50 protein-coding genes and 1 pseudogene (1 of these 51 cut by a window edge) are annotated in these 55,207 nt (G+C 63.9%); 14 read left to right on the top strand and 37 right to left on the bottom strand.

From position 1 onward, the window contains the following. Positions 1–410, top strand: the 3' portion of a protein-coding gene (locus ACOVRJ_RS00720) for a class I SAM-dependent methyltransferase (RefSeq protein WP_422042023.1). The gene continues 538 nt to the left of window position 1, outside the view; 410 of the gene's 948 nt are visible here — the last part of the coding sequence; its start codon lies beyond the left edge, outside the window; it ends in the stop codon at positions 408–410. Here ACOVRJ_RS00720 and ACOVRJ_RS00715 read toward each other — a convergent pair. Beyond that, positions 392–874: a cupin domain-containing protein gene (locus tag ACOVRJ_RS00715; protein WP_422041990.1), complete on the bottom strand. Its 483-nt coding sequence runs from the start codon at positions 872–874 to the stop codon at positions 392–394. The genes ACOVRJ_RS00720 and ACOVRJ_RS00715 overlap by 19 nt on opposite strands. A gap of 13 nt (positions 875–887) precedes the next feature. After that, a complete protein-coding gene (locus ACOVRJ_RS00710; protein ID WP_422041989.1) occupies positions 888–1,226 on the bottom strand; it encodes a DUF2917 domain-containing protein in 339 nt (112 codons plus the stop codon). Between the two features lie 134 nt (positions 1,227–1,360). On the opposite strand from ACOVRJ_RS00710, the gene ACOVRJ_RS00705 reads away from it, so the two are divergent. Beyond that, entirely contained in the window at positions 1,361–2,383 is a 1,023-nt protein-coding gene (locus ACOVRJ_RS00705) for a LysR substrate-binding domain-containing protein (RefSeq protein WP_422041988.1), read from the top strand. 1 nt (position 2,384) lies between these two features. On the opposite strand, the gene ACOVRJ_RS00700 is transcribed toward ACOVRJ_RS00705, so the two are convergent. Genes ACOVRJ_RS00700 through ACOVRJ_RS00675 form a run of 6 tightly spaced genes read right to left on the bottom strand, consistent with a single transcriptional unit; the run spans position 2,385 to position 8,742 of the window. Next, positions 2,385–2,750: a Na+/H+ antiporter subunit G gene (locus tag ACOVRJ_RS00700; protein ID WP_422041987.1), complete on the bottom strand. Its 366-nt coding sequence runs from the start codon at positions 2,748–2,750 to the stop codon at positions 2,385–2,387. Beyond that, complete coding sequence (locus tag ACOVRJ_RS00695; RefSeq protein WP_422041986.1) at positions 2,750–3,028, bottom strand: K+/H+ antiporter subunit F; 279 nt, start codon at positions 3,026–3,028, stop codon at positions 2,750–2,752. The genes ACOVRJ_RS00700 and ACOVRJ_RS00695 overlap by 1 nt, the downstream gene beginning before the upstream one ends. Further along, on the bottom strand, positions 3,025–3,543 hold the full coding sequence (locus ACOVRJ_RS00690; RefSeq protein WP_422041985.1) for a Na+/H+ antiporter subunit E: 519 nt from the start codon (positions 3,541–3,543) through the stop codon (positions 3,025–3,027). Before ACOVRJ_RS00690 ends, ACOVRJ_RS00695 begins: the two co-directional genes overlap by 4 nt. Beyond that, on the bottom strand, positions 3,540–5,342 hold the full coding sequence (locus tag ACOVRJ_RS00685; RefSeq protein ID WP_422041984.1) for a monovalent cation/H+ antiporter subunit D: 1,803 nt from the start codon (positions 5,340–5,342) through the stop codon (positions 3,540–3,542). The genes ACOVRJ_RS00690 and ACOVRJ_RS00685 overlap by 4 nt, the downstream gene beginning before the upstream one ends. Continuing rightward, a complete protein-coding gene (locus ACOVRJ_RS00680; protein WP_422041983.1) occupies positions 5,339–5,710 on the bottom strand; it encodes a Na+/H+ antiporter subunit C in 372 nt (123 codons plus the stop codon). Before ACOVRJ_RS00680 ends, ACOVRJ_RS00685 begins: the two co-directional genes overlap by 4 nt. Continuing rightward, on the bottom strand, positions 5,710–8,742 hold the full coding sequence (locus ACOVRJ_RS00675; RefSeq protein ID WP_422041982.1) for a monovalent cation/H+ antiporter subunit A: 3,033 nt from the start codon (positions 8,740–8,742) through the stop codon (positions 5,710–5,712). Before ACOVRJ_RS00675 ends, ACOVRJ_RS00680 begins: the two co-directional genes overlap by 1 nt. Before the next feature lie 195 nt (positions 8,743–8,937). Between ACOVRJ_RS00675 and ACOVRJ_RS00670 the strand changes: the two genes are divergently transcribed. Beyond that, positions 8,938–9,606, top strand: a complete 669-nt coding sequence (locus ACOVRJ_RS00670; protein WP_422041981.1) for an OmpA family protein — start codon at positions 8,938–8,940, stop codon at positions 9,604–9,606. Between the two features lie 8 nt (positions 9,607–9,614). Here the strand turns inward: ACOVRJ_RS00670 and ACOVRJ_RS00665 are convergent, their stop codons facing one another. After that, complete coding sequence (locus tag ACOVRJ_RS00665; RefSeq protein ID WP_422041980.1) at positions 9,615–10,637, bottom strand: LysR family transcriptional regulator; 1,023 nt, start codon at positions 10,635–10,637, stop codon at positions 9,615–9,617. Positions 10,638–10,640: 3 nt separating this feature from the next. Beyond that, the gene (locus tag ACOVRJ_RS00660; protein ID WP_422041979.1) at positions 10,641–12,977 is read right to left on the bottom strand and encodes a GH92 family glycosyl hydrolase; all 2,337 of its coding nucleotides are present in this window, start codon (positions 12,975–12,977) and stop codon (positions 10,641–10,643) included. Between the two features lie 333 nt (positions 12,978–13,310). Here ACOVRJ_RS00660 and ACOVRJ_RS00655 point away from each other — a divergent pair, with 333 nt between their 5' ends. Both ACOVRJ_RS00655 and ACOVRJ_RS00650 read left to right on the top strand, forming a co-directional pair. Continuing rightward, positions 13,311–14,138, top strand: coding sequence for a basic secretory protein-like protein (locus ACOVRJ_RS00655; RefSeq protein ID WP_422041978.1), 828 nt, complete (start codon positions 13,311–13,313; stop codon positions 14,136–14,138). After that, positions 14,135–15,958, top strand: coding sequence for an ABC transporter substrate-binding protein (locus ACOVRJ_RS00650; RefSeq protein WP_422041977.1), 1,824 nt, complete (start codon positions 14,135–14,137; stop codon positions 15,956–15,958). The genes ACOVRJ_RS00655 and ACOVRJ_RS00650 overlap by 4 nt, the downstream gene beginning before the upstream one ends. Here the strand turns inward: ACOVRJ_RS00650 and ACOVRJ_RS00645 are convergent. Further along, complete coding sequence (locus tag ACOVRJ_RS00645) at positions 15,858–16,907, bottom strand: sterol desaturase family protein (protein ID WP_422041976.1); 1,050 nt, start codon at positions 16,905–16,907, stop codon at positions 15,858–15,860. The two genes, ACOVRJ_RS00650 and ACOVRJ_RS00645, sit on opposite strands and share 101 nt — an antisense overlap. A gap of 49 nt (positions 16,908–16,956) precedes the next feature. Here ACOVRJ_RS00645 and ACOVRJ_RS00640 point away from each other — a divergent pair, with 49 nt between their 5' ends. Then, positions 16,957–17,547 carry a Crp/Fnr family transcriptional regulator gene (locus ACOVRJ_RS00640; RefSeq protein ID WP_422041975.1) on the top strand — a complete coding sequence of 197 codons (591 nt, stop codon included), beginning with the start codon at positions 16,957–16,959 and terminating at the stop codon, positions 17,545–17,547. Here ACOVRJ_RS00640 and ACOVRJ_RS00635 read toward each other — a convergent pair. From ACOVRJ_RS00635 to ACOVRJ_RS00625, 3 genes are all read right to left on the bottom strand, one after another. After that, positions 17,544–18,494, bottom strand: a complete 951-nt coding sequence (locus ACOVRJ_RS00635; RefSeq protein WP_422041974.1) for a carbohydrate kinase family protein — start codon at positions 18,492–18,494, stop codon at positions 17,544–17,546. The genes ACOVRJ_RS00640 and ACOVRJ_RS00635 overlap by 4 nt on opposite strands. Beyond that, complete coding sequence (locus tag ACOVRJ_RS00630) at positions 18,491–19,714, bottom strand: AGE family epimerase/isomerase (protein ID WP_422041973.1); 1,224 nt, start codon at positions 19,712–19,714, stop codon at positions 18,491–18,493. Before ACOVRJ_RS00630 ends, ACOVRJ_RS00635 begins: the two co-directional genes overlap by 4 nt. Before the next feature lie 148 nt (positions 19,715–19,862). Then, complete coding sequence (locus ACOVRJ_RS00625) at positions 19,863–20,534, bottom strand: 5-formyltetrahydrofolate cyclo-ligase (protein WP_422041972.1); 672 nt, start codon at positions 20,532–20,534, stop codon at positions 19,863–19,865. 155 nt (positions 20,535–20,689) lie between these two features. Here ACOVRJ_RS00625 and ACOVRJ_RS00620 point away from each other — a divergent pair, with 155 nt between their 5' ends. The 3 genes from ACOVRJ_RS00620 to ACOVRJ_RS00610 all read left to right on the top strand — a co-directional run bounded on the left by ACOVRJ_RS00620 (position 20,690) and on the right by ACOVRJ_RS00610 (position 24,379). After that, positions 20,690–22,630, top strand: coding sequence for a transglycosylase SLT domain-containing protein (locus tag ACOVRJ_RS00620; RefSeq protein WP_422041971.1), 1,941 nt, complete (start codon positions 20,690–20,692; stop codon positions 22,628–22,630). Further along, complete coding sequence (locus ACOVRJ_RS00615) at positions 22,630–23,592, top strand: complex I NDUFA9 subunit family protein (RefSeq protein WP_422041970.1); 963 nt, start codon at positions 22,630–22,632, stop codon at positions 23,590–23,592. The genes ACOVRJ_RS00620 and ACOVRJ_RS00615 overlap by 1 nt, the downstream gene beginning before the upstream one ends. Before the next feature lie 103 nt (positions 23,593–23,695). Next, positions 23,696–24,379, top strand: a complete 684-nt coding sequence (locus ACOVRJ_RS00610) for a glutathione S-transferase family protein (RefSeq protein ID WP_422041969.1) — start codon at positions 23,696–23,698, stop codon at positions 24,377–24,379. A 90-nt stretch (positions 24,380–24,469) separates the two neighbouring features. Here ACOVRJ_RS00610 and ACOVRJ_RS00605 read toward each other — a convergent pair whose 3' ends face one another. Next, the gene (locus ACOVRJ_RS00605) at positions 24,470–24,970 is read right to left on the bottom strand and encodes an FxDxF family PEP-CTERM protein (protein WP_422041968.1); all 501 of its coding nucleotides are present in this window, start codon (positions 24,968–24,970) and stop codon (positions 24,470–24,472) included. Positions 24,971–25,105: 135 nt separating this feature from the next. Here ACOVRJ_RS00605 and ACOVRJ_RS00600 point away from each other — a divergent pair, with 135 nt between their 5' ends. Then, positions 25,106–26,329: a multifunctional CCA addition/repair protein gene (locus ACOVRJ_RS00600; RefSeq protein WP_422041967.1), complete on the top strand. Its 1,224-nt coding sequence runs from the start codon at positions 25,106–25,108 to the stop codon at positions 26,327–26,329. Positions 26,330–26,345: 16 nt separating this feature from the next. Here the strand turns inward: ACOVRJ_RS00600 and ACOVRJ_RS00595 are convergent, their stop codons facing one another. From ACOVRJ_RS00595 to purE, 9 genes are all read right to left on the bottom strand, one after another. Next, positions 26,346–27,467: a class I SAM-dependent methyltransferase gene (locus ACOVRJ_RS00595; RefSeq protein WP_422041966.1), complete on the bottom strand. Its 1,122-nt coding sequence runs from the start codon at positions 27,465–27,467 to the stop codon at positions 26,346–26,348. Next, complete coding sequence (locus ACOVRJ_RS00590) at positions 27,467–29,491, bottom strand: putative bifunctional diguanylate cyclase/phosphodiesterase (protein WP_422041965.1); 2,025 nt, start codon at positions 29,489–29,491, stop codon at positions 27,467–27,469. Before ACOVRJ_RS00590 ends, ACOVRJ_RS00595 begins: the two co-directional genes overlap by 1 nt. After that, on the bottom strand, positions 29,488–30,363 hold the full coding sequence (locus ACOVRJ_RS00585) for a uracil-DNA glycosylase (protein ID WP_422041964.1): 876 nt from the start codon (positions 30,361–30,363) through the stop codon (positions 29,488–29,490). The genes ACOVRJ_RS00590 and ACOVRJ_RS00585 overlap by 4 nt, the downstream gene beginning before the upstream one ends. Continuing rightward, positions 30,360–30,872, bottom strand: a complete 513-nt coding sequence (rimI, locus tag ACOVRJ_RS00580) for a ribosomal protein S18-alanine N-acetyltransferase (RefSeq protein WP_422041963.1) — start codon at positions 30,870–30,872, stop codon at positions 30,360–30,362. Before rimI ends, ACOVRJ_RS00585 begins: the two co-directional genes overlap by 4 nt. Next, on the bottom strand, positions 30,869–31,588 hold the full coding sequence (tsaB, locus tag ACOVRJ_RS00575) for a tRNA (adenosine(37)-N6)-threonylcarbamoyltransferase complex dimerization subunit type 1 TsaB (protein WP_422041962.1): 720 nt from the start codon (positions 31,586–31,588) through the stop codon (positions 30,869–30,871). The genes rimI and tsaB overlap by 4 nt, the downstream gene beginning before the upstream one ends. Positions 31,589–31,705: 117 nt before the next feature. Then, positions 31,706–32,671: an esterase gene (locus ACOVRJ_RS00570; protein ID WP_422041961.1), complete on the bottom strand. Its 966-nt coding sequence runs from the start codon at positions 32,669–32,671 to the stop codon at positions 31,706–31,708. Between the two features lie 34 nt (positions 32,672–32,705). After that, a complete protein-coding gene (locus ACOVRJ_RS00565; RefSeq protein ID WP_422041960.1) occupies positions 32,706–33,680 on the bottom strand; it encodes an L-threonylcarbamoyladenylate synthase in 975 nt (324 codons plus the stop codon). A gap of 16 nt (positions 33,681–33,696) precedes the next feature. Next, positions 33,697–34,866, bottom strand: coding sequence for a 5-(carboxyamino)imidazole ribonucleotide synthase (locus tag ACOVRJ_RS00560; protein ID WP_422041959.1), 1,170 nt, complete (start codon positions 34,864–34,866; stop codon positions 33,697–33,699). Beyond that, the gene (gene purE / locus ACOVRJ_RS00555; RefSeq protein WP_339596976.1) at positions 34,866–35,363 is read right to left on the bottom strand and encodes a 5-(carboxyamino)imidazole ribonucleotide mutase; all 498 of its coding nucleotides are present in this window, start codon (positions 35,361–35,363) and stop codon (positions 34,866–34,868) included. The genes ACOVRJ_RS00560 and purE overlap by 1 nt, the downstream gene beginning before the upstream one ends. A 120-nt stretch (positions 35,364–35,483) precedes the next feature. Between purE and ACOVRJ_RS00550 the strand changes: the two genes are divergently transcribed. Then, positions 35,484–36,443, top strand: a complete 960-nt coding sequence (locus ACOVRJ_RS00550) for a tetratricopeptide repeat protein (protein ID WP_422041958.1) — start codon at positions 35,484–35,486, stop codon at positions 36,441–36,443. Between the two features lie 435 nt (positions 36,444–36,878). On the opposite strand, the gene ACOVRJ_RS00545 is transcribed toward ACOVRJ_RS00550, so the two are convergent. The 8 genes from ACOVRJ_RS00545 to guaD form a co-directional block, all read right to left on the bottom strand. Continuing rightward, positions 36,879–37,982 carry a hypothetical protein gene (locus ACOVRJ_RS00545; protein ID WP_422041957.1) on the bottom strand — a complete coding sequence of 368 codons (1,104 nt, stop codon included), beginning with the start codon at positions 37,980–37,982 and terminating at the stop codon, positions 36,879–36,881. After that, positions 37,979–38,878 (bottom strand): phosphoribosylaminoimidazolesuccinocarboxamide synthase, encoded by a 900-nt coding sequence (locus ACOVRJ_RS00540; RefSeq protein ID WP_422041956.1) that lies wholly within the window; start codon positions 38,876–38,878, stop codon positions 37,979–37,981. Before ACOVRJ_RS00540 ends, ACOVRJ_RS00545 begins: the two co-directional genes overlap by 4 nt. Positions 38,879–38,942: 64 nt before the next feature. Beyond that, a complete protein-coding gene (locus ACOVRJ_RS00535) occupies positions 38,943–40,046 on the bottom strand; it encodes an adenosine deaminase (RefSeq protein ID WP_422041955.1) in 1,104 nt (367 codons plus the stop codon). Between the two features lie 64 nt (positions 40,047–40,110). Next, the gene (locus ACOVRJ_RS00530) at positions 40,111–41,265 is read right to left on the bottom strand and encodes a BMP family ABC transporter substrate-binding protein (protein WP_422041954.1); all 1,155 of its coding nucleotides are present in this window, start codon (positions 41,263–41,265) and stop codon (positions 40,111–40,113) included. Between the two features lie 22 nt (positions 41,266–41,287). Further along, positions 41,288–42,208 (bottom strand): ABC transporter permease, encoded by a 921-nt coding sequence (locus tag ACOVRJ_RS00525; protein WP_422041953.1) that lies wholly within the window; start codon positions 42,206–42,208, stop codon positions 41,288–41,290. Between the two features lie 2 nt (positions 42,209–42,210). After that, the gene (locus tag ACOVRJ_RS00520; protein ID WP_422041952.1) at positions 42,211–43,293 is read right to left on the bottom strand and encodes an ABC transporter permease; all 1,083 of its coding nucleotides are present in this window, start codon (positions 43,291–43,293) and stop codon (positions 42,211–42,213) included. Further along, positions 43,280–44,833 carry an ABC transporter ATP-binding protein gene (locus ACOVRJ_RS00515; RefSeq protein ID WP_422042022.1) on the bottom strand — a complete coding sequence of 518 codons (1,554 nt, stop codon included), beginning with the start codon at positions 44,831–44,833 and terminating at the stop codon, positions 43,280–43,282. Before ACOVRJ_RS00515 ends, ACOVRJ_RS00520 begins: the two co-directional genes overlap by 14 nt. A 132-nt stretch (positions 44,834–44,965) precedes the next feature. After that, positions 44,966–46,276 carry a guanine deaminase gene (gene guaD, locus ACOVRJ_RS00510; RefSeq protein ID WP_422041951.1) on the bottom strand — a complete coding sequence of 437 codons (1,311 nt, stop codon included), beginning with the start codon at positions 46,274–46,276 and terminating at the stop codon, positions 44,966–44,968. A gap of 74 nt (positions 46,277–46,350) precedes the next feature. Between guaD and xdhA the strand changes: the two genes are divergently transcribed. From xdhA to ACOVRJ_RS00495, 3 genes are all read left to right on the top strand, one after another. Then, positions 46,351–47,904, top strand: a complete 1,554-nt coding sequence (gene xdhA, locus ACOVRJ_RS00505) for a xanthine dehydrogenase small subunit (RefSeq protein WP_422041950.1) — start codon at positions 46,351–46,353, stop codon at positions 47,902–47,904. Then, entirely contained in the window at positions 47,901–50,249 is a 2,349-nt protein-coding gene (gene xdhB, locus ACOVRJ_RS00500) for a xanthine dehydrogenase molybdopterin binding subunit (RefSeq protein ID WP_422041949.1), read from the top strand. Before xdhA ends, xdhB begins: the two co-directional genes overlap by 4 nt. Before the next feature lie 179 nt (positions 50,250–50,428). Then, positions 50,429–50,947 (top strand): YqhA family protein, encoded by a 519-nt coding sequence (locus ACOVRJ_RS00495; protein WP_422041948.1) that lies wholly within the window; start codon positions 50,429–50,431, stop codon positions 50,945–50,947. Positions 50,948–50,977: 30 nt separating this feature from the next. Here the strand turns inward: ACOVRJ_RS00495 and ACOVRJ_RS00490 are convergent, their stop codons facing one another. From ACOVRJ_RS00490 to ACOVRJ_RS00470, 5 genes and pseudogenes are all read right to left on the bottom strand, one after another. Further along, entirely contained in the window at positions 50,978–51,358 is a 381-nt protein-coding gene (locus ACOVRJ_RS00490) for a hypothetical protein (protein ID WP_422041947.1), read from the bottom strand. Positions 51,359–51,362: 4 nt separating this feature from the next. Then, a complete protein-coding gene (locus tag ACOVRJ_RS00485; protein ID WP_422041946.1) occupies positions 51,363–52,928 on the bottom strand; it encodes a hypothetical protein in 1,566 nt (521 codons plus the stop codon). A 205-nt stretch (positions 52,929–53,133) separates the two neighbouring features. Beyond that, positions 53,134–53,451 (bottom strand): hypothetical protein, encoded by a 318-nt coding sequence (locus tag ACOVRJ_RS00480; protein WP_422041945.1) that lies wholly within the window; start codon positions 53,449–53,451, stop codon positions 53,134–53,136. A 735-nt stretch (positions 53,452–54,186) separates the two neighbouring features. After that, positions 54,187–54,669 (bottom strand): GreA/GreB family elongation factor, encoded by a 483-nt coding sequence (locus ACOVRJ_RS00475; RefSeq protein WP_422041944.1) that lies wholly within the window; start codon positions 54,667–54,669, stop codon positions 54,187–54,189. Between the two features lie 80 nt (positions 54,670–54,749). Beyond that, positions 54,750–55,207 (bottom strand): annotated as a pseudogene (locus tag ACOVRJ_RS00470) (hypothetical protein); the annotation flags it as partial.

The following is a 55,207-nucleotide window of genomic DNA, read 5'->3' as shown; positions in this document are numbered from 1 at the left end:
GCGCCTTAGGCATTGGCCGACAGAACCATCGCCTGAATGAGTTGCCAACCGGCACCGATGCCGGCGCCAGCTTCCTGGCCCATGACATCTTCAACTCCTGGGGCAAGATCACACGCGGCGGGCCTTATGAGCTGATCATCCTGGACCCGCCCAGCTATCAAAAAGGCAGCTTTGTGGCGACCAAAGACTACGCCCGCCTGATGCGCCGCCTGCCCGATCTGCTCGCCTCGGGCGGCCACGCCATGCTGTGCCTGAACACACCCAAGCTGGACACCGCTTTTTTGAAAGACCAGATGCAGGAGCTGGCGCCGGAGTTGCAGTTTGTGGAGCGCGTGGCCAATCCGGCGGTGTTTGCCGATGTGTCGGCCGAGCGATCGCTGAAGGTCTTGATTTACAAAACCCCGGGCTGACTGACAGCCGTCAAATCGACCAAAGCCTCTTCGCCCCCGTTCATATAAAGCCGCTTTCCCAGCCGCGGGTAGTCACAGACATCCAACTCCAAGTGCGTTCGTGCCGCGATGAAGACCAGGGGCTCTGTGCCGGTGTTGATCAAGGTGTGCGCCGCCCCCTGGGCCGCAAAGCCAAGAAAGTCGCCAGGGCCGAGGGCATGCAAGACTCCGTCGATATCGGCATGGCCCTGGCCGGCAAGGATGTAAAAGCACTGCTCCTCATACAGATGGCGGTGGTATTCCCAGGCCAGCCGCCCTGGCTGCAGCGTCACCAGTTGAAACCCCAGGGCCGTCAAACCCGTCACGGCCGATAAGGATCGGCTGTCCCGCACCGCCTGCGGATTCAGCGCATGCGTCTTGCTGACCAAAGGCATGCCGGCAATCTCGGCGGCCTTGAGCAGGCTTACAGGCTTGCTGCGCGCCATGTCTGCAAAGCAATCAGGCTGCGGGCTGCAGCGAAGTCAGCCCAGCCAAGGTCTTCAGCGGGGACCGCAACATTGGCCGAGACGCGAGCGCCTTGCAAGCCGCCGGCGGCACCAGCAGCTGAAACGCCGCCTGCGGCCAGGCCTCCAAAACGACCTGACTACCCGAGGCCAGGGCCAGGCTTTCACCGGCTTGCAGCCAGATGTCTTGCGCGGGCGCCCGGGCGCTGCCCTTCAACGTCAGCCATAGGCGGCCTTCGCTGACGCTAAGTTCACGGGCACCAGGCCCAATCGGCAGGCTCAAGGCCTCCCCCGAGGCCAGTCGCCAAAGCGCTTGTTCTTGCAAATTGCTCATGATTTCACTCCCCTTTTCATCCTCTGGCAGCATCACCGGAACCGCGGCGACTCTCAACTGACAGGCTTGAATGCTAGGGATGGCGGCGCAGCGCGTCCAATGAGATCGGCGAAATGGATTGATACCATTCGCGCATGAATAGAAATCCCGAGAAGAAGCCCGCGTCGCCGAGAGCCCAGCCCCAAGCAATCCGGCAGCGTCCGCTGGCGGTGGGGCCGCTGCGTGCCTTTGAAGCGGTAGCGCGGCTCTTGAGCTTTCGCGGCGCGGCCGATGAACTGCATCTGACCCAGTCCGCCATCAGCCGGCAGATCCAATCGCTGGAAGAAGAGCTGGGCTGCGCCTTGTTCTTGCGCGGCACCCGTCATGTGCAACTGACCAACGACGGCGCGATGCTGCAGGCAACCGCCGTGCCGCTGCTGGAACGGCTGGATCTCACCGTGCGGCAGATGCGCGAGAAACGCTCGCGCCGGGTGGTCAATGTCACCACCTTTGCTTCTTTTGCTTCGCTGTGGTTGATCCCCCGCCTGGAGGCGTTTCAGCGTGAGCATCCGGACATCGACATCCGCGTCTCGGCCAATGACACGGTGATCGAGCTGGACGACAGCGAGTTCGACATTGCCCTGCGCTACACCGAACGCGGCAACACCCCTGAAAACGCCACGCGTCTGTTTGGCGAAACTCTCACCCCGACGGTCAGCCGCTGGCTGGCCAGCCAGGCCGAACAGGGCGAGCGCCCACCGCTGCGCAGCGCCGCTGATTTGGCGCACTACACCTTGGCCGAGGAAGACGACAGCCGCCCCACCGCTGAATTCCTCAGTTGGCGGCACTGGCTGAAGGCGCAGGGGCAGCCCCATCTGCAACCGCGCCGCTGGATGTACCTCAACTACACCTACCAGCAAGTTCAAGCGGCACTGGGCGGCCAGGCGGTGGCCTTGGCAAGGCTCGCCCTGGTCAGCGAACAGCTGGAGCGCGGCGATCTGATCGAGCCCTTTGGCCGGGCCGGCCGCATGAGCAGTCCGGTGGCGTATTGGCTACTCTGCTCGCGCCACAGCGAAGGGCGGCCCGAGGTCTTGCAGTTCAGAGACTGGCTGCTCAAGCAGGCCGAGCAGACCCGCCTGGACATTGGGGAAGAGTCGGCCAGCGCAGGCGAGGACTGACTCAGTCCTCGCGTGGACGACTGAGCGACGGCGGTACGCGCTCCTCCGGCGCCGCCGAGGTGCGGCTGCGAAACAGCGCCGCGCGCGACAGCATGATGGTGGTGACCGGAACCGTCATCGACAAGAAAATGATGATCAGCCAGGCATGCAAGGCAAGACTCTGCTCCAGGGCCGAGAAGTAAACAATCGAAGCCAGCGTCACACACCAAGAAGCGATGGTGAAGGCCAGCGCCGGCGGGTGCATGCGCATGAAAAAGGTTTTGAACCGCACCACGCCAACAGCTGCAACAAACACGAACACGCCGCTGGCAACGAGCAGCAAGGCCACCGGGACTTCAATCCACCAAGGCAGAGCCGTGTTCAGCATCACTCGATCACCTCGCCGCGCAGCAAGAACTTGGCCATGGCCGAAGAACTGACAAAGCCAAAGACGGCGATCAACAAAGCAGCCTCGAAGTACATGGCGCTGCGGTAGCGAATCGCCAGCACCATCAAGGTCAGCATCACGATGGTGCAGACCAGGTCCAGCGCCAACACCCGGTCTTGCGAGGCCGGGCCGCGCACCATGCGCCACAGGCACAGGGCCATGCCCGCGACATAGAGCGCCAGCGTGATGGCAATGGCAGCAAACAATAGCGTGCTCATGATTCAAAAATCTCCATCAAGGGTCGTTCATAGCGGGATTTGATCAGCGCAATTTCTTCCTCTGCAAACTCCAACTCGAACATATGCACCAGCAAGGCGCTGCGGTCCAGGGCCAGCTCCGACCAGATGGTGCCGGGGATCACGCACATGATGGCCGACAAGACCGCCAGGCCGTTCGGGTCGCGCAGATCCAGCGGCACGATCACAAAGCCGCCCTTTGGCAAATGCTCTGCGGGGCGCAAGGTGGCACGCAGCACCCGCCAGTTCCAAACCAGGACATCAAGACCGACCTGCCAGAACAAGCGCCAAGCGACGCCGGGCTTCTTGAAGCTGACCGGCGTGGGCCGCAAGGAGGCCGTCAGGGCCGGAGCCGCCACGGCAATCACCAGGGCCAAGAGCCATTGCCCAAGACTGAAGGCATTGTTGAGCAGCAGCCAGAGCGCCATCAGCGCCAGGCTCAAGAGCGGCGCGGGGAAAAGCCGTTTCAACCAGGGCTTGCGGGAGCGGCGCGTCATGGCTTGGGCTCCTGCTGCTTGGCTTCAGAGGCAGCAGGATCGGCCGCCTCTGCTTGCAGTGTTGCCGAGGCGGCCTGTTCTGCCAATCTGGCCTGCCGCAAACGCTCGGCATTGGTGGGGGTTTGCTGGGGCAAGGTGCCCATCACCGCCTCGATATAGCCTTGCGGCTGGTAAAGCATTTGCGCCGTGGCGCGGGCGTACTGAGACAAGCCTTCGGCATGCACGGTCATGGCCACGCAGGCGCCGAGCAGGAGCGTGATCGGCGCCAACTCTGCCAAGCGCAAGACCGGCGCTGGGCGATCAACCGGGGTCCAGAAAAAGCGAATGCCGGTGCGCGACAAGGCAATCAGGGCAAACAGGCCGGAGAGCATCAACAAGCCCAAGAACACCCAAGCCGGCGTTGAAACTGCCACACCCGCGGGCCCCAACAGAGCCGAGAGCATCATCAACTTGCCGACAAAGCCCGACAAGGGCGGCAGGCCCGCCACCAAGAGCGTGCAGCAGACAAAGGCCAGGCCCAGCAAGGCCGTGGCGGCAGGAATGGCGCGCCCGACCAGCACCTCCTCGTCTTCATCCAGATTGGCCTCACGCGCCAACTCCTGCTCCACCAGGGCGAAGGGCAGATGGTCCTCCTCATCCTCGGGCGCGCGCTGGGCCGTCGGATCCGGGTTGCGGGACCGATCCATCAACTCGGCCAGCAAGAAGAACGCGGCCACCGCAAAGGTGGAGGCAGGCAGGTAGTACAAGGCTCCGGCCGTCAATTCAGGCTTCTCAAAACCCAAAACCGCCATCAAGGTGCCAGACGAAACAATCACCGCATAACTGGCCAAGCGTGCGGGTCGTTGCGCGCTCAGCAAGCCCAAGGCACCAAAGGCCAGCGTCGCCATACCGCCCCAGAGCAACAGCAGATGACCAAAGCCGGCCGAGGCACCGGCCTGGTCGGAGAACAGGAGCGTGGACAAGCGCAACAAGACATACACACCCACCTTGGTCAGCAGGGCGAACACCGCTGCCGATGGGGCACTGGCGGCGGTGTAGGCCGGACTGAGCCAGAAGTTCAAAGGCCACATCGCCGCCTTGGCCAAAAATGCCACCGCCAAGATCGCGCATCCCGCATGCAACAAGGCGCGGTCGCTGGCCGGAATATCCGGGATGCGCGCGGCCAAGTCGGCCATATTCAAGGTGCCGCTGACGCCATAAATCATCGCCGCACCAACCAGGAACAGCGACGACGCGGCCAGATTGATGGTCAGGTAATGCAGGCCCGAGCGCACCCGCGCCGGCCCGCTACCGTGCAGCAACAGGCCATAGGAGGCCGCCAGCATCACTTCAAAGAACACGAAAAGATTGAACAGATCGCCGGTCAGGAAAGCGCCGTTCAGCCCCATGATTTGAAACTGCAGCAGCACATGAAAATGCGCCCCGGCCTTGTGCCAGCGCGCCGAGGCAAACAGCAGCGCCATCAAGGCCACCACGCCGGCCACCACCAGCATCAGGGCCGAGAGCCGGTCCAGCACCAGCACGATGCCGAAGGGCACATCCCAGTTGGAGGGCAGATAAACGCCAAAGCCGATCGGCTGCGCCTCCTCCATGGCCACGCTGAGCATCAGGAACACCGCCACGGCCAGATTGCCCACGGCCGCCAAGGTCGACAGCATCACCTTGCGGCGATGGCCTCGCTCGCCGAGCAACAGCAACAAACACGCGGCCAGCAGCGGCAGCAGAATCGGCGCCATGGTCAGATGCGGCATCAGCGCCGCATTGGCCACCAGGGCCCATTGGGTCAGCAGGTCCATCATCGCTGCGACCCTCCGGCCGCGTCAGGGGGTTCGTCGGGCGTGCCATCCACATGGTCATTGCCGAAGAAGCCGCGCTGCGCCAGCAAGACCACCAAGAACAGCGCGGTCATGGCGAATCCGATGACGATGGCCGTCAGCACCAGCGCCTGAGGCATCGGATCAATATAGTTCTGTAGCGTGGCGGGCACACCCGCGGCCAGAATGGGCTCCTTGTCGATGCCCAAACGCCCCATGCTGAAGATGAAGAGATTGACCCCATAGCCCAAAAGGCTCAGGCCGATGATGACCTGGTAGGTCCGTGGACGCAGCATCAGCCACACGCCGCAGCCACTCAGCAAACCGATGGCGCAAGCCATGACGAGTTCCATCAGTTCGCCCCTTTCAGCTGCTTCGCCTCTGGATCGGTCAAGCGGATGGCGCCCCTCATGTCCTCCATGTCCTCAAGTTCCTCCATGCGCTGAATTCGGTGTCCACGCACCGCCTGATGGCCCAAGGCAGTAAGGATCAACAAGGTCGCCCCCACCACCAAGCAGAACACGCCGATGTCGTAGAACAAGGCGCTGGCGATGTGGATCTCGCCGACGAGCGGCAAATGCAGATGCGCGGTGTGCGTGGTCAGGAAGGGATAGCCGAAGACGAAAGCGCCCATGCCGGTGAGCGTGGCAATGAGCAGGCCCGTGGCGATCCAGCGCTGCGGGCGCAGATTGATGTTCGCCTCGACCCATTGAGTGCCGGAGACGATGTATTGCAGGATGAAGGCAGAGGACAACACCAGTCCCGCCACAAAGCCGCCGCCCGGCTGGTTGTGGCCGCGCATGAAGAGATGCACCGAGATCACCACGGCGATGGGCAAGAGCAAGCGCACCAGCACGGCCGGCACCAAGAGATAACCGCTGGCCGTGTCGGTGGCGGTATTGGCATGCACCAGATCGGTATCAATGTCGCCCGCCAAGGCCTGTTGCTGCAGCGGCAGCTCGGCACTCTCGCTGGCCGGCCGGAAACGCCTGAGCAAGGCATACACCGTCAACGCGACGATGCCCAGCACGGTGATTTCACCCAGCGTGTCCAGGCCGCGGAAGTCCACCAACATCACATTGACCACATTGGTGCCAAAGCCCTCAGGCAAGGCGCGCTCCAGGAAGAAAGGCGAAATACTCTGCGAAAAATCGCGCGTCATCACGGCATAGGACAGCAAGGCCATGCCGCCGCCAATCCCCAGCGCCAGCAATAAGTCGCGCGCGCGGCGGGCGCGGCGCTGCGCCGCATCCCAAAGGGACTCAGCCAAGGCTTCGGCCGCCTCCATCGCCTCGATCCGCTTGGGCAACCAACGCAGGCCGAGCAGGATCAAGACAGTCGTCACCGTCTCCACCGCAAGCTGAGTCAAGGCCAGATCGGGGGCGGAGAACCAGGCAAAGGTCACCACGGTACACAGGCCCGCCACACCCAGCAGCGCCAAAGCCATCAAGCGATGGAACTTGGCGGCCCGCGCGCAGGCCAGCGCCGCCGCACCGCCGATCAGCCAAAGCATGGCAAACATCGGCGCAAACGGCAGCGGTGGGCGCTGCCCCGAAAGAAACTGCGCCCCTTGGGCCGCCAGCCCCGTCGCCCCCAGCACCACGATCAACAACAAGAGCAACTGCCCTTGAAGGCGCCGGGTGCTGAAAAGGCGCAACAGCGTGCGCGACCAAGACGTCAGGATCGCCAAGCTGGTTTGGAAGGCCCGCTTGCCGTTCAAGCCACCAATGCCCGGCGTGCGCTTGAAACGCTCGCGCTGCAAAGGGCCGCGCAGCCAGGCATAAAGCGCAATGCCGCCGAACAGGGCGATGAAGCTCATCAGCAAGGGCGTGTTGAAACCATGCCAAACGGCCAGATCGAATTCGGGCAAGACACCGCCAACCACCGGCGCAGCCGCCGCACTCAAAACGCCCTGCATGGTCCATTGCGGCAGCGTGCCCACCAAGAAACAGGCCAGCACCAATAACTCCACCGGCACACGCATCCAGTGCGGCGGCTCATGCGGGTGACGCGGCAGCTCGGCGCTGCTGTCAGGCCCAAAGAAGACATCAACCGTGAAGCGCAGCGAATAGACCACGCTGAAAACGCCGGCCAGTACCGCAGCCACCGGCAGCAGTCGGTCAAACCAAGGCGCGCTGGTCACGAAGACCGCCTCGGTAAAAAACATCTCCTTGGAGATAAAACCATTCAATAGCGGCACGCCGGCCATGGCCGCGCTGGCCACCATGGCCAGGGTGGCGGTGACCGGCATGCTGCGGCGCAAGCCACTGAGACGGCGAATATCGCGGGTGCCGGTTTCATGGTCGATGATGCCCACAGCCATGAACAGCGAGGCCTTGAAGGTGGCGTGGTTCATGATGTGGAAGACCGCCGCCACCGCCGCCAAGGGGCTATTCAGGCCCAAAAGCGTGGTGATCAGACCCAGGTGCGAGATGGTGGAGTAAGCCAGCACACCTTTCAAATCGGTCTGAAAAATGGCGATGAAGCCGCCGAGCAGCAAGGTACACAAGCCCGCGCCGGTGACGATCCAGAACCACTGCTCGCTGCCGGCCAACACCGGCCACAAACGCGCCAACAAAAAGACGCCGGCCTTGACCATGGTGGCCGAATGCAAATAGGCCGACACCGGCGTCGGTGCCGCCATGGCGTTAGGCAGCCAGAAGTGAAACGGGAACTGTGCGCTCTTGGTGAAGGCGCCGAGCAAGACCAGCACCAAGGTCGTGGTGTAGAGCGGATGGGCCTTCACCTGCTCGCCCGCAGCCAAAACCACATCCAAGTCATAGCTGCCGACGATATGGCCCAAGACCAGCACGCCCGCCAACAAGCACAGGCCACCGGCGCCAGTGACGGTCAAGGCCATGCGGGCGCCACGCCGCGCATCACGGCGGTGATGCCAGTAGCCGATCAACAGGAAAGAGAACAGGCTGGTCAGCTCCCAGAACAACACCAGCTGCAGCAGATTGCCCGACAAGACCACCCCGCTCATCGCGCCCATAAAGGCCAGCAGGAAGGAAAAGAAGCGCGGCACCGGGTCGTCCGGCGACATGTAGTAGCGCGCATACAGCACCACCAGCGCCCCCATGCCCAGCACCAGCATGGAGAACATCCAGGCAAAGCCGTCCATGCGCAAGACAAAGTTCAGGCCCAGCGAGGGCAGCCATTCAAACTCCTGCCGGATCACACCACCGGCAGCGATTTCAGGAAACAGCAAGGCCGCTTGCAGCACGCAAAACAAGGCCACCGCGCCGGCCAGCGTGGACTCAAGATTGCGCGCATTGGCGGGCAAGACCGCCGCCAGCAAGCTGGCCAGAAAAGGCAGCGCCACCAGGCTGATCAGCCCGAAGCTTTGAAAGAAATTCTGAATGCTGTCGAACGAAAAAGTCATGGAGACAGGGCTGTCCTTCGCGTGTGATCAAGGCCGGGCAGGCCTGGTCAACCAAGGGTGGACCAGCGGGGCATGAGCCTGCGAGCAGAGCGCCCAAGCATACCGGAGTCATTTTCAAGCGCTAACATCAATCATCCTCAGCGCCCCGATTTCCATTCGTCCGCATCGTTTCACGCATTCAAGAAGGAAACCGTCATGCCCTCAAACACACGCAAGATTTCGCCAGCGCCCACCCTGCTGCTGCTCGCCCTGCTCAGCCTGGCCGGCTGCGCCAATTTGGACGAAACCCAAAAGGGCACGGCCGGCGGTGCCGCCATCGGCGCGGTGGCCGGCGCCATCATCAGTTCGGCCACCGGCGGGAGCGCAGGCACCGGGGCCGTCATTGGAGGGGCCCTGGGCGCCGTGGGTGGCAATCTGTGGTCCAAGAATATGGAAGAAAAGCGCCGCGCGATGGAGCAGGCCACCCAAGGCACAGGCGTAGAAGTGACGCGCACGCCGGACAACCAGCTGAAGCTGGAAGTGCCCAGCGACATCTCCTTCGCCGTCGGCAGCGCAGCGATTGAGCCGCGCTTACGGCCGGTGCTGGATGCATTTGCCAACGGCCTGAGCGGCCAGGGCAACCTCTTGGTGCGCATCGTCGGCCACACCGACAGCACGGGCTCGGACGCCATCAATGACCCCTTGTCCAAACGCCGCGCCGACAGCGTGCGCGACTATCTGGAAGACCGCAGCATCAGCGGCAATCGCATTGAAGCGGTCGGCCGTGGTTCTCGCGAGCCGGTGGCTAGCAATGACAGCGCCGAAAGCCGCGCGAAGAACCGCCGGGTGGAGATCTTTCTGCGCGAGCCTGAGGCCAAGAACTGAACCTGGGCTTAAGGGGTTTGCGGACTTGCTTCCGCGCCCGCTGAAGCCGAGCAGTCGCTCAATAAGAGACTGAGTAGCTGCCGCACGACCGGGCGGTCGAGTGCCGCCCGGCGATAGACCAGGTAATAGCTTTGCCGCAAGGGGCCAAGCTCATTCGTCTGTTTGGCTTTGCTCGTCAGGGCCTGACCCGCCAAAGGCTCGAGCAAGCGGCCCTCGCGCAGATCGTCCTGCACCAAGAGTCGCGGTGCCAGCGCCAGCCCCAGGCCGGCACGTGCCGCCTCCAAGCACATCATGCCGTTGGCAAAGCTGGCGCTGCCGACGCCGCCCTCTTCCAGCTGCTGCTCCAGCATCAGGCCGCAGGCCTGCAGCCAACGCGGCCAACTGGGGTACTCGCTCATGCCTTGCAAGGGGCGATCGTGCAGCAGGCGCAGGCGGGTCCAGTCGCTGTCCAAACTCAAGCCCTGCAGGCCCAAGCTCTGCAAATAGGCCGGGCTGCAGACCGGAATCACCTCGGTGCTGAACAGCAATTGGCTGCTCAGCTCGGCCCCCACGGCGGGCTGATAGTCCAGCAACAGGTCTTGCCGCTCGACATCTCGGTCCAGCTCGGATTCGATCTCCAAATGGCAGTTGGGCAACGCCGCCATCAGGGCCGGCAGGCGCGCCAGCAACCATCGATGACACAGCAAAGGGCGCACCGACAGGTGCACCGTCTCCAGCTGGCGCCCCCGCAAACCCTGTGTCGCCTGGCGCAAGATGCTGAAGGCTTCGCTGACCAAGGGCAGGTAGCGCTCCCCCTCAGCCGTTAAACGCAGGCTCTTGGTCTCGCGCACAAAGAGCTGCACGTCCAAATAATCTTCCAGTTGCTTGACATGCAGGCTGACCGCGCCGGGCGTGACAAACAGCTCCTTGGCGGCCGCGGTAAAGCTGAGCTTGCGGGCCGCCACTTCGAAGGCGCGCAAAGCATTCAGCGGCGGCAGACGCTCCTTCAACACAGGGCGCAGCGATTCCAAGGGGGCGCGGGATGAACTCATGAATCAAGGCAGATCAAGATACGGCGTCTGACTGTAAGGCCGGTTCGCATGCGCAACGCCGCGCTCGGTGTTCGCCGGAGCCTGCATCCGAAACACCAGCTCGCCGCCTTGCATCAAATCTTCATGGCGCAAGACGCTGGACGCATGCGCTTGGCCGTTCAAAAAGACTTCACCAACGAAAGCATTTTGCGCCGTCAGCCCTTCGGCGCGGACGCTGAACTCACGCCCATTGGGCAATTTGAGTCTGGCCCGATGGACGAAAGGCCGGCCGATCACATACTCGTTGCTGCCCGGCGCCACCGGATAAAAGCCCAGGGCCGTGAACAGCAGCCAAGCCGACATCTGCCCCAGGTCGTCATTGCCCGCCAGGCCGGCCGGACCGCTGGCGTACTGCATCGGCACGATTTGGCTCAGGCGTTGCTGGGTCTTCCAGGGTGCGCCCGCATAGGCATACAAGTAGGCGATGTGGTGGCTGGGTTCGTTGCCGTGGGCGTAGTGGCCGATCAGGCCGGAGATGTCCTCCATATGCGCGTACATCTTGGGATTGGTTTCGGCCTCGAAGATCTCGTCCAGGCGCTTCACCAAGCCGGCGTCGCCGCCCAGATTGCCCACCAGGGCCGCGCAGTCATGCGGCATGTACCAGGAGTATTGCCAGGCGCTGCCCTCGGTGTAGTCGCTGCCATAGCCGGCGGCCGTGGGGTCAAAAGGCAGGCGGAACTGGCCGTCGCTGCCCTTGCCGCGCACAAAGCCGGTGGCGGGGTCGAGCAGATGACGGAAGCTCTGCGCACGTTGGTAGTAACGGGCCGCCACCGAATGCTCGCCCAGGGCCTCGGCCATGCGGGCCAGGGTCCAGTCGTCGAAGGAATACTCCAGCGTCTTGGAAGCGCCCTCGCCTTCCTTATCAAACGGCACATAGCCAAGCTGGAGGTAGTCGCCGATGCCACCATAAGGCGTGTACTCGGCGCTGGCCTGCATGGCGCCCAGCGCGGCCTTGGCGTCAAAGCCGCGCAAGCCCTTGAGATAGGCGTCGGCGATCACCGGCAGGGCGTGGTAGCCGATCATGCACCAGGTCTCCAGGCCATGGAATTGCCAAACCGGCAAGATGCCATGCGGGCTGTGCTGCTGCGAGGCCAGCAGCGAGTTGATGAAGTCGCCATTGCGCTGCGCGCCCTGCGTCAGCAAGAGCCAGGGATGCAAGGCCCGGTAGGTATCCCAAAGCGAGAAGGTCGAGTGGTAGCTGAAGGCCGGACCAAAGTCCTTGGCCTGGTGCACCGCGTTGTCGGGTCCGCGGTAGCGGCCATCCACATCCATGAACAGGCTAGGCGCCTGGCAGGCGTGGTAGTGCGCGGTGTAGAGGCTGGTGCGCAGCTCGGGCGCTGCGTCGATGGCCATCACGTCCAAGGTGTCGGCCCAGGCCTGGGCGGCCAGCAAGCGCTGGGCCTCGAAGTCCCAGCCCGGCATCTCGCTCAGGTTGGCGATGGCGCCGTCTTCGCTGACGGCCGAGATGCCCACCTTGACCAGCAGTTGCTGGTCGGCCGGGATGCTGAACTCAAAAGCCGCAACCAGCGCGCGGCCTTCCAACACCCGCTTCTCATGCGCCTCGCGGCCAGGTGTGCGAAAGCCCCGGTACTCCACATCGGTCTCGGTGTTGTGGAACTCGTGGCGGGTCAGCGGCCGCGAGAATTCGATGGCGAAATAGAGCTGGCGGCCCGGCGCCCAGCCGCGCGTCTCGCGCATGCCGGTCAGCAGCTGCGGCGTGCGCAGGCGCAGCCTCGACCAGAGGTTTTTACCCGGGTGGTTGTAGACGCTGGAGCGCAGGTCCAGCAGCAGCTTTGGGGCTGCGCCGGGCTCGAAGTGATAACGGTGCAGGCCGACGCGATCGCTGCAGGTCAACTCCACATCGATCTCATGGTCCAGCAGGCGCACGGCGTAATAGCCGGGACGGGCGCGCTCTTGCTCATGCGAGAAGCGCGAGCGATAGCCGCTCATGGCGCGCTCGGGGTAGCCGGGCTCCAGCTTGGTGGCGCCGGTGAAGGGCATCAAGAGCACATCGCCCAGATCGCCATGGCCGGTGCCGGAGAAATGCGTGTGCGAAAAACCCAGGATGGAGTCGTCTTCATAGCGATAGCCGGCGCACCAGGGGTAGGCCTGGCGGTGGTGGCGATGCTGGGTGTCTGGGCCCACCTGCACCATGCCAAAAGGCCGGGTGGCCGCCGGGTGGCAATGGCCGTCGCCGCCGGTGCCGATGAAAACGTCGACCGCCGCATAGGCCGAGTCGGCTGCAAAAGGCATTTGCGCCGCTGAACCCTGCAGCCGCTCGAGCGTCGAAAAAATAGACATGGTCTGAAGCACTGGGCCGACTCCGGCCGCCGCGAGAAATTCAAAGTGCTGCCATGCTAGTGGCGCAAGCAGCGCAGAAGCAGCCGGCGATGCTCGATAGTTTCTGGGCAATGACCCCAGCTTTCTTGATGTGCGCAGGCAGGAGAATGGCCCGGCAGCACTGACGGGCAACTCAGGCCCCCATTTCAGACCAGGCTGGCGCAGCAAATCTGCAGCCTTGGCTCAGTTCTACTCCATCGCCAAGGCGGCTTGCGACGACAAGAATCCACCTCTTCTCAGTTGCAGTGCCCCAAGCCTGGACGGCATGTCGGCAATCTCTCGAAAGCCATGTTGATGACGCGAATTCGGAGCGCCTTAGCCGCCGCCTTAACCGCCACCTTGCTGGGCTGCTGTGCCACGGTTCACGCTGCGACGCCGGTGCAGGTTCAAGCGCCCCGACATTTGCCTGCCGTGGCATGGGCGGACGCCGACTGGGGCCGAGTCGCCAGGCCAGCGGTGGACTATAAAAATGATGGCTCCGCGGGCGCACAAGCCTTTGCGGCCTTGGTGCCTGACATCGAGGCCTATGTGCATGAGATCGCCCGAGGCGTGGTGCAGCGCCTTTACAAAAGCCCAGCCGAGGTGCCCGCCTTCAAGACCCTGGAGCTGCGCATCCGCGAATGGAATGGCGAGAAAGGAAGCGCCGAGCCCCGAGACGGCATCGCCTGGAAGGACGGCGCGCCGCCCGAGCGCATCATCGTCAACGTCAACACCCGCTGGCTGCAGAGTTATGCGGCCAAGGGCGGCCATATGGCCGACGAGGTCAAGGGCATTCTCTTTCACGAGATGGTCCATGCCTACCAGCATTCCGAGGGCATGGCGGCCGCGGCCCTCGAGAGCTTGGCGGATCTGGTGCGCTACCAAGCGGGCTTCGGCTACGCCAAGGACCGCAGGCTCGGCGGCAAGTACAGCGACCCCTACAAAACCGGCGCCTTCTTCTTCGCTTACCTGGTCGAGCAAAAAGGCTTCAAGGATTTCGGCCCCTGCTTCAATGCCACGGCGCGGCCGGGCGAGAACTTCCCCTGGAGCTGGGAGAACGCGATTGCCGCATGCACCGAGGGCGGCGATGTGAATGCGCTTTGGGCCGAGTACCAAGCTTGGATCCCGACCCAGTCCCCATGAGTGACCCGCTGTTGACACGTCGCCAACTCCTCTCGACGAGTTTGGCAGTCGGCCTGCCGGTTGCACCCAGACTGGGCCAAGCCGCAGAGGGCATCAAAACCCTGCGCTTGGCCTTCAAGGCGGCCGAGACCGGCTTCGACCCGGCCCGCATCTCCGACGGTTACTCGCGCGCCGTGACCGGCCATATCTTTGAAGCCTTGTTCTGCTTCGATCCGCTGGCCCGGCCGGTACTGATCAAGCCCTTGACGGCGGCGGCCCTGCCCGAGATCAGCAGCGACTTCAAGACCTTCACCATTCGCTTGCGGCCCGGCATCTTGTTCGCCCCCGACCCGGCCTTCAAGGGCCAGCCGCGTGAGTTGGTGGCGGCCGACTATGTCTACAGTTTCAAACGCATCGTGGACCCGGCGAACATGTCGCCGATGCTGCCCTTTTTGCTAACGGCCCAAATGCTTGGCTTGAACGAGCTGCGCGAGCAGGCGCTGAAGAGCGGCAAGGCGCTGGACTATGAGCAAGACATGCCCGGCCTGCGCGCCCTGGACCGCTACACCTTGCAGATTCGCGTGGCCGAGCCGCGCCCGCGGCTGATTGAACGCCTGGCCAGCAGCGACATCTTTGGCGCGGTGGCCCGCGAGGTGGTTGAAGCCTATGGCCGAGATGTCGACGCGCATCCGGTCGGCACCGGCCCCTACCGGCTGGCGCAATGGCGGCGCTCTTCACGCATGGTGCTGGAGCGCAACCCGGTCTACCGGGAACGCGTCTATGACGCCACGCCGGCGGCCGACGATGCCGAGGGTCAGGCCTTGCTACAGCGCTTCAAAGGCCGGCTGCTGCCCATGATGGACCGGGTGGAGATTGCCATCATTGAAGAAGACCAGCCGCGTTGGCTGTCCTTCTTGAACGGGCAGCTGGACATCCTCGCGGCTCCGGGTGACGGCGTGCCGCCGCCTTTCATCAGCCAAGCCCTGCCGCACGGCCAACTGGCGCCGTTTCTGGCCAAGCGCGGGGTGCAGTTGTTCAGGCAACTCAATGCCGATTGCTCGCTGATCTATTTCGGCATGACCCATCCGGTGGTGGGCGGCCTCTCGCCCGAGCGCATCGCTCTGCGCCGCGCCATTTCCCTGGGCTACGACGTGCGCCGCAATATCGCCTTGGTGCGCCGCGGCCAGGGCATCCCAGCGCAAAGCCCCATCGTGCCGCACACCAGCGGCTACGACCCCGCCTTCAAGAGCGAGATGGGTGAGTTCGACCCACAACGCGCCAATGCCTTGTTGGACGCCTATGGCTGGGGACAGCGCGATGCCGAAGGCTTTCGCTTGCAGCCGCAGGGCGAGCGCCTGACGCTGGAGGTGGCCACCACGCCCGACCAAGCCGCAAGGCAGAGCGATGAGCTATGGCGCATCAATCTGCAGCGCCTGGGTCTGCGGGTCAAATTCATCACCGCCAAATTCCCCGAGCACCTGAAGTCGGCGCGCGCCGGCAAGCTGATGATCTGGGGCTTTGCCGTGCAGTCCGACGTGCCCGACGGGCTGGCTGCGCTGGCACGCTACAACGGCCCGCAGGCCGGTTCGCAAAACGTCTCGCGCTTTTCGCTCCCTCAGCTGGACCGCCTGTACCAGCGCCTGGAAGCCTTGTCCGACGGCCCCGAACGCGAAGCCGTCTTCCGCGAAAGCAAGCGCCTGGCGGTGGCTTTCGCACCTTACAAAATCGTCGCCCATTTAATCAGCAACGATGTCGCTCAGCCCTGGGTGCAGGGCTATCGCCGCCCCTTTTTCTGGAGCGATTGGTGGCAGTATGTGGATCTGAGTTCGGCTCCGCGCTGACGCTGCCCCGGCCGCTTTTGCCCGGCAGCGGCCCGCAGATCAGCTCGCGCAAATGCAGGCGTTCCGGCCGCCAAGACCCAGCGGCCCAGCCCACATGGGCCGGCCCCTGGCGATTCGGATGGAAACCACTGCCAAAGACCCAATCCCACCAGGGTACGACGGTGCCATAGTTGCCGGCCTCGTTCAGGAGCACGCTGTGGTGCCAACGATGCAGATCCGCCCCACCCAGCCAAACGCGTAAACCGCGCAGACTGCCCGCCACATTGGCATGCGCCGCCAACTCCTGCGCCTGGACGAATAGCGCGGCCCAGAGCATCAAATCCGCCGGCACCTGCAGCAAGAGCCAAGGCAGCCAGCGCCCCAGCTTGTTCCACAGCAGATTGAAGGGATGGACCAACACGCTATTGCTGGTGTTCACGGCCGTCGGCCAGTGATGCAAGGCATGCCAGCGCCACAGCGCGGGCCGCTCATGGGCCCAGCGATGCAGCCAGTACGGCAGGAACTCACCCACGGCGATCACCAAGACCAGCGCGATCGGCAAAGGCAGGACTTGCCAGCCTTGCTGCAGCCATAGGCTGATGCCAGTTTGTGCCGCGCCCAACATGCTGTGTTCACGCCAGGCCAGCGCTGCCAGATTGGCGGCGAGCGAGAACAGGGTGTCCACGAGCGCGGCCAGACCCAGCGAGCTGGCATCGCGCCGCATATCGGCGGCACTGGCTTGCCAATCGGCACGCCCCGGTCGCAAACGTTCGCACAGCATCAACCAGGCCAGCGCCAGCAGCGTACCCGCGGCGAGGGTCAACTCATGACTCCATCCCCAGTGCCAAGTCAGCAAAGCATAGGCTGGCAGGGCCAAGAGCAGGATCAGGTGCGGCCAATTGAGCGGCTCGGGATTGGATTCAGCGGAAGGCAATCGGGCATGGCGGCGCGAGGCATCATGGGCTTTCATGGGGCATGATGCTGAGCCTTTAGAACGCCTCGCGCATTAACCTAGGTTCATGGAATCACAGCCCTGCCCACTTTGCGGCCCCGCCTTTGTCGACTGGTTGGCGGCTTGCCCGCAACGCTCGGCGCGCTGGCAGGCGCTGCCACGACGCAAGCTGCGCCGCGGTCAGCGCCTCTTGGCCCAAGGGGAGACCATAGACCGGATCTGGTGGATGGAGCAGGGTTTGGCGCGTGGCTTTTTCCTCGACACCGAGGGCCGCGAGCGCAACCATGCGTTCTACGCCGAACTCGACTGGTTGGGCGCGGCCGGCATCGGCGCGCGCAGCCCCTGGCATCTGGAGGCTTTGGAAGCCGGCCTTGTCGTCGAACTCAGCGCCCAAGACTTGCTCGACCTGCAAGCGGATTGGCCGCAAGCGCCAGCCTTGATCATGCAGGCCCTGCTTGCCGGCTTGGCGCGGCAGACGCAGCGAGAGCAGGACTTGCTGATGTTGGATGCCGCAGCGCGCTATCAATCGTTCTTGAACAGCGCCCCGGCCTTGGCCGAACGCTTGAGCCAAAAGCACATCGCAAGCTATTTGGGCATCACCGAAGTGGCGCTCTCGCGCATCCGCAGGCGCCAGCGGGAGGACGCTGGCCGGGCTTAAGCCTTGAACCGCACCTGGGGTAAGAGCGCTTCAATCTGCGCGCGGCTCAAGGCGCTGGCCCCCGCTGACTGGCAAGCCGCAGCACCGGCGGCCACCGCCCAGCGCAAATGCTTGCAAGGCTCGGCATCGGGCGCTTGCATCAGGCTGAGCAGCACGCCGGCCATGGAAGCATCGCCGGCACCCACGCTGTCGACCACCTCGATCTGCGGCGGGCGGGCACGGAACACTTGCTCATCTTGCCAAAGCGTGGCGCCCTCAGCGCCCTGGGTCAGCAGCAGCAAGGCGCGAGGATTCCAGGCGCGGATTTGCGCCAGCCCCGCGTCGATCGAATCGCTGCGGAACAAGCCGCGCAGATCTTCGTCCGACACCTTGATGAGATCCGCCAGGCGGCACATGGCCTGCAGCGTCTCGTCATAACGCTTATTCATGGCGGCAGCGCGGAAGTTGGAGTCGTAGCTGATGCGCTTGCCCGCAGCCTTGAGCGACTGGGCCAAGGCCAGCAAACGAGTCGCCAGCGGCTCGCGGGCCAGGCTGATGCCGCCGAAATGCGCCCACTGCATGCTCTCGCGCCAGCCGCTGGGCAAGGCTTCGGGATGAAAGTGCAGGTCCGCACTGTCGTCACCAACAAAGAAGTACTGCGGCGGCGTCAGCTGATGCACCATCGCCAGCAAGGGCGACTTGCCCGACACTGGTTGGATGAAGCGCAGATCCAAGCCGGCCGATCGGCTGGCCGCCAGCAGCGCATCGCCGAACACATCCGCACTAATGGCGCCGCCGAATGCAGACGGCACGCCCAAGCTGGACATCGCCCTCGCCACATTCCAAGGCGCACCACCATTGACCGAGAGCCATTGATCCGGGGCAACGCGAATCATGTCGGTCAGGGCTTCGCCGAAGGACACGAAATCTGGCCAGCCGGCGGCAGGCGCGCAAATCGGCAGCTTCATCGCGAGGCGGCCTCCAGCGCGGCCATCATCTCGTAGCAGGCGCCCATGGTGTGATAGTCGGTCTTGCCGGCCGGGCTTTTTTCATCGCTGTAGGCGCTGTTGTCGGGCCGACGAATTCGGTACCAGGCGCCGTGGCGGTGGTCGACCATATGCGCCCAGGCATAACGCCAAATGCGCTCGTACTCATTCCAGTAGTTGGTCTCACCGGTTCGCAGTGCCAAGAGCCCGGCTGCAGCCAGGCTTTCGGCCTGCACCCAGAAATACTTGTCGGCATCGCAGACCGTGCCGTCGGGCGCGAAGCCGTAGACCAGGCCGCCGTGTTCTTCGTCCCAAGCACGGCGCATCGCGGCATCAAACAAGGCGCGCGCGCGCGGCAGCAGCCAACTGGCATCGCCGCTCAGGTGCGCGCGATGCCGCTCCAGCGTCAGCAGCAGCTTGGCCCATTCGCTCAAGTGGCCGGGCTGGATGCCCCAAGGCCTGAAGATATTGCTCTTGTCATCGCGGTTGTAGTCCCAGTCGACCTGCCAGTCGCTGCGGTAATGCTCCCAAATCAAGCCATCCGCCAGCGCGGCCTGAACCACCGTGATGTTCTTGGCCACTTGCTCCGCGCGCAGCAAATAACGCGACTCGCCGGTGGCATCAAAAGCGGCAAGCAGCGCCTCGCAGGCATGCATATTGGCGTTCTGACCGCGGTAGGGGTCGAGCCGGGTCCAGTCGGCGCTGGCCACATCGGCGTAAAGCCCAGCTTGTGGTTCCCAAAAGCGCGCCTCCATCAAGTCCCAGGTTTCCTCCAGCCACGCCTTGGCCTGCGTTTCGCCCGCCATCAGCGCATGGGCGTAAGACAGCATCACAAAGGCCAGGCCATAGCAATGGTTGTCGGCATCCAGCGGCAGCGCTTGGCCGCCTTGCCAACGCAGGCACCAGAGATAGCCGCCGGTATCGGCCTGGCGATGCGCTTGACGCAAGAACTGCAATCCGTGGCGCAGCTTGGCCAAATAGTCAGCATCGCCAAAGTGCCGATAAGCCATGGCGTAGTTGAAAACAAAGCGGGTGCTGCTGACCAGATGGCGGGTCTCGCGGTCATAAACCTCGCCCGCATCTTTGTAGAAATGGAAGAAGCCACCGCTGGGGTCGACGCAGCGCGGATCGTAAAACGACAGCGTGTGCCGGACATGGGCCCGCAAAACGGCGGGGTCACGAAAATTTGGAGTCTCAAGCATGGCCATGGTCGGTCGCTTCATTCAGTTTTCGCATCACTGAATTAGAAGCCATCACCGTCATGCCGCGCTGGCTGGTCGCGCGAGACTTGCTAGGGCATGGCCCAAGCATTTCTGGGCAAGAGCCAGCACTTGCTGCTAGACCCAAACTTCAAGGCGAGATCACTTCGCGCTCGGTGAGAATCAAGGTCAAGGGCTGATCATGGGGCTCGGCCGCGAAATGGCATTCGCTGAGCTGCCAGGCGATGCCGATGCTGGTGACGCCCGGGTGAGCGGCCAGCCAGCGGTCGTAATAGCCGCCGCCATAGCCCAGGCGATAGCCCTCACGGGTGAAGCCCACGCAGGGCACCAAGACCACGTCCGGCACCAGCACGGCGCCGCTGCTGCTGGCAATGCCGCACTCGTCTTGCACCGAAGGCTCGGTGCCGTCCCAGCGGCGATAGTCCATGCGACGCGGCGACTTGTAGGCAAAGGGCAAGCTCCATTGAGCTGGGCCGGCGGCCATGTCCTCCTCATCATCGTCGTCATCATCATCGCCCTGCGCGTCGACCGCATCTTGCGGCTGATGCAACACGCTGCCTGGGGCCAAGTCGAGCAGCGGCTGTGACAAAGCCTGCACTGCGTTAAATTCCCCCTCAAGCGGCCAGAACAGGCCCAGGCATTGCGGCTCCAGTTGCTGCAGCACCGCGCGCAGATGATGGCCGAGCGCCGCGCTAGCCGCATGCGCGGCCGGCGTGGCCAGCCAGGCCGCACGCTGGGCCAGCAATTGCGTACGCAGGGCGCCGCGTTCATGCGGCATGATGGGTGCTGAGCTTGTGGGCATGATGGTGGACACGCGTCCCTTGGAAGAGAAAGAGGATTGTTTTGGCAGTATATGAAGGACTGGGCGGCAAGCGCGCCCTCGCATGGATGGGCGCCCTTTGTTTGAGCCTCGGTGTGTTGCAACCCTTGCACGCGCAGGCACAAGCAGCGCAAGCCATGCCCGTCGTCAACCAGGCCGACTTGATCACCGAGGCGCACGAAGCGCAGCGCAAGAAGGACCGCAAGCGCTTGGCCGCCTTGAACCAGGCGGCACAGGCCCAGCGCCACCCGCTGGCCGCTTGGGTTGACTATTGGGACCTGGGTCTGCGCTTGTACGAAGTTAGCCAGCCCGAGGTCAATGCGTTTTACGCCCGCTGGCCCGGCACTTATGTGGAGGATCGGCTGCGCAATGATTGGCTGCTGGAGCTGGGCCGGCGCCGCGATTGGGCCAACTTCACGAACGATCATGCGCGCTACCAGATGCGCGATGACCGGGAAGTGGTCTGTTATGCGCTGATGGCCGAGCAGGCCGCCGGCCGCAATGTGCGCGAAGCCGGGCGCGCTGCGTGGCTGGCCCAACGCGATGGTGATGAGGGCTGCAACAGCATGGCCCGCACCCTGCTCGAGGCCAAGCAACTGAGTGAAGACGATGTTTGGTTGAAGCTGCGCCTGAGCGTCGAAGCGCTCAGGCCACGGGCGGCCAAGCAGGCCGCCAATCTGCTGGGCAAGCAGATCGAATTGCATCTGGCCGATATTCAGGAGAATCCGCTGCGCTACATGACCCGCAAGGCCAAGACCGGCGGACGCACGCACAGTGAACTCGCCACACTCGGCCTGATGCGCGTGGCTGCCGCGGATCCCAGCCAGGCCGCGGAACTCTTGTCCAGCCGTTGGGAGAAGGCGCTTTCCACCGAGTTGGCCGCCTGGGCATGGGCGCAGGTCGGCCGTCAGGCTGCTTTCAAACTGCAACCCGAGGCCAGCGATTACTTTGAGCGCGCGCTGAAGCTCAGCCAAAAGCTGCGAAGCCCCCTGGAATGGAGCGATGAAACCTTGGCCTGGGCGACACGCTCAGCGCTGCGCAGCGGCCGCTGGCATCAAGGCCTGCTCGCCATGGGTTTGATGAGCGCCAATGAGCAACGCGATGCCGCATGGCAATACTGGCGCGCACGCGCCTTGCTGGCCACGGCGGCCGATGGCGTCTCAGGCGAAGCCTTGCGGCAAGAAGCGCGCAGCAACCTGCAAAGTCTGGCCTCGCCGCTGAGCTTTTACGGCCGCCTGGCGGCCGAAGACCTGGGGCAACATCTGAGCCTGCCGGCCACGCCCAGCAGCTTGAGCAGCGCCGAGCGCCGACAAGCCCAAGCCCACCCGGGCTTGAACAGCGCGCTGATGATGATTGCTATCGGTCTGCGCAATGAAGGGGTACGCGAATGGAACTACTCACTGCGCGGCATGAACGACCGCGAACTGCGCGCCGCCGCCCAGGAAGCCTGTGACCGCGAGATCTGGGATCGCTGCATCAACACCAGCGAGCGAAGCAAGCAGGAGGTCGATATGGCCCAGCGCTTCCCCACCCCGCACCGCCAAGCCCTGTTAAACCAATCCCGCGAGGCTGGCATTGATCCGGCCTATGTGTACGGCTTGATTCGGCAGGAATCTCGCTTTGTGATGGACGCTCGCTCCCATGTGGGTGCCTCGGGCTTGATGCAGGTGATGCCGGCCACCGCCCGCTGGACGGCCAAGAAGATTGGCATCGAGTTCAGGCCCGAACTGATGAACGACCGGGACTTCAATATCCGCATTGGGACGGCTTACTTGAAGCTGGTCTTGGATGATTTTGAAGGCTCGATCGCGATGGCGGCCGCCGCCTATAACGCGGGGCCTGGACGGCCTCGCCGCTGGCGCGAGGGCCCCACGCTCGACTCCGCCATCTGGGTCGAAAACGTGCCTTTCAATGAAACCCGAGACTACGTCAAGAAGGTTCTGGCCAATGCCACCTTGTACGGGCAGTTGCTGGGTGTCGAGCCCAGCAAGGGCCTGCGCCAACGCCTCGGGCGCAGCATCGGTCCGCGTGAAGCCAGTACCCCGACTGGTGCCAACACACCTGGAGACAATTCCTGATGAATGACTTCAATCCCAAGCTGCTGATTCTTGGCGGCAGCGGCTTCATCGGGCGCAGCCTGTGCGAACAATTGCTGCGGCATTTGGGGGGGCGCGCACGCATCACGGTGCCGACCCGGCGCCTGAGCCATGCCCAAGCCATCCAAGGCTTGCCGGGCCTGACCGTGGTGCAGGCCGATGTTCACGACAGCGCACGCTTGCAGTCCTTGGTCGAGGGCCAGGACATCGTCATCAACTTGATCGCCATCTTGCAAGGCAGCGAAGCCCAGTTTGAGCGCGCCCATGTGCAACTGCCCACCCGCTTGGCCCAAGCCTGCACGGCCGCTGGCGTGCGTCGGCTGATCCATGTCAGCGCGCTGGGCGTGCAGGATGATGCCCCCTCGCGGTACTTGCGTTCCAAGACGCGCGGCGAGGCGGTGCTTCAGTCGGCCGGGCTGGAGTTGACCTTGTTGCGCCCTTCGGTGGTGTTCGGTGCCGCCGACCGTTTCGTCAATCTGTTTGCCAAGCTGCAGGCCCTGTTCCCGGTGATGCCCCTGGCGGGCGCCGGTGTTCGCTTTCAACCGGTTTGGGTGGAGGATGTGGCGAGGGCCCTCGTGGCCTGCGTGCTCGACAAAACCACCATCGGCCAAGTTTATGAGTTGGCCGGGCCGCAGGTCTTGAGCCTGGCGGAGGTTGTCAGAATGGCCGGCCGCTACAGCGGCCACGCGCGGCCGGTCCTGCCCTTGCCTGGCCCACTGGCCTGGGCCCAGGCGGTGATGATGGAGATGATGCCGGGCGAGCCCCTGATGTCACGAGACAATCTGGCTTCGATGAAGATCCCCAATGTGGCCAGCGGGCGACTGCCAGACTTGGCCACACTGGGCATCCAGGCGCAGTCGATGGCCGCCGTGCTGCCGACCTATCTCGGCGCCAGCGAAGGCTGCGCGCGACTGGACCGCTTGCGACGCAAGTCGGGCCGCTGATGCCGCTGAAGCATCACTGGCTTGCGGATTCCTCAGCCCTGGCCCTCGAGGCTACGCCTATGCTCGGCACTGTGAATTGCACGCAGTTATCAGGACCATGGTCATGAACAAGCTCTATATCGGCAATAAAAACTACTCGTCCTGGTCGATGCGGCCATGGGTGCTGTTGCGAGCATTTGATATCCCGTTCGAGGAGGTCAAGCTGCGCTTTGACTTCACGCCAGGGTCGGCGTTCTACCAAGCCATCGCTGCGCTCACACCCACCCGCAAGGTGCCGGTGCTGGTGGAGCCCGACGGTTTCGCCGTCTGGGACACCTTGGCGATTGCCGAGGCGATTGCCGACCAACACCCCGATCTGCCAATCTGGCCGCGTGACCGTCGACAGCGCGCCCGCGCACGCAGTCTGTGCGCCGAGATGCATGCCGGCTTTGGCCAACTGCGCAGCCTGTGCCCGATGAATATCGATGCCGATCTGCGGGAACAAGGCGCCAAGATGCTCGCCGCTGAAACGGGCTTGCAAACCGACTTGGCACGGATGGATGCCCTGTGTAGCGAGGCCGTCACAGCCAGCAAGGGGCCGTTCCTGTTCGGTGAATTCGGTGCTGTTGACGCTTACTTTGCGCCCGTCGTGATGCGGGTGTCACGCTACGGACTGCCCCTCAGCCCCACGGCAGCTACCTATGCCCACACCCTGGAACAGCACCCTGCGGTCAAGGCCTGGGTGGCCGATGCCATGGCGGAAAAAGACTTTCTGGACTTTGAAGAGCCCTACCGCCAATGCCCTTGAGCGAGCCAGTTGGACGCCAGAACGCAAAGAGCGCCACCCGAGCGCTCTTTTTTTCACATCAGGCCTTGAGGGCCCTGGGCAAGACTGGCTTCAGATGGACGAGCGGCGACGAGCCATGAATCCCACTGCGGCCAAGCCTGCCAGCAACAGGGCATAGGTCTCGGGTTCTGGCACCGGGGTCAGGATCAAAGAACCCTGGAAGTTAGCACCGGCGCCCAGGCGGTCCCCGCTGACCTCCACCTGCACTTGGCTCACGGCAGGGAAAGACAAGGAACCCAGATCGATATTGCTACCGCCACTGCTGGGATTCCAAGGCGTGCCGTTGATCGAGACCGAATTCAGCTTGAAATTGCTCCCGCTGATATCACCCAAGACGAAATACGAACCCGCCAAGGTATTGAAACCGAAGTCAGCCGCGTTCAAAACAAAAGAGAAGGACGAGGCTGCATCCAAGGCGGTGATCTGCTTCGCGCCGAACTCGTAGACAAAAGCCTCGGCATCGAAGTAGGAGGCTTCGGTCAAAGTTGCTGCGCCCGCCTGGCCTGACAAGGCGCCGAACAAACTGGCGGCGATCAACAATTTGGATTTCATAACAAGACCTTCTATTTGCTGTAAAAACCGCGTTTTTGTCCCTGCAGCTCGCATTGCCATGATCGGCAAAAAGCTCAGACACTTCCCGGGCACTTTATCAGTTAAGCCTTTCATTTTTTTAGCGAAACCAAGTCAATGAAGCAGTATCTGGTGGGTGGGGCGGTGCGAGACGCCTTGATGGGGCTTCCCGTCAAGGACCGCGATTGGGTGGTCGTTGGCAGCGACCCGGCTGCGATGGAGAGGGCGGGCTTTACGGCGGTAGGGCGGGACTTTCCCGTTTTTCTACATCCCGAGACCCATGAAGAGTACGCACTGGCTCGAACCGAGCGCAAGACGGCACCCGGCTACCACGGCTTTGCCTTCCACGCCTCGCCGGAGGTGACGCTGGAGCAGGACTTGGCCCGTCGCGACCTGACCATCAACGCGATGGCCCAGGACGCGCACGGGCAACTGTCCGACCCCTACGGTGGCCAACGCGACCTGCAAGCCAAGGTCTTGCGCCATGTGTCGGAGGCCTTTTCAGAGGACCCGGTGCGTATCTTGCGTTTGGCACGATTTGCGGCCCGATTTGCCGACTTCAGCGTGGCGCCGGAAACCATGGCGCTGATGCGAGACATGGTGTCCAGCGGTGAGGTCGATGCCCTGGTGGCCGAGCGCGTCTGGCAAGAGTTTTCACACGGGCTGATGGAGAACAAGCCCTCCCGAATGCTGGAAGTGCTGCGCGACTGCGGTGCCTTGGCGCGTTTGGCACCGGAGGTGGATCGCCTGTTCGGCGTGCCACAAACAGCGGTCCACCACCCTGAAGTCGACACCGGCGTGCATCTGCTGATGGTGCTGGATCAATGCGCAGAACAAGCCGCCCCCTTGACCGTGCGATTCGCCAGCCTGTGTCATGACCTGGGCAAGGGGCTGACCCCACCGGAGGTCTTGCCGCGCCATATCGGCCACGAAAGCCGAGGCCTGCCGCTGGTGAGGCGACTCAGCGAGCGCTGGCGTGTACCCACCGACTGCCGTGAGCTGGCCGAGTTGGTTGCGCGCGAGCACACCCATGTGCACCAAAGCCAAGGCTTCGGCCCAGAGGCTCGGCTGCGCCTGCTGGACCGCTGCGATGCCTGGCGGCGCCCCGAACGCTTTGAGCAACTGCTGTGGGCTTGCGAGTGCGATGCCCGCGGCCGCCTGGGCTTTGAGCAAAGGTCTTATCCGCAAAGGCAGCAGTTGCAGCAGGAGTTGAGTGCCCTGCTAGCGATCGATCTGGCGAGCGTCAGTGCTGCTGCGCTGGCCGAGGGCAAGCGCGGGCCAGCCATCGGTCAAGCGGTGCAAGCGGCTCGCTTGGCCGCACTGCAGGCCTTGCAAAACTAGCCGAGACAAAACGGCTTCACAAGGTATGGGATCGATCGCCACGGGCAAAGCCCATGGCCTCAAAGCCTTCACCAACCGCAAAGCCGATGACCTTGAACAACTCACCCATCTCATGCTCGGCGATCAGCTTGTGGGCCATCGCGCGTTCCGCAATCCCGGCATGCTCCAGCAAAGCGCCCAGACCGCAGTTCAACAAGAAGTTGGCTTGGCTGGTGTAGCCCAACACCTGCAGGCCTGCGTCCTGCCCGGCCAGGGCGATGCCGGTGAAGTTGACATGAGCGGTGATGTCTTTCTGACCCAATAAGCGCAGCGGGTCCGGATCCGCCTTGTGCAAATGGTGGCACATCAAGGTGCCCCCATTGCGCTGCGGGTGGTAGTACTCGGCCTCCGGGAAGCCATAGTCGATCAAAAAGATCGCCCCGCGTTGCAGGCGGCTCGCCAAGGTGCGAACAAAGGCTTCGCCCTGGGCATGGGTTTCCGTCACCGTGCCGGGTGCAAAACTGCGCGCCGCGTGTTCCTCCGACAAGGGCGGGCGCAACTCAGTGGGCCGATCGGCAAAGGCCAGTCGCCCCGCCGGATCCACGACCACGCCACGCTCGAACCACTGCTGCCCATCAAAGCTGAGCAATTGCACCGGCATGGCATCCAAGACCTCGTTGCCCACCACCACTCCGGCGAAGTGCTCAGGCAGTGCATCCAACCACACCACCTTGTCGCCCCAAGGCGCCAAGCGTTCGGCCTGGCGCTGACGCAGCGTCCCCGAGAGATCGACGATGCTGTAGCGGCGCACCCGATCACCCAAGGCCCCCAGCAACTGCGCGGCCAGGGCGCCGGTCCCGGCACCGAACTCCCACAGCTCATCGGTCTGGGCCGCCTGCAAGGCCTGCTCGAGCTGCACCGCCAGGGTTCGGCCAAACAAGGGTGACATTTCCGGCGCGGTGACAAAGTCCGAGCCGCTTTGCGGCATCAGGCCGAACTTCTGCCCTTGATTGCTGTAATAGCCCAAGCCGGGCGCATACAAGACCAAGGCCATAAAGCGGTCAAAACCCAACCAGCCTCCCGCCTCGGCGATGTGCTGCCTCAGCAACTCATCCAAAGCCGAGCGCGCCGGCTCGGCATCCCTGCTCATTTCAGTCATCACTCCAACCCTGGCCGTTTCACTTGTGAGAAGGCGCCACCTTGAGCCAGCCAATACTCGAAGGCCGAGGCCGACATCGGCTCGCCAATCAACTCGCCCTGCAAACCGCCACAGCCCCACTGCCGCAGCAAATCGCGTTGCGCCTCATTGCGAACCCCTTCGGCGCTGACCTTCAGGCCTAAGCCATCGGCCATCTGAATGATGGCCCGGGTGATCGCAGCCGAGCCCTGGTCTTCGGGCAGGGCGGCCACAAAACTCTGGTCAATCTTGAGCTTGTCCAAGGGCAAGCGGGTGAGGTGCGCCAAGGAGGTATAGCCGGTGCCAAAGTCATCGACAGACACGGTCAGGCCCAGTGCGCGCAAAGCCGCCAGCGTCAAGGGCGCGCTGGCGATCTCATCCATCAACATGCGCTCGGTCAGTTCCAACTCCAACCAAGCCCCCGGCACTCCCAGATCCCGCAAGACGCGCGCCACCATGTCCCCAAAACCCTCGAGGCGAAACTGCATGCGGGAAAGATTGACGGCAATCGGCACCGGCGCGATGCCGTGCTGATGCCACGCTCGTGCCTGCAAGGCCGAGGCACGCATCACCCAAGCCCCGAGATCCAACATCAAGCGATGCCGCTCTGCCACATCAATGAAAGCGTCGGGGCTCAGCAAGCCGCGCTGTGGGTGCTGCCAGCGCAACAAGGCTTCTGCACCGATCAAGGCACCGGTGTGGGCATCCACCTGAGGCTGGAAAAAGAGTACGAACTCATTGCGTTCCAAGGCCTGCGTCAACTGGCTTTCAAGCACCAACTCGGCATAGGCATGCTCGGCCAGCGAGGGCTCGTAAAAGCGGAAACCTGCCCGGCCACCCGCCTTGGCCTGATACATGGCCATATCGGCGTGCTGCATCAAGGCATCCACCCGCCCGCCGTGTTCGGGAAAGAGGCAGACCCCAATGGAGGGTGTCACCGTCAACATGCAGCCGTCCACCATCACCGGCACTTCCACCACGGCGAGCAAGGCCATCAGCACCGCCATCACATCGCTGCGCTCATGCACATCGCCGAGCAGCACGACAAATTCGTCCCCGCCGAAACGCGCCACCAAATCGGTTGAGCGCAGGCAGTCGCTGATGCGCTCGGCCACGGTGATCAAGACCTTGTCGCCCTCCATATGGCCGAGAGAATCATTGACTCGTTTGAAGTTATCCAGGTCAATGAACAACAAGGCCAGCTTGCGCTCTTGGACGCCAGCCGCCTGCATCAAGGCTGCCGCCCGTTCCATGAAGGCGCTGCGATTCAGCAGTCCAGTCAAATCATCGTGATGCGCCAGATGCTCGATGCGAGCTTGGGCGGCCATTCGGTCACGGATGTCCCGCACGATGCTCATGCGCAGCGCCTCGCCACCGCAGGTCATCGTGCGAACGATCAATTCAACCGGAATGATGCCCCCCTCTCGGTGCAGCAGTCCGGCCTCGTAACGCAACTCTTGGCCCGATTGCATCACCGCGAGCACCTTGGCCCGGTCAGCCTCGCGCACAAAGTCCAGCACCTGCAGACCCAGCACTTCATCCAATTCATAACCCAGCAAAGCGCAGATCGGGCGATTGGCGTCAACGATGCGGCCGTCCTTGTGGAACAAGATGCCCTCGGCCGAGGCCTGCATGAATTTCTCCAAGCGGGCTTCGGTTTGGCTGACCGCCTGTTCAATCTGACGCCTCTGCGCTTGGGTGCTCGCCCCTCTCGCGGCCAAGCAAGTGCAGAGATAGGCGGAAGCCGCCACATCCCAACGGCCCACCAGGTGTGCGGCGTCGGGTGCCAGCAAGGCCAACTCAAAGTCGCTCTTTTGCGCCAAAGCGGCAGCCAGTTCCGCGCCATGACTCACCAAGGTGCAGCGCACGCCAAGCTCTCCGAAGCCTTGTGCACGCCAAGCCGCATTGCAATCCAGCACCCAGCCGCGTGGATCCAGCATCGCCACGGGCACCGGCAGCAAACGCCAATCGACGGCCGGGCGGGGTAGCGCGCCCGCCGCACTCATGCCTCAGTCCTCGTGTTCGAGAGTTGCTGACGCGCCAGACAAAGATCCTCCCAAGCCCGCGCCTTCTCGGCCGGGTTGCGCAGCAAATAGCTGAGCGGGAAGCTGACAATGACGGGGATCCCCTGATAACGATGCACTTGCCCTCGCAAGCGCCCCAAGGCTTCTTGTGTGTGCAACAAAGACTGCACGGCCATCCGCCCCAAGGCCAGGATGACGCGCGGCTGCAGCAACTCGATTTGGCGCTGCAGATAGGGCTCGCATTGCGCCAGCTCTTGTGCCCCAGGGCTACGACCCGCTGTTGCGCCACACTTCAGTGCATTCAGCATCGACACCTGCCCCGCAGATTCCTCGGCGTCCAGGCCCAGCGCTCGCAACATATTGTTCAGCAACTGCCCCGACTGCCCTGCAAACGCCTGCCCCTGGGCGAGCTCTGCCTCGCCGGGCATATCGCCCACCACCAGCCAGGGCGCTTTGGCTTGACCGCGACCCAAGACCGCATCACCGGCCGACCGACGCCCCTCGCACAAATAGCAGGCCCGACAATCACCCACACTGTGACGCAGCGTCAACCAGTCCATGCCCGCGATGGCGGACACGCGCTGATCTCCGTTCACTAGCGCTCGCACTACTGGCGACGCAGGCTGGGCTGGCGCAGCCCGAAGCAACTCAGCCGGCAAGGCTTGCATGGCCTGCTTCGCTGGCGGCGCAGAGGCTGCGGACGAGGGCGCCGGGGTATCCGGGGTCGCCGCGATCTCAGCAGTCTCAAGCGACTCGACCTGCAAGTCAGGCGACAGGTCGAGCTCCTCCAAGCGCGTCCAAACCCGCAGCCCCATGGCCGCAAGCATGCTGCGCTGGCGATCATCCCAACTCATGACACCACCGCCAAACTCATCAGGCAAGCGTCTTCCCGGGGGCCCTGCAAGACGGGGTAATACCCTCGCCGCAGTCCCACCTCGGTAAAGCCATAGCGTCGATACACCTCGCGCGCGCGGTGATTGCTGACCCGCACCTCCAGCCACAGCTGAGGGCAAGCCTGTTCCTCGCAGATTCGGCGCAAAGCATCCAGCATCTGGCACGCCCAACCTTGGCCTTGAAACTCAGCCGCAACCGAGATGTTCAGCAAATGCATCTCCTCAAACCCCTGCATCGCCAGAAAGTAGCCCAGCAGCGGTGCGCGGATTTCACGCAGCGCCGGCGCCCGCCGCAAGACAAAGGCCTGGTAGCCCGCGGCCATCGAGTCGACAAAATTGCCCTCCGACCAAGGCAGGGGATAAACCGCGCGCTCAATCGCCATCACCTCAGGCAAGTCAGACGCCCGCATCGGGTGCAAGCGCGCCGCGCCCCCCGGGCGCTCTAATGGCTTGCTGAGCAAGGCACTCATGCGCGGCTCACCTGCAGCTTGAGCGCCAGGCGCTCTGCGGTGGTTTGCGCGACCTTGTCACGCACATAAAGCGGCATCGCCTCGGCCGGATCCAATCGCGCACCAGTGTCCCAGGCTTGCACCGCCAAGGTCGCCAAGGCCGCGGCACGCGACTGACATTGCGGCCACTGCAGGCTCTGGCCAGACCAAGCCTGCAGGACTGGCGCGAACTCGGTCAAAGCGGAGCCACACAAGGCCGGGGGCTGAGGCCAGGCCGCAAGCAAGGCCTCAGGCGAGTACAGCGCGGGGGCCTGCTCCACCTGCCAGCGCCCGGCGTCCCAGCGATACAACCCGGCATAGATTTCGCCCATACGGGCATCCATGGCCACACCGATCAAACCTTCAAACTGCGGACCGGCCTGAAGGCGCGCGTCCTCGGCCACCAAGAGCAGGCTGTCCAAGGCCAAGACCGGTTTGCCCGCACCAAAAGCCAAGCCCTGGACCACGGCGCAGGCAGCACGAATACCGGTGAAAGCCCCGGGTCCCCGACCAAAAGCAATCGCATCCACATCGGCCAGTTTCAGCCCCGCCTGCGCCAGCAAAGCCAAGGCCTCGGGCACCAGACGCGCGGAGGCCTGCGGCCCGCCTGCAGCCTCGAACAGCCACTGCCCTGCCGGGCTGCTCAAGGCAAGCGCCATTGTTTCCGTCGAACTATCCAAGGCCAGCAATACAGTCATCGCGGAAGTGTAGCTTTGGCGAAGTTTTGAGACTTCCAGGAAGCCCAGGTGCAGACGAAAAAGCCCGGCCGCTGCGCGACCGGGCTAAACAGAGAGGCAGCCCTCGCGGGCCAAGCATCAGAAAGGATTGTTGCGAGCGCGAGCGACGCCCATAAAGCCGATCTGGCCATGCGCGGCCGGACTCAACAAGCGGTCGGTCGCCCACATATAGCTCTTCCAAGCGTCGCTGGTGGTGGCGGCCGTGGTCAAGGTCTTGGTCGTGCAATCGGTCGCGGCCACGGTGCTCAGGCAAGCCGCATCCACCACGTTGCCGAACTGCTGGAACTTCACCCATTTCTGCGACTCGACCTCGGGGTCGGCCAAACCGATCAGGCGCCCATCATTGATGATGGTGATGCGCATCTCAATATTGAAAGCAGTGGTCAATTCGCTAAGCAGCTTGGCGCGGCCGGCATTGAGCTTTTCGTCCGCCAAAGCCTTGGGGCTGAGCCCCAGATCGGGCAGCGTCATCAGAATGGTCCGGCCATTCGCATTGGCGAGTCGATTGACCTGATTGCCCAAATCGGCACCGCGGGCCCGCGCCTCACCCAACAAGGCGTCACGCGATTGAGCCGGGAATTTCGCGTAAATCTCCCAGATGTCGTTGGCACCGACCATGACCGTCAACAAGTCCTTCGGCCCAATCGTGCCTGAAGCGCCCGAGGCCAAGTGCGCGTCAATTTGCGCCTTGAAGCCCGACACCTTGGCCCCGGCCTGCGCGTACATCAAGCCCTGGGGATTCGCCACCTTGTCGGGATTGCACTGCGGAAACACCAGGCCGTATGCAGAAGCCATGGCCTGAGTCCAGATCGGCTCGCTCTTGCACTCCAGCGCTCCGCTGGTGGCATTGAGGAAGTTGATGGTGTGCTTTTTGCTGTCCGAGGTGATCACGCTGGATTCATCGCCAAAGGCAATGATGCGGGTCGGCACAAAGGGCTCAATCTGCTGAGTCCCACCGCCGCAGCCGGCCAAAGCGGCGCCGAGGGCCAAAGTTAGCAACAAAACACGGCCATAGCGACCTGCACCGCCTTGAATACGCTTCATGAACATTCCATCCCGAAAACTCAAACTCACACCATCACTCAAAAGCCGCAGCGGCACGGGTCAGGCGATCCCTGACCCCGTCCCACTCGCGCGCCGGCGGCGGCGACTCCACCCAAATCTCACGTGCGCCGGCGGCATCCAAGTCGCGCAGCACGGCAAACAACTGCTGCGCGGCGGCCACGGCGTCCAGCGGCATGGGCTGCAAAATGCCGCCCGCAAAAGCCAAGACCGTGCGGGAATATACCGCCAGCCCTTCAGGCAAGGCCTCAGACAGGCGCTGCTGCAATTGCTCGGTGCTGAGCAAGCGCACCGTGGCGCAAGGCGCATAGTGGGCCACCAAAGTACCCGAGGCGCGCGGCGCGGCAGCATCGGGCGCCAGCAAAGGCGAGCCGATGGCGGCTTCGATCTGCGCCACCGTCAAGACTCCCGGGCGCAGCAAAACCGCCTGGCCACGGCTGCAATCGACGATGCTGGACTCAATGCCCACCGCACAATCACCACCGTCCAAGACCAGCAAATCGGCATCAAATTCATCGGCCACATGGGCCGCCCGCGTCGGGCTGACGCGACCAAAACGGTTGGCGCTGGGCGCAGCGACGCCGCGCACACCCTGCTGCCGAGCTGCCGCCAACAAGGCCCGCGCGACCGGGTGCGCCGGGCAACGCAGGCCGATGCTGGACTGCCCTCCGGCCGAAGCCGCCGCAATGCCTTCGGCGCGCGGCACGATCACTGTCATCGGCCCCGGCCAGAAGGCCTGCATCAAACGCTTGGCAACCTCGGGCAAGTCAGCGGCAAAGTAGGCGGCGTCGTCCGCGTCCAGCACATGCACGATCAAAGGGTGATCGGCCGGCCGACCCTTGGCGGCGAAGATCTTGGCCACGGCAGCGTCATCATCGGCGCGCGCACCGAGGCCATAGACCGTCTCGGTCGGCAAGGCCACCAAGTCACCGGCGGCCAAGGCGCGCGCGGCCGTGGCAATGGCCTGAGGATCGTTGCCGTTCAAAAGCATGGTCAGAACCTTCTGCTCACCACGCGGTCGGCAGACCCAGCAGGGCCGCCGCTTGGCGAGCCAAAGCCTCGGCCTGCTCGGCCGTGGCGGCAGTAATGTTCAGATGGCCGATCTTGCGGCCGACGCGAGCGCTGCTTTTGCCGTACAGATGCAAATGCGTACCCGGCAGGGCCAAGACCGCATCCCAAGGCGGCGTGCGCTCGACGCCTTGGGCGTCAAACCACAAGTCACCCAGCAGGTTCAACATCACGGTCGGTGAATGCAGACGCGGCTGGCGCAGCGGCAGGCCGGCCATGGCGCGCACTTGCAGATCAAACTGCGAGACATCGCAGGCGTTCATCGTGTAGTGCCCCGAGTTGTGCGGGCGCGGTGCCATTTCGTTGACGATCAGGCGGCCGTCTTGCAGCACAAAGAACTCGACGCAGAGCACGCCGACGTAATTCATCGAAGCGGCAATGCGGGCGGCCGAGGCCAGGGCTTCGGCCTGCAAAGCCTCGGAGACAGCCGGCGCCGGCACCTGGGTGACGGCCAAAATCCCGTCGATATGCAGGTTTTGCTGCACCGGGAACTGCACGATCTCGCCCTGGGCATTGCGGGCGCTGATGACCGACAACTCCAGCGCCAGCGGCAGCATTTGCTCGAGCACGCAGTCAACCTGCTTCAACTCGGCCCAGGCTGCGGCCAACTCGGCACGACTGCGCACACGCACCTGGCCTTTGCCGTCGTAGCCCATGCGGGTGGTTTTCAAAATGCCGGGCAGCAAGTCCTCGCTGACGGCCTGCAAGGCCGCCTCGCTATTGATCACCGCATAGGGAGCGCAAGCCACGCCGCTGGCCGCGAAATGCGCCTTCTCGGCGGCACGGTCTTGGCAGATGGCCACGGCCGAGCCTGCGGGCGCGACCACACGGCTTTGCGCCAGTTGCTCGAGCGCCTGGGCCGGCACGTTTTCAAATTCGGTGGTGATGGCCTCGCACTGCGCGCTCAACTGCTGCAGGCCGGCTTCGTCCAGATAGCCGCTTTGCACATGGCCATGGGCCACCAGGCCGGCCGGACTGTCGGCATCGGGGTCCAGCACCACGGTGCGGTAGCCCAGACTTTGGGCGGCATGCACAAACATGCGGCCAAGTTGGCCGCCACCCATCACGCCCAGCGTGGCTTCGCCCGGCAGCAAGGTCTTGCCGGCCATCAGACCAGATCCTTGCTCATGGCCCGCGCCACTTCGGTTTGGCGGGCGCGGAAGGCTTGCAGCTTGTCACGCAGAGCGGCGTCGTGATTGGCCAGCATGGCCACGGCGAACAGCGCCGCATTGCCGGCGCCAGCCGTGCCGATGGCGAAAGTGGCGACCGGAATGCCCTTGGGCATCTGGACGATGGAGTGCAGCGAATCCACACCTTGCAGATGACGGCTGGCCACCGGTACACCCAGCACCGGCACCACTGTTTTGGCGGCCAGCATGCCCGGCAGATGCGCGGCACCGCCGGCACCCGCGATGATGGCCTGCAGGCCACGACCGGCCGCGCTTTCCGCATAGGCGAACATATCGTCCGGCATGCGGTGGGCCGACACCACCTGGGTCTCATAGGCGATGCCGAACTCGGCGAGAATGTCGGCGGCGTGCTTCATGGTTTCCCAGTCACTGCTGGAACCCATCACCACGCCAATCAGGGGAGTTGCTGTCTTCATGGAGGTGCCCGGCAGAATCTGCACGGCTCGCTTCGTCAAAGGCTGGAAAGCCTTGAATTGTAGGCGGCCAGGGCCACCTAGCCCCATTCACCCATTGTTGACCTCCAAGTTCGGCTCGCCATGATCGACATCACGCTACAAAACTTCGAATCTGAACTCATCACCGGCTCCATGCAGCAGCCGGTGCTGCTGGACATCTGGGCGCCCTGGTGCGGCCCCTGCCGCACCCTGGGCCCGATGCTGGAAGAGCTGGAAGAAGCCTACGCCGGCCGCTTCACCCTGGCCAAGCTCAACAGCGACGAAGTGCCTGAGATCGCCACCCAGCTGAGCCAGATGTTTGGCGTGCGCAGCATCCCGTTTTGCGTGATGTTCGTCGGCGGCCAGCCGGTCGACGGTTTCGTCGGCGCGGTGCCGGAAGCGCAGATCCGCGAGTTCCTGGACAAGCATGTGCGGCCCGGTGAGGTCTTGGCGGCCCAGGAAGATGTGGCCGAGGCCGAAGCGCTGTTGGCCGACGGCGATCTGGAATCTGCCCTGGGTAAGCTGCAACAAGCACTGGAAAGCGACCCCGCCAACGAGGTCGCCCGTTTTGACTATGTGAAGGCCTTGCTGGAGCTGGGCCTGCTGGGCGAAGCCCAAGAGGCCTTTGCGCCAGTGGCCGCCAAGGCGGCTGACACCATCACCCCGCATGCACGCTTTGGCGCGCTGGCGCATTGGCTGGCTGCTTGCGAGAGGGCAGCGGCCGGCATCGATGTTCCGGCCTTGCAAGCCGCGATTGAAAGCAACAAACGCGACTTTGAAGCCCGCTTCGCCTTGGTCCAGGGCCTGATGGCCGAGCAGCGCTTCACCGACGCCATGGACGCGCTGCTGGAAATCATCATGCGCGACAAGACGTGGAACCAAGAGCTGGCCCGCAAGACCTATGTGGCCATCTTGGAACTGCTGAGCAAGCCGGCGCCGAAGCCGGCGGCCACCGAGGCCAAGACCAAGGGTGCGCTGGAGTTGGCCGGTCAGGCTGTGGCCGTCGTGCGCGATCCCTTGCTGGACCAGTACCGCCGCAAGCTCAGCATGGCGCTGAACTGAAGCCACACACCCAAGCCAGCCGGTCGCTTGGGGGCTTGCTTCGGACTTGCTGCCCTGGGCCGCGCAAGTTTTTGGCCACTCCACTCAGCGGTTCGTGCGGCAGAAAAGTGCCCTGACCGGAATTTCGAGTTTTGCTTGCCCACGCAAAGTTGACTCGGCCCGCCGCCGTGCTCATGGTGCCCGGGCCGGCTCTGACGAGCCGACTCCCCTCGGCACTCACTCCGCGGGTCAGCGGCAGCAAACTTGTATGGTTGAGGTGCTGGGGTGGAGAGCAGCGCAAGGCAGTCGGCCCACAGGGCCGACCCCCGAGCCATGAGCCCGGCGACGGCCCGGGCTGCAGTGCCACTCAAAACAGAACCAGCATCGGGTTCGATACACAAAGCTGCCTTGACAGACTGCAGTCTCGGCTGCGACCGCAGCCGCTGAGCTCGAACTTCAGACCGGGCGCAAAGCCAGGCCCTGCAGCGCCTGCGCCCACTGCTGCTGATCGGCGCTGAAATCGCGCCACAAAGCTTGGGCCTGTTCGGCGTGTCGCGCTGCCTGGCTCCCATGGCCCAAGGCCCGGTAAACCTGGGCCAAGCGGCTGTGCGAGATGGCGCGGTCGTCCACATCGCAGTGCTCATGCGATTCCAACTCGGCCTCCTGGGCCTGCAGCAGCGCGCGCTCGGTTTGGCCCAGATGCACCCGGCACCAGGCCATATCGGCCAGGAGGCTACCGCTCAAACGCGCCAAACCCGCTGACACCGTCTGCGGCAAATGCGCTTCATACAAAGCCAGCGCCTGAGCGTACTCGCCCTCCACCACCAGGATCTGCGCCCGCAAGACCGGCGTCAAATCTGGCTTGACCGAGCCGCCCACGGCGGCGTCGTAATTCTTGATGGAGTCCGCCCCCAAGAGTAGGCCCTGCCCTTGTCCATTGGCGTCAGACCAAACCGCCTCACGGCGCAGTTGGGAGGCGCGCATCTCCGCCATGTTGTACATCAGGGCCGAGATCGAGGCGTCGTCACCATCCGCTTGGGCATGAGCACGGGCCTTGGCATACCAAAGCTTGGCCGCTTCCTGCTGAGCGGCAAAATTGAAAGCCAGACCCATCACGGTGCACAGGCGGTAACGGGCGGCGTGGTCTTGAGCGCTGGCGACCTGATCGCAGGCTTGGGCATGACTGAGCATGGCACCCAACTCGTGCCGAACATAGGCCAGCTGCGCCAGCCAGGCCGAGCACAAAGCGTCCAGCGACTTCAACCCCGCACCCGATGCAATCACCCGCGCATGCGAGATCTTCTCTTTGGCGGCACTGCTGAAGTCGGTGTAGTAACTCATCAAGCCCTCGGCAAAATGCAGCCAAGCCCCCAATTCCGGATGGGGGTACTGGAAGGACTGCAAATGCAAGGCGGTGAGTTGCTCTCGTGCCAAGGCCATCTGTCCATGACGCCCCAGCAGCAGCGCTTTTTGCACCTTCAAAACAGCAGGCTGGGTCGACCCGGTCGCCGCTGCGATTTCGGCGTCCAGCCGTTTCAGCAGGCGACTCTTGATGCTCATGATTGGGTCAGACGCTGCAAGGCCTCACGATACTTGTCGGCGGTCTTTTCGATCACTTCGGCCGGCAATGCGGGCGCTGGCGCGGTCTTGCCCCAGGGCTTGCCGTCCACTTCCGCTTGCTCCAGCCAGTCGCGCACAAACTGCTTGTCATAGCTGGGCGGGTTGATGCCGACGGCATAGCTTTCCACCGGCCAGTAGCGCGAGGAGTCGGGGGTCAAGACCTCGTCCATCAGCGTCAAAGTGCCGTCGGCATCGAGGCCGAATTCAAACTTGGTGTCAGCAATGATGATGCCCTTGGTCAAGGCGAAATCGGCGGCGCGCTTGTAGAGCTGGATCGAGATGTCGCGCACCCGGGTGGCCAGATCCAGGCCGATGATCTCGACCATGCGGTCAAAGGAGATGTTCTCATCGTGGTCACCCATCTCGGCCTTGGTGGCCGGGGTGAAGATGGGCTCGGGCAGCTTGGAGGCGTTTTGCAGGCCGGCCGGCAATTGCACACCGCAGACCTGGCCATTGCGCTGGTACTCGGCCCAGCCGCTGCCGGCCAGATAGCCACGCACCACGGCCTCAACGGGCAAGGGCTTCAGGCGCTTGACCAGCATGGAGCGGTCTTTGACCTGGGCCTTTTCGGCCTCGCTGACCACCGACAGCGGGTCATCGCCGGTCAGGTGATTCGGGACGATGCCGGTCAGCTTGTCGAACCAGAACAAGGCCATTTGCGTCAGCAGCGCGCCCTTGCCCGGAATCGGCTCGCCCATGATGACGTCAAAAGCCGAGAGCCGGTCGCTGGCGATCATCAGGATGCGATCCTCACCCACGGCGTAGTTTTCACGCACCTTGCCACGGGCAATCAGGGGCAAAGAGGTCAGCGAGGAATTCAGCAAAGCAGCGGTCATAGCAAGGTAGTCCCAAGAAGGAGGGCGAATTTTAGGCGGGAATCCCGCTGCGGAGCGTCGCGCCTCAGCCCGCGCGAGCTAAACCCGCGGCGGCGCCTAGAAAAAGCGCATCAATCTGGCGGTAGCGCTGCTGGCGGCTGGCCTCATCCAGATCAAAACAGGCCTCAAAGCTGTTGCGCAGCAAAGCATGGGCATGGCGGGCGCCCAGACTGGGGTCGGCCTCAAAGCAACGCAAGAAGTTGTCATTCAGATAGCCGCCAAAATAGGCCGGGTCGTCGGAATTGACCATGGCGCACAAGCCCAAGTCCACCATGCGCCGCAAGGGATGCTCGGCCAGGGACGGCACCACACAAAGCTTGAGGTTGGACAGCGGGCAAACCGTCAGCGGCATGCGCTGATCCACCAGTCTTTGCACCAGAGCGGGGTCCTCCAGGCAGCGCACGCCGTGGTCAATGCGCTCGGCCTGCAGCGCGTCCAGCGCGCCGTAGATATAGGCCGGCGGGCCTTCCTCGCCGGCATGAGCCACAACATGCAGACCCAGTTCACGAGCACGCGCAAAGACGCGGGCGAAGCGCTCAGGCGGGTTGTCTTGCTCGGCGCTGTCCAGGCCAACGCCGATGAAGTGCTCGCGCCAGGGCAAGGCCGCCTCCAGCGTCGCCAGCGCGTCTTTTTCACTCAGATGACGCAAGAAACACAGTATCAGTCGGGCACTCAGACCCAACTCGGCCTGCGCCCGCTGACAAGCCCGGTGCAGCCCCAAGATCACCGCCCACATCGGCACGCCACGGCTGGTGTGCGTTTGGGGGTCGAAGAAAATCTCGGCGTGCACCACGCCATCGGCCGCAGCCCGTTCGAAATAGGCCCAGGCCAGATCGAAGAAGTCTTCTTCTGTCAGCAAGACGCCGGCGCCGGCGTAGTAAACGTCGAGAAAACTCTGCAGATCGGTGAAGGCATAGGCCGCCCGCAGGGCCTCGACCGAGGGGTAGCTGAGCTTGACCCCATTGCGCTGCGCCAGCTTGAAAATCAGCTCCGGCTCCAGCGTGCCCTCGATGTGCAGATGCAACTCGGCCTTGGGCGCGCGGCGCAGCAGGTCCAGCAAGACCGGCCGAGGGATGGCATCGAAGTTCAAGGCGCCCGTATCGCGGGCTTGCTGCGTGCTGTTGTCCATCGATGCGCCCTCGGCTTAGGGGGTCAGATCTTGCTCGGCCTCATGGCTTCAAGCTTGCAAGGCGTCATTTCGCGTTCGGCAGCTTGCTATCCACTCCCTTGATGTAGAAGTTGATGCCGGAGAGGAATTTATCGTCGGCCACTTCGTCCTTCTTCAGGACTTCTTTACCGTCCTGGCCGACGATGGGGCCTTTCCAGATGGCGAAGGAGCCATCCTTCAGCCCCGCCTTGATCTTGTCGATCTGGGCGCGCGTTTCGGCCGGCACGGTCTCGGGCACCGACACCATATCGATCGCCCCTTCCTTCACGCCCCACCAGGCATTCTTGCCGGCACCGGCCGTCCACTTGCCATCCAGCGCCTCACGCACCGCGGTGATGTAGTAAGGCGCCCAGTTGATCACGGCCGAGCCCAGGTGGGCCTTGGGGCCGTAGGCGGTCATGTCGGAGTCCCAACCGAAGGCGTACTTGCCGTTTTTCTCGGCGGTTTGCAGCACCGCACTGGAGTCGGTGTTTTGCATCAAGACATCGGCGCCGCCATTGATCAAGGTTTGAGCGGCTTCGGTTTCTTGCGGGGGATCGAACCACTTGTTGACCCAGACGACCTTGACCTGCACCTTGGGATTCTGACTTTGCGCACCGAGGGTGAAGCTGTTGATGTTGCGGATCACTTCGGGGATGGGGATGGAGCCGACCACGCCCAAGGTGCCGCTCTTCGTCATCTTGCCGGCGATCACACCCGCCATATAGGCGCCCTCATAGGTGCGAGAGTCATAGGTGCGCAGATTGCCGGCCTGCTTGTAGCCGGTGGCATGCTCAAACTTGACCGAGGGGTGATCGGCCGCGACCTTGAGCATGGACTCGCCGTAGCCAAAGGTGGTGCCGAACACCAGCTGGTTGCCGGTGCTGACCATGTCGCGGAAGACCCGCTCGGCGTCGGCGGCCTCGGGCACGCCTTCCACAAAACGGGTCACGACCTTGTCACCGAACTCTTTCTCGATTGCCTTGCGGGCGTTGTCGTGGGCAAAGGTCCAGCCGCCGTCCCCCACCGGGCCGACATAGGCGAAGGCGATTTTCAAGGCTTCGGCCTTGGCGGGCGCTGAAGCGGCGCTGGCGGCAGGGGCCGCAGCCTCCTCAGCCTTTTTGCCGCAACCCACCAAGACCGAGCTGGCCGCCAGGGCGCTCAAGGAGGCCAGTTTCAACAGCAAATGTCGCTTATTCATTGACTTTCTCTCCAATCAAAAATCATGAGCCAGGGAAGAAGGGTTTGCCCAGCGAGGCCGGCATATTGGCCCGAATGAAGGCCGCCTTGCTGGAAATGAGCACCAAAACCACGATGGTGGCCAGATAGGGAAGCATGCTGAGGAACTGACTGGGGATCTGCACACCCTGCCCCTGCAGATGGAATTGCAGCATGGTGACAAAACCGAACAAATAGGCGCCGAGCAAAATGCGCGCCGGCCGCCAGGTCGCAAAAGTCGTCAAGGCCAGTGCAATCCAGCCTTTACCGGCAATCATGCCCTGAACCCACAACGGTGTGTAGATGACCGAGACATAGGCGCCCGCCAGGCCGCACAGCGCACCACCCGCCACCACCGCCGCCAGCCGGATCTTGCGCACCGGATAACCCAGCGCATGGGCGGACTCAGGCGACTCGCCCACCGCGCGCAGCACCAGGCCGGCGCGCGAACGATACAAAAACCAAGCCAGCAGCGCGGTCAGCGCAATCGCGCCATAAACCAAGGGGTGCTGCTTGAAGAAAGCCGGCCCGACAAAAGGCAGATCGGCCAACCAGGGCAGTTCATAACTGCTGCGCGGGCTCAGCTTCTCTTGCGTGTAGCGCAGGCCGACAAAGGCGGAAAAGCCTGCCCCAAAAAGACTCAGCGCCAGACCGGCCGCATATTGATTGGTGTTGAGCCAGATCACCAGCAGGCCAAACACGGCCGACAAGAGCGCGCCCGCGGCCATGCCGGCCACAAAAGCCAGGCCGTCGCTGCCGGTATGAACCGCAGTGGCGAAGCCGGCCACCGCGGCCACCAGCATCAGGCCCTCTGCGCCCAAATTGACGATGCCGGCGCGTTCGTTGATCAAGAGGCCCAATGCCGCCAGCGCCAGCAAGGTGCCGGCGTTCATCGAGGCCGCAATCAGCGGTGCAATGCTGTCCATGCTCATTGCCCTCTTGCCACCGCAGGCGCAGCGCTGCGCTGCAAGCGGTAATTGATCAAGGTGTCACAGGCCAAGAGCGAGAACAGCAGCAAGCCCTGGAACACGCCGGTGATGGATTTGGGCAGGCCCAAGCGCGACTGCGCCAACTCGCCGCCAATGTAGAACATGCTCATCAAGACCGAGGACAGCACAATGCCCAGCGGGTGTAAGCGCCCGACAAAGGCCACGATGATGGCCGCAAAGCCGTAGCCGGCCGGCACATAAGGCGTCAGCTGACCCAGCGGACCGGCCACCTCCAGCGCACCCGCCAAACCGGCCATGGCGCCCGAGAGCAGCAGCGCCGTCCACAAGGCCCGCTCCGAGGAAAACCCCGCGTAGCGCGCCGCCGCCGGTGCCAGACCGCCCACCTGCAGCGAAAAGCCCAGGTAGGAGCGAAACAGCAGCACCCAGCAAGCCAGGGCCGAGGCCAAAGCGATCAGCACGCCAATATTCACTCGGTTGCCCTCGAACAGGCGCGGAATCTTGGTCTCCGGCAGAAAGCTGATGCTTTGCGGGAAGTTAAAGCCCGCCGGATCCTTCCAGGGGCCGTAGACCAGATAGGCCAAGAGCAGATCGGCCACATAGACCAGCATCAAGCTGACCAAAATCTCATTGGCATTGAAGCCGGCCCGCAGCAGCGCGGTAATGCCGGCCCAGGCCATGCCGCCCAGCACCCCCGCGACCAAAATGGCCGGCACCATCACCGCCGCCGTGCTGCTGGCATCCGCCTGCATCGCCACCCAGCCGGCCGCCAAGGCGCCGACGATGAACTGCCCCTCGGCGCCGATATTCCAGACATTGGCGCGAAAGCAAACGGCCAAACCGAGCGCAATCAGGAGCAGCGGCGTGGCCTTCAGCGCCAACTCGCCCCAGGCCTGCGGGCTGCGGATCGGCTCCCAGAAAAACATCTGCAAGCCTCGCAGCGGATCTTTGTCCAGCAAGAGGAACAAGCCCAGGCCCAGCGCCACCGTCACCGCCAATGCGATCAGCGGCGAGATCAGGCTCATCAGCTGAGAGGGCTGCGCACGCGGTTCAAGCCTGAACATCATTGCCTCCCATCGCATTCAGCGCCGGGGCCTGCCAAAGGCCGCTCATCCACTCGCCAATCAAAGACCGGCTGGCCTCGCTCACCGACACCGAGGGTGACAAGCGCCCTTGCGCCATCACCACCAGGCGATCACTGATCTCAAACAATTCGTCCAACTCCTCGCTCAGCACCAGCACGGCGCAACCGGCGGCGCTGAGCTGCAACAACTCGGCGCGGATCTGCGCAGCCGCGCCCACATCCACGCCCCATGTGGGCTGAGCAATGATCAACACCTTGGGGCCGGCATCGATCTCCCGGCCGACGATGAACTTTTGCAAATTGCCGCCCGAGAGGCTGCGCGCCGCCGCCCCAGCGCCCCCGGCGCGCACCTGAAAGCGCGCAATCAAGCGCTCGGCCAGATGTTGAACCCGGCGCTGATGCAACCAGCCGAAAGGGCCCAGCGAGCCCTGCGGGCCGCGCTCGGTACGCGTCAGCAAGGTGTTTTGCGCCAGCGACAAGCTGGGCACCGCGCCCCGCCCCAGGCGCTCCTCCGGCACAAAGTGAAGACCCAGCTTGCGGCGCCGGCTCGGGCCGCTGCGCGCGATGTCTTGCCCGAAGAGCTGCACCGCGCCGGCCTGAGCGCGGCGGTCCTCGCCGCTGAGCGCCGCCAGCAACTCTTGCTGGCCGTTGCCAGAGACACCAGCCACGCCAACGATCTCGCCGCCATGCAGGTCCAGATCGATATCTACTAAGGTGGTGCCAAAAGGCTGAGCCTTGGCCAGGCTGAGGCGGCGCAGGCTCAAGGCCAGCGGGCCGGGCCGGCGAGGCTGACGCTGCACCGCTGGCGGCTCGGCGCCGATCATCAGACGCGAAAGCTCCCCACTGCTTTGAGTGCGCGGGTCCACCTCGCCGCTGACGCGCCCGCTGCGCAAGACGGTGCAGTGATCGCAGAGCGCACGGATCTCATCCAACTTGTGGCTGATATACAAAATCGAGCAGCCTTGCGCCGCCAACTGGCGCAGGGTGACGAAGAGCTTGTCCACCGCGCGCGGGGTCAGCACCGAGGTGGGCTCGTCCAGGATCAAGAGCTTGGGCTCGGTCATCAAGGCACGCAAGATCTCCACCCGCTGGCGCTCACCGACCGAGAGGCTGTGCACCGGCCGTTGCGGGTCGACCTCCAGGCCATAGGTCTGGGCCAGCGTCTCGATGCGCTGAGTCACCTCGGCCAAGCCCATGCTTTTGTCCAGACCCAGCCAGACGTTCTCGGCCGCGGTCAGCGTGTCAAACAGCGAGAAATGCTGATAGACCATGCTGATGCCCAAGGCCCGAGCCTGAGCCGGCGATTTGATCGTGACCGGCTGGCCCATCCACTGCATGCGGCCGGCATCGGGCTGCACCGCGCCATAGATGATCTTCATCAGCGTGGACTTGCCGGCGCCGTTCTCGCCCAGCACCGCATGGATCTGGCCCGGAGCCACCGTCAGGTCGATGGCGTCATTCGCCCGCACCGCGGGGTATTGCTTGCTGATGCCGAAAAGTTGCAGGCGGGCTGGGCTCATGAAGAAGGCGGGCGACAAGTTCAAACGCAAGTATCCGGGCAAATCAGCCTGGGCCCTAGCGCCGTGGCTCGATGCAGAGGCAGGGCAAACCCGGCAAGACGGGCAAAAAGCAGGGCAAAAATCAAGCCGAAGTCAGGCCGAATGCTTGCACACCCCAGCCACATAGGCGGCGCGCAGATTGCGGTCGTCGGCCAAGCTCATCCAGGCAAACACCCGTTCATGCAGGCCGCGCACCACCGCGTCGCGCGCCTCGGCGACCGGGCCACGTGCCCAATCCCAAACGCAGACGTCGGCCAGGGTGCCCACGCCGAAATGGCCGATTTCCGCGCCCAGGCCCAAGGCCTCGGCGGCACCGCGGGTGGCGGCATGCAAGCCGGCCCAAGCCGTCAGGCGCTGGCCTGCCATGGCCTGCACCTTGTAGCCATCCAGCAGCGTGCGCTGCATGGACAAGCTGGTGCCGCCGCCCACATCGCTGGCCACCGACACCTGCACCTGCCCGACCCGCGCCGCCGGCCAATCAAACAAGCCGCTGCCCAGGAAAAGGTTGGACGAGGGGCTGAAGGCGACCTGCGCGCCGCTGGCGGCCAGCACACGGCGGTCTTCATCATCCAGCCAGATGCCATGGGCCAAAACCGAGCGCGGGTGCAACAAGCCCTCTCGGGCATACACATCCAGATAGCTGCGCGCCTGCGGGAACAGCTCGCTGACCCAGCGCAACTCCTCGCGGTTCTCGGCCACATGGGTTTGCATATAGAGCGAGGCATCGGCCCGGCAGAGCGCGCCAGCCATGGCCAATTGCTCGGGCGTGCTGGTGGGCGCAAAACGCGGCGTCACCGCATAACTGAGGCGATCCACACCATGCCAGCGCGAGATCAGGTCCACGCAGTCGCGCTCGGCCTGGGCCACGCTGGGGTCCAACAAGGCGGCCGGGGCGTGGCGGTCCATCAGCACCTTGCCAGTGATCAGGCGCATGCCGCGCTGCTGCGCCGCTTCGAACAAGGCCTCGACCGACACCTTGTGGACGGTGGGGAAGACCACCGCCGCCGTCGTGCCATGGGCCAGCAAGGCATCCAGAAAACGCGCCGCACCGGCCTGGGCCACGGCGGGGTCGGCATAGCGGCATTCCGCCGGAAAGGTGTAGGTGTTGAGCCAGTCCAGCAGCTCGGCGCCGTAAGAGGCGATCACATCGAGCTGCGGGCAATGCACATGGGTGTCGATGAAGCCGGGCAGGATCAGGCTGCCTTGGTGATCGATTCTGTGCCACTGCTGATCCGGCTCTTGCGCCTGCGTGCCCTGAATGCGGCCCCGCTCATCGATCAGCAACCAATGGTCAGGCTGGAAGCGCACCGCGCCGCCGCCCTCCAAGTCGCCCCAGGCGGGGCTGGCAGTGAAGTCGAGCAGGTCGCCGCGCAGGGCGACTTTCTGTGGCGTTGAAGTGGACAAGGCAGCGTTTTCAAAAGAGGCGGGACAGGATCGTATATCGTCAAGGGCCCAGCAGCTTGGTGAGTTTGGTTTCGATGAGCATGCAGCCGCGTCCGATCCGCTTTTTCCAGCAGGGCCAGATTCGGTCCGTCCAAGGTCTGCCGACCACGACCACGCTGCTCAGCTATCTGCGTGAACACCAGCCCGGCCAAGCCTGCACAGGCACCAAAGAAGGCTGCGCCGAGGGCGACTGCGGCGCATGCACCGTCTTGCTGGGCGAGTTGGATGAGCACGGGCAACTGCACCTGCGCAATGTCAACGCCTGCACCCAGCTGCTACCCACGCTGGACGGCCAGGCGGTGCTGACCGTCGAAGACCTGGGCTCGGCCGCCAAGCCCAGCCCGGTGCAGCAGGCCCTGATCGACTGCCACGGCTCGCAGTGTGGCTTTTGCACCCCCGGCTTTGTGATGACGCTGCAAGCTTGTTACGAGCGCCATCAAGAGATAGATAGCCGACCCACGCGCCAACAACTGGCCGATGACTTGGCCGGCAATCTGTGCCGCTGCACCGGCTACCGCCCGATTCTGGACGCCGGCGAGCGCATGTTCACGCTGCCACCCCAAACGATTGATCGAGCCCCCATCGTCGCGGCTTTGCGCCAATTGCAGGCCGATGAAGCTCTGCATTACCAAGCCCCGAACCCAGCCTATGCAGGCCGGGTGGACGCCTTTGATGCGCCGCGCACCGTGGCCGAGTTGGCGGCGCTGTGCGAGGCCAAACCGCAAGCCCGGCTGCTGGCCGGGGCTACCGACATCGGCCTGTGGCTGAACAAGCAGTTCCGCGATGTGGGCGATTTGATTTTTGTGGGCGCGGTGGCCGAACTGCGGCAGATTCGCCCGCAAGACTTTCACGGCCAGCCGGGCTTGTGGATAGGCGCCGCCGCCTCGCTGGAAGAAGCCTGGTCGGCACTGACCGAGGCCGCACCGGCGCTGCGCGAACTGTGGCTGCGCTTTGCCTCGCCGCCGGTGCGCCAGGCCGGCACCCTGGGCGGCAATATCGCCAATGGCTCGCCGATTGGCGACGGCGCGCCCGCGCTGATCGCCCTGGGCGCCGAGATCGTTTTGCGCCACGGTGCCCAACAGCGCCGCATGAAGCTGGAAGACTTCTACCTCGGCTATATGCAAAACGCCCGGCAGCCGGGCGAATTCGTCGAGGCCATGCACCTGCCATTGCCCGGCCCGGACTGGCGCCTCGGCGCCTACAAGGTGGCGAAACGCTATGACAGCGATATCTCCGCCGTGTGCGCCGTGTTGGCCTTGCAGTTGGAGCCCGGCAGCCATCGGGTGCTCGCAGCACGCTTGGTCTATGGCGGAATGGCCGCTGTGGTCAAACGCGCAGCGATTGCCGAAGCCGCCCTGCTGGGCCAGGTCTGGGATGAGACTGCGCTGCAAGCAGCGCAGTCTGCCTTGAGCCAAGACTTCACGCCTCTGAGCGACGCCCGCGCCAGCAGCGGCTACCGATTGCAAGTGGCGCAAAACCTGCTGCGCCGACTCTGGCTGGAAACACGCGCCGAGCAGCCGCTGGCGGCGAGTGAGTTGAGCGTGTGGCAGGCCGTCAGCTTTGATCGCCGCGCGGGGAGCGCGGCATGAAGGCGCCCCAGCAAAGCAGCGCGGGCGAACGCGTAGGCCAAAGCCAGCCGCATGAATCCGCCGCGCTGCACGTCAGCGGCGAAGCGACGTACACCGACGACATCGCCGAGCTGCATGGCACTCTGCATGCGGCCCTGGGCTTGTCGCCGGTGGCGCATGGGCGCTTGTTGTCCATCGATTTGGCGCTCTTGCAGGCCCAGCCCGGCGTGGTGGCAGTGCTGACCGCAGCCGACATCCCCGGCGAAAACAACTGCGGGCCGCTGGTTCATGATGACCCGATTCTTGCCGGCGAGACTTTGAGTTATCTGGGCCAGCCGGTTTTTGCCATCATCGCCAGCAGCCGCGAGCTGGCGCGCCGCGCCGCCGCCTTGGCCAAAACGGCTTTGCAAATTGAAGCCCTGCCCGCTGTGCTGACGGCAAAAGAAGCCCATGCCCAGGGCCACTATGTGCTGCCGCCCATGCACCTGAGCCGTGGCGATGCGGCGGCCGCCTTGGCAGCGGCGCCGCTGCGGCTCAGCGGCGAATGGTCGGTCGGCGGGCAGGAGCAGTTCTATCTGGAGGGCCAGATCAGCTACGCCGTCCCGCAGGAGAGCCAAGGTCTCTTGGTGCATTGCTCCACCCAACACCCCAGTGAGATGCAGCAGTTACTCGCCCATGCGCTGGGATGGGCCTCACACCAGGTGCAGGTTCAATGCCGGCGCATGGGCGGCGGTTTTGGCGGCAAGGAGTCGCAGTCGGCCCTGTTCGCCTGCGTGGCCGCCCTCGCCGCCACCCAGCTGCGCCGCCCGGTCAAGCTGCGCCTGGACCGCGATGACGACTTCATGATCACTGGCCGACGCCACGGCTTTGACTACCGCTGGGACGTGGGCTTTGATGAACAAGGGCGCATCCTCGGCGCCGAGGTGGAGCTGATCTCCAACTGCGGCCACTCGGCGGATCTGTCGGCGCCGGTGATGGCGCGGGCGCTCTGCCATTTCGACAATGCCTATTTCTTCCCGCATGTGGCTCTGCATGGCTTTTGCGCCCGCACCCACACCCAGAGCAACACCGCGTTTCGCGGCTTTGGCGGGCCGCAAGGAGCGCTGGCCATCGAGATGATTCTGGACGCGGTGGCGCGCCGCTTGCAGCGTGACCCGCTGCAGGTGCGGCTGAGCAATCTCTACACCGATGAGGGCGGCCGCAACATCACGCCCTACGGACAACAAGTTGAAGACAACATCCTGGCCCCGCTGATCGAAGGCCTGCAAGCCAGCAGCGACTACGCCCAGCGCCGTCAAGCGGTGAGCGACTTTAACGCTCGCAGCCCTGTCTTGAAGAAAGGCCTCGCGCTGACACCGCTGAAATTCGGCATCAGCTTCAATGTGGTGCACCTGAACCAGGCCGGCGCGCTGGTGCATGTTTACACCGATGGATCGGTGCTGGTGAACCACGGCGGCACCGAGATGGGCCAGGGCCTGAACACCAAGGTGGCGCAGGTGGTGGCGCATGAGCTGGGGCTGAGCCTGGCGCGCGTGCGCTGCAGCGCCACCGACACCCAAAAGATCGCCAACACCTCCGCCACCGCCGCCTCCACCGGCAGCGACCTGAATGGCAAGGCCGCGCAAGACGCCGCCGCGCGCATCAAGAGCCGGCTGGCCGCGCTGGCTGCGCAGCTGTGGCAATGCTCGGCGGATGAGGTGAGTTTTGCGGACGAGCGGGTCAGCGCCGGCGCTCACTCGATGAGTTTTGCCGAGCTGGTGCACAAAGCCTATATGCAGCGGGTGCAGCTTTGGAGCGAGGGCTTTTACGCCACGCCCGGCCTGCACTGGGACCGCACCAAGCTGCAGGGCAAGCCGTTCTACTACTTCGCTTGCGGCGCCGCCGTCTCGGAAGTCTTGGTCGATACCCTGACGGGCGAAAGCCGTGTCATCCGCGCCGATGTCTTGCACGATGTGGGCCGCTCGCTGAACCCCGCGCTGGACATCGGCCAGATCGAGGGCGCTTTCGTGCAGGGCATGGGCTGGCTGACGATGGAAGAACTGGTCTGGCACCCCAGCAGCGGCGCCCTGCTGACCCACGCGCCCAGCACCTACAAAATCCCTACGGCGAACGACAGCCCGCCGGACTTCCGGGTGGCCTTGTTCGACCAGCCGAATGCAGCCGACAGCATCCACCGCTCCAAGGCGGTGGGCGAGCCGCCGCTGCTCTTACCGATCTCGGTGCTGCTGGCCATCAAGGACGCCATCGCCTCGACCGGCCCGGCCGGCTGCGACCCCGATCTGCGCGCACCGGCCACGGCCGAAGCCGTCTTGCGGGCGCTGAACGGTTTGGGCTCAGCTCGAATCCTTCAAGGCACAGTCATCTGAATACGGTGCCCGGCATTGGCCTGCGAGAATTCAGGCCTGATGCAGCGCCTTTGGTTTCAAAAATCCGGTGTTTTGCTGTTAGTGTGCGGGCCGGCAGCTTCTGTTCGAGAGGCGTCACAAACTTTGTCCATGCTGAGCCCTGGTTCAGCATGGCGTCTTGTTGTTATTGAAAGTCACTGATGGAAAAGCTTCTCTCGAGCGTCGGCTCATTGCTGTACGGCATGCGTTTCACCATGCTGTTTTTCTATGTCGGTTTGGTGGGCATCATCTTCGGAATCTTGGGCAAGTTTCTCTTCGAAACCTACAAGCTGATGACCACGCTGCTGTTTGGTGATTTGGAAAAAATTGCGCTGATCATCAAGGTGCTGGAGTTGGTGGACATGACCATGGTGGCCCAACTGGTTTGGGTGGTAGCACTGGCTGGGGTTTCCTTGTTTGTGACCACGGGCCACTTCGACAAAGCCGACATGAAGAAGCCCGACTGGCTCGACCACGTCAACACCTACAACCTCAAGTTGAAGCTGGCGTTTGCGATCATCTCCATCTCGGGCGTGCACGCCTTGAAGACCTATTTGAGCGGCGATTTGACCCTGGAGAACGTCCAAGTCGTGACCATGATCGCAGTCATCCATTTCACCTTCGTGCTTTCCGCCATCGGGATTTCGTTTGCAGAGCGGCTGACACGAGAGCAGCACTGACAAGCGCAGGCCCTCCAGGCCAGCGCCGCGCTACTGCACCCGGTCCCAGAATTGGCGACGGTTGGGGATGTTGGGGAAGACCAGCCGGCCCTCGTGGATGAAGTAGGGCGCGCCGCCTTCTTCTTCGCCCTCGACCTGCAGCATCAACTGTTTATCCTCCACGCGCCAGCTTCCAGGCTGGGGCGTGCTGCGCGATTTAGCCGTCACCTGCCAGGCGCTCAAGCGGCCGTCTGCGCTCAGCGTTAGGTGGTCGTCGATGGGCTCGTCCATCACGATGCGGGTGCGACGCCAGTGCCCCACCAGAACGGCTGGTCTTGGGGCGGCAGGCTTTTGCGCAGCAGCGCGGCCAGCCAGGCCTAGCACGCCGCAAAGTGGCAGCAGAACGCGCAGGCGGTATCGCTCGAGTTTCATGGGTTCAACTCCTTGTGGCAGGGCCGGCGGACAGACGCTCCAGCCACGCCGGAGGCAGCACCGGCTTGTCGCTGGCCACGTCGGCCACCATCCATGCCGCGCTGGCGCTTTCAACGCCGCCCAGCAGTCGCTGCAGTTCGGCATAGACCTCGGGGCTGTCGACGAGCAGCAGCACCGGCATCTCGGGCGCGTGGCGCGCCAGATGCAGCAGCTCATAGCAGCAGCCTTCTCGGTCGCCGTTGAATCCGCGCAGATCCATCAGCACCGCGTGGCTGCGTGCCGCCAGCGCGCGCATGGTCGGCTGCCAGGTGTGCGAGTGACACCAAAAGTGCGACACGCGAAAGCGCCCATCGGCATCGCGTTGCGTGGGCAGGCTCTGCAGCCTTTCCTGCAACTGCTGCGCGCTGCTGATGAACTGCGAGCGCAGCCGCCCGGCGACAAAGGCGACGAAGTCGCTCGGCCCGATATTGCGCAGCGCCAGGTCCCAGCCGGCGATCATGTGGATGGGGCCGATGTGGCGCCATTGCTGCTCGATCCGATCGAACAGCGCTTCCATCCGGCCTTCTTTACTGAACACGCGCAGCAGCAAGAGCGGGCGCGCTGCTGCCTCAGGCTTCGCTAGCGGCAAAGTCCGCCACAGCGCGCGGCGCACACCCACCACCAGCGGGTAGGCGGCCACCAGCGCCAGATAGGCGGGGTTCTCCGCCATCACGGCCAGCACCGTGGCTTGTACCAGCAGCAAGGCCAGCCACCAGGTGTCGATGAAGAGATCGAGATCGCTGAAGCGCCCCGCATCAAAGGCGCGCTGCAGCGCCTGCAGTGCGCGGTAGCCCAGCCAAGCGCCTGCGATCAGCCCAGCCAGGCGCCAGCCCCACACCGTTTCCAGACCCAGGCCGCGCGAGCCCAGCAGCGCCATCGTCACCGCCAGCGCGCTGGCCGCGAGCGACACCACCAGCACCATGGGCGCCACACCGCGCCAGAAGCGCAGGCCAAACACCACCAGCAGCCCCAGCGGCGCCAGCACGAACAGCAGGTAAAGGCTGCTGGCCAGGCTCTGTGAGTCGCCTGGCAGCATCCAGAGCAGCGCGCCTGCCGCCGCCGCGCTCAGCACGCGCTGCCGGGTGCTGGTACTCAGCAAGACCAGCACCAGCGCCGCCGTGGGCACCAGCGCTGCCAGCAGCACGGTGGCGACCATGGTCGCGCTGAGGTATTGCGAGAAGAGCGAGCAGAAGGCCACCGTGAGCAGCAGCGCGCAAATCCCACCACTGGCGGCATGGCCTGCGACCAAGCGCAGCTGGCCGGGCGACCAGGTGTGGGGGCCCGCTGGCAATGAGGATGTCGCTGCTGTTGCTAACTGCCCCGACAAGCGCACCCAGCGTGGCGGCGGGCCTGGCGGATCCGCTTGCGTGGTGGCGGCGGCCTCGTCGTCAGCCCTGCCTTGGCTCATCCAGTGCGCCACGCGGCGCCGGTACCACCACAACAACAAGGGCGAGAGCACGGTCACAAGGGCAAAACTCAGTACGAGGCTCACCAGGATGACTTGCACACCGGGGCTGATGAGTTCGCTCATGGGTTGCTAGCCTTCACAGGGCGCTGACTACGCTCGCTTTTGGGCCGCACAGTCACAACGCAGATGTCGGGCGCGCTGGCCCGTCCGTGTTCGTCCACCACCACCAAAGCAAAGCGGTGGCGGCCCGGTGCTAACTGGTTGTGCACCACCAGACGAGGCTGGGTGCTGCTCACGGGCTGGTCGCGTCGCAGAACCGGCATCTCTGTCAACGAATGGAAGGACCGAGGTAGGTGAAGCGCCAAGTCTTGATGGTGCCGCCACCAGTGTCGAAGGATTTGGCGCCATTCAGCGTGAACTCTTTGCCGACGGATGCGATCTCGGGCCCTTGCAGAACGGCGGTGGGGCGATCGCGATCGGCCACGATGAGATCAATGGTGTCTGGTGCGCTTTCGTTGCCCGAGTCGTCCACCACCACCAGGCTGAATCGGTGGCGGCCAGCTGCCATCGGCGATTGCGGGTTGACGTCCACCACGACCTTCGGTGCGTCGGTTTCGACGGGGATGTTGACGGTGAACTTGGGCATACGGTGTCCTGGTGTGTTGAACTGGCGTACAGCTACAAGGGGCTCGGTGCCGCCCGGTGGGCTTTGTCGCGGCCCTTAACCGAAGACCGCGAATCTTTGCGCCTCACATCTCGGCTGAGCCATGGTACTCGCTCGTCAGCTGGGCGTCCTCACGGTTTGCTGATGTTTCTCTTAAGCTTTCCTCATGGACTTCCGCCTCTTGCCGACAGTGCGAATTCGACGTTACGCCCGAAAGTCGACCAAGGCGAGTAACTATTCACCAAGCGAGTTCCGGCTTTGTGACGCGCCGAAAAACTGACCGAGCGAGGCAAGTCCATTTCATGCGCAGCAAGTAGCCCTGAGGCTGCTCTGTGCCCGGGGCGGACTATTGGGTTTTACGCGTGAGGCACGGCCTCAACACCCTGACCTAACGCCCACTTCGATTTGACTCGGCCCGCCGACGGGCGATTTGTGCCCGGCCGAGAGCGCAGCGTAGCGGGTCGGGCGCGCGCAGCGCGCTTCAACATCTGACTTGGCGGCACTTGTTTGAGCGCAGCGAGCTTTGCTCGCGGAGCGAGTTTGCCGCCGCTGACCCGCGCAGTGAGCACCGAGGGAAGCTGGCTCGCCAAAGCCGGCCCGGGCACCATGAGCACGGCGGCGGGCCGAGTCAAAGCGCGCACCAGCCCATCTTCAGAGCTTCGGAGCAGGATCAGGGATACAAAATCCGAATCAATCCGGCGTGAACTCTCTTGCGGCTCAATCAACCCGCAGCACCTCAAACTGCTGTCGGTTTTGAGCAAGCTGTATCGACACCTCATCGCCCTCGAACTTGCCCAGCATGGCCAGACCCAAGGGGGCTTCGCAACTGATGACTTGAACGGACTGATCGCCGCTGAGCAACTTCATGCTGCCACCGGCCGGGCCGAGAAAGAGCTGTTGCTGCTGGTTGTCGGAGTCCACCAGGCAGACCAAAGCGCCGAGTTGTATCCCTTTGCTGGCGTCGTAGGGGAGTGGTCGAAACTGACGCCAATGGGCCATCGCCTGGCGGATGGCTTCGGCGCGGCGGGCTTGGCCGGTAGCCAGGTAGGCCGCCTCAAGACCCAAGGTGTCGTACTTGTTCTCGGCGATGTTTTCTTCGTGCGTCGCCGTCTCATGGGCCGCCCGGGCAGCCTGCTCAACTTGCTGCAGGTCTTCGGCCAGTCGTTCCAGCACCAGCTGCGGCAGCAAGAATTTATCCATGATCAAAAGCTAGCATCTCAAGAAACGGCGGGGGCGAGGATGAATTATGAAGGGCCGCGTCCACCCCACCCCAAGCGACGTCAAAGACTCCGTTCCCACAGCAGTCGCGCGTTCACGCCGCTTTGCAGTCGCTCTTCCAAGCGATGGTCCAGGCCCTCGGCCAAAACGCGGCGAGTACTGACCCGGTCGGGATGCAGCAGATTGCTGAAGGACAGCCGCCATGCGCTTTGCTTGTCTTGCTTCCACAAGGCATAGACGTCCAAAACCCGGGTGGAGGACAAGCCCGCCCAACGATCTTGGGCCAAGCGCTGGGTGGCGCCGCGGCTCAGGCTCAGATTGCCGCCCCAGCTGAAGCTGCCACTTAGGGCCTCCAACGGCGGCTTCGTCAGGCGGTGGTCAAGGCCCAGATTCAGGGTCATCGGAATCTGCTGTGCCAGACGGTTATCGGGTCCAGGCACCGCCAGTACCCGGGAGCGATGAATCGCCCAGTTGCCACGCAGCTCCACGGCCGGCGCACCGGGCTTGAGCAGCTCCGGCA

Source organism: Roseateles sp., from assembly GCF_049240545.1.
Lineage (GTDB): Bacteria > Pseudomonadota > Gammaproteobacteria > Burkholderiales > Burkholderiaceae_C > Paucibacter_A.
The sequence above is the reverse complement of the archived record's forward strand: the minus strand, read 5'-3'. Positions and strand labels throughout refer to the sequence as shown.

Excerpts from the sequence above, each read along its gene's own strand:
- ACOVRJ_RS00700 (WP_422041987.1), bottom strand. The coding sequence starts at position 2,750 with ATGCTGAACACGGCTCTGCCTTGGTGGATTGAAGTCCCGGTGGCCTTG.
- purE (WP_339596976.1), bottom strand. The coding sequence starts at position 35,363 with ATGAAGACAGCAACTCCCCTGATTGGCGTGGTGATGGGTTCCAGCAGT.
- ACOVRJ_RS00480 (WP_422041945.1), bottom strand. The coding sequence starts at position 53,451 with ATGCCCAAGTTCACCGTCAACATCCCCGTCGAAACCGACGCACCGAAG.
- ACOVRJ_RS00520 (WP_422041952.1), bottom strand. The coding sequence starts at position 43,293 with ATGTTCAGGCTTGAACCGCGTGCGCAGCCCTCTCAGCTGATGAGCCTG.
- ACOVRJ_RS00630 (WP_422041973.1), bottom strand. The coding sequence starts at position 19,714 with ATGCTTGAGACTCCAAATTTTCGTGACCCCGCCGTTTTGCGGGCCCAT.
- ACOVRJ_RS00525 (WP_422041953.1), bottom strand. The coding sequence starts at position 42,208 with ATGGACAGCATTGCACCGCTGATTGCGGCCTCGATGAACGCCGGCACC.
- ACOVRJ_RS00690 (WP_422041985.1), bottom strand. The coding sequence starts at position 3,543 with ATGACGCGCCGCTCCCGCAAGCCCTGGTTGAAACGGCTTTTCCCCGCG.
- ACOVRJ_RS00495 (WP_422041948.1), top strand. The coding sequence starts at position 50,429 with ATGGAAAAGCTTCTCTCGAGCGTCGGCTCATTGCTGTACGGCATGCGT.
- ACOVRJ_RS00695 (WP_422041986.1), bottom strand. The coding sequence starts at position 3,028 with ATGAGCACGCTATTGTTTGCTGCCATTGCCATCACGCTGGCGCTCTAT.
- ACOVRJ_RS00595 (WP_422041966.1), bottom strand. The coding sequence starts at position 27,467 with ATGACTGAAATGAGCAGGGATGCCGAGCCGGCGCGCTCGGCTTTGGAT.
- ACOVRJ_RS00475 (WP_422041944.1), bottom strand. The coding sequence starts at position 54,669 with ATGGATAAATTCTTGCTGCCGCAGCTGGTGCTGGAACGACTGGCCGAA.
- ACOVRJ_RS00655 (WP_422041978.1), top strand. The coding sequence starts at position 13,311 with ATGACGCGAATTCGGAGCGCCTTAGCCGCCGCCTTAACCGCCACCTTG.
- ACOVRJ_RS00625 (WP_422041972.1), bottom strand. The coding sequence starts at position 20,534 with ATGCCCACAAGCTCAGCACCCATCATGCCGCATGAACGCGGCGCCCTG.
- ACOVRJ_RS00490 (WP_422041947.1), bottom strand. The coding sequence starts at position 51,358 with ATGAAACTCGAGCGATACCGCCTGCGCGTTCTGCTGCCACTTTGCGGC.
- ACOVRJ_RS00515 (WP_422042022.1), bottom strand. The coding sequence starts at position 44,833 with ATGAGCCCAGCCCGCCTGCAACTTTTCGGCATCAGCAAGCAATACCCC.
- ACOVRJ_RS00645 (WP_422041976.1), bottom strand. The coding sequence starts at position 16,907 with ATGAAAGCCCATGATGCCTCGCGCCGCCATGCCCGATTGCCTTCCGCT.
- ACOVRJ_RS00530 (WP_422041954.1), bottom strand. The coding sequence starts at position 41,265 with ATGAATAAGCGACATTTGCTGTTGAAACTGGCCTCCTTGAGCGCCCTG.
- ACOVRJ_RS00565 (WP_422041960.1), bottom strand. The coding sequence starts at position 33,680 with ATGCTTTTGAACGGCAACGATCCTCAGGCCATTGCCACGGCCGCGCGC.
- ACOVRJ_RS00585 (WP_422041964.1), bottom strand. The coding sequence starts at position 30,363 with ATGAGTTGGGATGATCGCCAGCGCAGCATGCTTGCGGCCATGGGGCTG.
- ACOVRJ_RS00615 (WP_422041970.1), top strand. The coding sequence starts at position 22,630 with ATGAATGACTTCAATCCCAAGCTGCTGATTCTTGGCGGCAGCGGCTTC.
- ACOVRJ_RS00635 (WP_422041974.1), bottom strand. The coding sequence starts at position 18,494 with ATGAAGCTGCCGATTTGCGCGCCTGCCGCCGGCTGGCCAGATTTCGTG.
- ACOVRJ_RS00570 (WP_422041961.1), bottom strand. The coding sequence starts at position 32,671 with ATGAAGCGTATTCAAGGCGGTGCAGGTCGCTATGGCCGTGTTTTGTTG.
- ACOVRJ_RS00590 (WP_422041965.1), bottom strand. The coding sequence starts at position 29,491 with ATGAGTGCGGCGGGCGCGCTACCCCGCCCGGCCGTCGATTGGCGTTTG.
- tsaB (WP_422041962.1), bottom strand. The coding sequence starts at position 31,588 with ATGACTGTATTGCTGGCCTTGGATAGTTCGACGGAAACAATGGCGCTT.
- xdhA (WP_422041950.1), top strand. The coding sequence starts at position 46,351 with ATGAGCATGCAGCCGCGTCCGATCCGCTTTTTCCAGCAGGGCCAGATT.
- xdhB (WP_422041949.1), top strand. The coding sequence starts at position 47,901 with ATGAAGGCGCCCCAGCAAAGCAGCGCGGGCGAACGCGTAGGCCAAAGC.
- ACOVRJ_RS00550 (WP_422041958.1), top strand. The coding sequence starts at position 35,484 with ATGATCGACATCACGCTACAAAACTTCGAATCTGAACTCATCACCGGC.
- ACOVRJ_RS00535 (WP_422041955.1), bottom strand. The coding sequence starts at position 40,046 with ATGGACAACAGCACGCAGCAAGCCCGCGATACGGGCGCCTTGAACTTC.
- ACOVRJ_RS00660 (WP_422041979.1), bottom strand. The coding sequence starts at position 12,977 with ATGTCTATTTTTTCGACGCTCGAGCGGCTGCAGGGTTCAGCGGCGCAA.
- rimI (WP_422041963.1), bottom strand. The coding sequence starts at position 30,872 with ATGAGTGCCTTGCTCAGCAAGCCATTAGAGCGCCCGGGGGGCGCGGCG.
- ACOVRJ_RS00670 (WP_422041981.1), top strand. The coding sequence starts at position 8,938 with ATGCCCTCAAACACACGCAAGATTTCGCCAGCGCCCACCCTGCTGCTG.
- ACOVRJ_RS00675 (WP_422041982.1), bottom strand. The coding sequence starts at position 8,742 with ATGACTTTTTCGTTCGACAGCATTCAGAATTTCTTTCAAAGCTTCGGG.
- ACOVRJ_RS00540 (WP_422041956.1), bottom strand. The coding sequence starts at position 38,878 with ATGACCGCTGCTTTGCTGAATTCCTCGCTGACCTCTTTGCCCCTGATT.
- ACOVRJ_RS00710 (WP_422041989.1), bottom strand. The coding sequence starts at position 1,226 with ATGAGCAATTTGCAAGAACAAGCGCTTTGGCGACTGGCCTCGGGGGAG.
- ACOVRJ_RS00680 (WP_422041983.1), bottom strand. The coding sequence starts at position 5,710 with ATGGAACTCGTCATGGCTTGCGCCATCGGTTTGCTGAGTGGCTGCGGC.
- ACOVRJ_RS00665 (WP_422041980.1), bottom strand. The coding sequence starts at position 10,637 with ATGAGTTCATCCCGCGCCCCCTTGGAATCGCTGCGCCCTGTGTTGAAG.
- ACOVRJ_RS00705 (WP_422041988.1), top strand. The coding sequence starts at position 1,361 with ATGAATAGAAATCCCGAGAAGAAGCCCGCGTCGCCGAGAGCCCAGCCC.
- ACOVRJ_RS00640 (WP_422041975.1), top strand. The coding sequence starts at position 16,957 with ATGGAATCACAGCCCTGCCCACTTTGCGGCCCCGCCTTTGTCGACTGG.
- ACOVRJ_RS00605 (WP_422041968.1), bottom strand. The coding sequence starts at position 24,970 with ATGAAATCCAAATTGTTGATCGCCGCCAGTTTGTTCGGCGCCTTGTCA.
- ACOVRJ_RS00685 (WP_422041984.1), bottom strand. The coding sequence starts at position 5,342 with ATGATGGACCTGCTGACCCAATGGGCCCTGGTGGCCAATGCGGCGCTG.
- ACOVRJ_RS00600 (WP_422041967.1), top strand. The coding sequence starts at position 25,106 with ATGAAGCAGTATCTGGTGGGTGGGGCGGTGCGAGACGCCTTGATGGGG.
- ACOVRJ_RS00560 (WP_422041959.1), bottom strand. The coding sequence starts at position 34,866 with ATGGCCGGCAAGACCTTGCTGCCGGGCGAAGCCACGCTGGGCGTGATG.
- ACOVRJ_RS00650 (WP_422041977.1), top strand. The coding sequence starts at position 14,135 with ATGAGTGACCCGCTGTTGACACGTCGCCAACTCCTCTCGACGAGTTTG.
- ACOVRJ_RS00620 (WP_422041971.1), top strand. The coding sequence starts at position 20,690 with ATGCCCGTCGTCAACCAGGCCGACTTGATCACCGAGGCGCACGAAGCG.
- ACOVRJ_RS00610 (WP_422041969.1), top strand. The coding sequence starts at position 23,696 with ATGAACAAGCTCTATATCGGCAATAAAAACTACTCGTCCTGGTCGATG.
- ACOVRJ_RS00545 (WP_422041957.1), bottom strand. The coding sequence starts at position 37,982 with ATGAGCATCAAGAGTCGCCTGCTGAAACGGCTGGACGCCGAAATCGCA.
- ACOVRJ_RS00485 (WP_422041946.1), bottom strand. The coding sequence starts at position 52,928 with ATGAGCGAACTCATCAGCCCCGGTGTGCAAGTCATCCTGGTGAGCCTC.
- ACOVRJ_RS00715 (WP_422041990.1), bottom strand. The coding sequence starts at position 874 with ATGGCGCGCAGCAAGCCTGTAAGCCTGCTCAAGGCCGCCGAGATTGCC.